The following is a 57,671-nucleotide window of genomic DNA, read 5'->3' as shown; positions in this document are numbered from 1 at the left end:
AGTTATAATAGCGTTTCTTTTACTTTATGTGCCAAATATAATGCATAACGTGTGAATGAAACCCTAACAGAATGATAGCGTTTTGCTAAAATTATACACACTGGTAAACATAGGCTGTATATACTTATATCCTGTGATAACAGCATAGCATGACATGGCATACTGACATAAACTTTATGGCACGTTTTGTGATGGCTTTCGGCAGATATAATTTACGCTAATGTTTCGCTACATATTAATTTTCTTCCTGTTTTTTGGCCTTGTTGCAGAAATTTATACTTACATAGCTGTAAGGACAGTAATAAAAACCAAATGGATACAATGGGCTTATCTTGCGGTTTCCCTTATTATTTTAGCCTATATAATTTATTCTTTTGTTACGTTTGACAGGTCTCACGGGCAAACAAAAAGATCGCTGTTTACCGTTGCCTTGCTGCTGCTCACCTTATTACCAAAAATGATCATTACCATTATTCTTTTAGGGGAAGATATTGTGCGTATTATAGCAGGTGGTATCAATTTGATAACTAAAGGGCGAGAAGGTGGGTTTTTACCCGAGAGGAGAAAATTTGTCAGCCTTACGGCTATGGGGCTTGCTGCAATACCTTTTCTTTCATTATTATATGGCATTGCAAAAGGAAAGTATAATTTTAAAGTGCGCAAAAAAACACTCACTTTTACCGATTTGCCTGATAATTTTGATGGTTTTATAATTACCCAGATATCTGATGTGCACAGCGGAAGCCTGGATAATGCCGAAAAAATTGAATATGCCATTAACCTTATTAATGAGCAAAATGCAGACCTTATACTTTTTACGGGTGATATAGTAAATACGTATGCGGAGGAAATGCATCCGTGGATTGATGCTTTTAATAAAATTGAAAATGCACCCTATGGAAAGTTTTCAGTTTTAGGTAACCATGATTACGGTGAATATGCCGAGTGGCCGTCACAAGCAGCAAAAGATAAAAACTTTGAGGCCATTAAAGCGCTTTATGGGCGCATAGGCTTTAAATTGTTATTGAATGAAAATGTAAAAATTAAGAAGAAAGGTCAGGAAATAGCCCTTGCCGGGGTAGAAAACTGGGGCCTTAATTTTAAAAAAGCAGGAGACCTTGAAAAAGCTTCTGAAGGGTTGACCCCCGGAGATTTTAAAGTGCTGATGAGCCACGACCCAAGCCATTGGAACAGTGTTGTTAAAAACAGCCCGCATAATTATCACCTTACTTTAAGCGGGCATACCCATGGCATGCAGTTTGGTATAGAAGTACCCCCTTATATAAAATGGAGCCCTGTACAATATATTTATAAACAGTGGGCAGGGCTTTATGAGCATTTAGGGCGTTATATTTATGTAAACCGGGGTTTTGGTTTTCATGGCTATGGCGGCAGGACGGGGATTTGGCCGGAAATTACAGTTATTACACTAAAAAAAGGTTAATTAGCAGCACCATATTGTAAAAATGCTATATTTGTATGAAATTTTCACCCAATATAGGTTGTATATTTAATTAAAACTCCTTTATGTCAAAATTCGGAGAACTTATCAGCTCAGAAGTACCCGTACTTATAGATTTTTATACAGAATGGAATGAGCCTTCGGTTTCCATGCATCCCGTAATCAGGGATGTAGCGGCTGCCCTTGGCGATAAGGCCAAAGTGATAAAAATTGATGTGGATAAAAATCAGGAACTTGCCGATGCCCTGAGGATAAAAGGATTGCCGACACTTATGATATATAAAGACGGCCAAATGGTATGGAGGCAAAGTGGCGAACTGGATGCTAACACTATAATAAGCCTTGTAAAAGAACAGGTTTAAGGTAAGGCTGCAAAATTATATCCCTTTTGTTTTAGTGTCTCTATTGTTTTTGGCAGCGCAAAGCGCAGGTTTTTTTCGGCCTTAAGGCTGTCATGAAATATAATAATGCTGCCCGCAGTAGCATTATTTATTACATTCTCAAGGCATTGCAAAGGAGTGATAGATTGGTCAAAATCGGCACTCAAAACATCCCACATTATTATCTTATACCCTTTTTTTCTAATAAAATTTCCCTGTTTGCGTTTCATCTTTCCGTACGGTGGTCTGAAAAGCTTTTGTACAGGCACCTTATTTGCAATGGTAGCTTCGCAGGCTTCCATATCATCTATATATTCTTTATAATCTGTATGCCATCCGTTTACATGGTTATAGGTGTGGTTACCTATACTGTGGCCTTCTGCTGCTACCTGCTCAAAAAGCTTAGGGTTGGCAGTAATATTTTTGCCAATGCAAAAAAAAGTAGCTTTAATATCATGCTGTTTTAAAAGCTCCAGTATCCATGTGGTAATGCCGGGTGTGGGGCCATCATCAAAAGTAAGGTATACCGTGTTACCGGTAACGGTTTTATCCCAAACGTAACCGCTAAATAACTTCTTAACTATCTTTCCGGTTTTAACCCAGTACCATTTCATAGTGTTAACTTATGTAATAAAAAAGGGATGCCGAAGCATCCTCTTTTTATTCATTATCTAACCCAAGGTGGGGAAATTTGTTTTTATACTCATTAAATGTTTTACGTGCTGCATTATACCTGTCATCATCACCGGCATCTTTCATAAGTAACAGCAAGCTACGATAACGCTCAATGCTCACATAAATGTCGCTGGCAGCACTGTTTTGGTCGCGTATGCTTAAGCCCTTATAAAAAGTAAGTTCTTCCTGGTATTTCTTTATCAGTTTATCCAGTAACTCCCTCGCCTTGGCCTTTTCACCCAGTTCATAATATCCGGCGGCAAAAGGCTCTAATAAAGTATAATAGCCAAAGTATTCTACCGGCATTTCTTTCATGGCAAGGTCTATTACTTTTTTAGCCTTATCATTTTTACCTTCATTGATAAGGTTCTCTACAAGGCGGGCCAGGTTAGTGCGGTAAGTAATACTGTTTTTACGTGTTTCAGGGTCATGGTAAATATCCGGGCTGCCGCTATTGCCCCAATCCCATGCCATAACAATGTCATACATTTTATCTGCATCAATATATCCCATATCAAGCGGGCTGCCGTCTTCAGGAATTGCTGTTTTTACCGGAATCAGTTTGTACACTAGCCCGTCCAGTTCCAGGTAATCTTTCATCCACAGGTAGTCATCATCACCAAAACTACCCCCGGTAAAATATATAGGGCGTTCCCAGTTATTGTTATAAAAAAGATCCAGCATCATCAGGCGGTTCTTGTACAATGCATCGCCTTTAATATCAATGTCAATATAAGGCACAATAGAGTCGTATAACTTTTGCGGCACCACTTTATTTTTAATAATCTGGTCTCGGTCTATAGTAATACGCAATTTGTTGGTAGGGTAAACATGTACTTTATGGCCATTGCGTAACTCTCTCGTAGTACGTGAATCATCAGATTTCAGGAATTCCAGATAATCCCCAATATCCCATCGTGCATCTGTGCCGCCCACATACAGCATATAATCGCGTGTGCCCTGCTTATACTGGTCGTGTGTAAAACTTATAGGCATTGGCTTGCTTTCATAAGCCTGGCGTTTCATCTGGTCTATATACCAGTCGGTCATAAACAGGCTGGTATTTACAATACGCACATCGGTGCGGTAACCTTCAACTTCCTGCGCATACCATAGCGGAAAAGTATCATTATCGCCAATGGTAAATAATATGGCATTTGGCTCGCACGAAGATAAGTATGCCTTAGCCATAGCCAGGGCAGTGTAGCGGTTACTGCGGTCATGGTCATCCCAGTTTTGGGAAGCCATAAGTATTGGCGCTGCCAGCATGGTAACAGCAATAACTACTGGCCCCGCAATTTTGGCTGAAAGTTTTGTTTTTATAAAATCATAAATAGCATAAGCACCAAAGCCTACCCATATGGCAAAAACAAAAAACGAACCTACCAGTGCATAATCCCTTTCGCGGGGTTCAAAAGGCCTTTCGTTAAGATATATTTTAAGGGCAAGGCCGGTGAATAAAAATAACGTGAGTAACACATAATAACTCTTAGGGTCTTTACGGGCATGAAAAGCAAGGCCTATAATGCCCAGTATAAAAGGCAGCATAAAATAGGTATTACGCGCTTTATTGTTTTTCTGGTCAGTAGTTAAATTATCCTGAGAGCCCAGCCTTATTTCATCAAAAGGTTTGATTCCTGTTAACCAGTTGCCGTCAAATTTGTCATATTTGCCCTGTATGTCATTTTGCCTTCCGGAGAAATTCCACATCAGGTAACGGAAATACATATAGTCAAACTGAAACTGGAACATAAACTGCATATTGTCCAGAAAGGAAGGTTTTTCCACAATAAGGTAACGGCTGTATTTGTTTAAAAACCGGCTGTAATCGTTCAGGTTGGCGCGGCCGGCCCTGTAGTCATTCCTAAACTGGTTTATAGATTCTTCCACCTGGTTGCGCACCTCAGCCAGAGCCCGGCCTAATTCTTCTTCATTAAGCTGGTTTAAAGGCATACCCATTTGATAAAGGTCGTCTGTAAAATCATAGGTAGGGTCTAATCTAAACTCCAGCGGATGGGTAAAGCTCATGTAATTAACCGCATGGTCAGGGCTCCACATCCTTGGCATAAAACCTTTATGGGCATCATCGGTATTTTGTTTGGCGTTCTTATAATTGTTTACAATTACGTATTTACCGGTTTTATAATCGCGCTGGTAATTGGGCTTTTCATCAAGGTAAGGGTTTTCAGTATCCAGACCGCTGTAGGTATCGCTATACATAGGGCCATAAAAAAGCTTCTGCTCACCATATTGCTCGCGGTTATAGTAGGCAAGCACCTCGGCGGCATCGCTTGGGCGGTTTTCGTTAATTACCACATTGGCATTAGCCCGTATGGGCAACATCATCCAGGTAGAAAAACCAATAAATATAAACAATACACAAAGTAATATGGTATTGTATAACGGATAGTTTTTTTTACGGGTATAGCGCAGGCCAAAATAAAATGCAGCCACTATGGCAAAAAACACAAAGAGCGAACCGGAGTTAAATGGCAAGCCAAGGGAGTTTACCATAAAAATTTCGGTTTTACCGAAAAGCGCCATAGTGTAAGGCAATAGTAACTTGAAGATGAAAAGAAGTATCGCTATGATAACAATATTGGCTATAATAAAGTTTTTTACAGTTACTACTTTATAGTTTTTAAAGAAATATATAAACCCAATGGTAGGTATGGCCAGTATAGCCATAAAGTGGACACCGAAAGACAGCCCCACAACCAATGATATAATCAGCAGCCATTTATTGCCACGCGGGGTATGCATATCCTGCCCCCAGCGCAGGCCCAGCCAAAGCAGCAGGGCTATAAATAAAGAAGCCATGGCATATACCTCTGCTTCTTCGGCATTGAACCAGAAACTATCAGAAAACGTAAAAGTTAGCGCGCCAACTGCCGAAGTACCCAATATGGCAATGGCATTATTAGTGTCAATTTCAGAAAATTTTTCTACCACACTGCGTAAAATTATGGTAGAAGACCAAAACATAAATAATATGGTAAATGCACTGGAAAATACTGACATGATATTTACCATGTAGGCCACATTTTCGGCACCGTTAGCAAACATGGCAAAAAATGCACCCATCATCTGAAACAGCGGGGCACCGGGTGGGTGTCCTACTTCCAGCTTGGCCGATGTAGCTATATATTCACCGCAATCCCAAAAACTCAGTGAAGGCTCTACGGTAATAATGTAAACAATGAGCGCAATAGCAAAAACGGTCCACCCTAAAATGGTATTCCATTTTTTATAGTTAAAAGTTATCATGTAAAGTTATATTGATCCAATATTATTCTATATGCAAAGAAACTATTTTTTGTGAATATAAAACGGAGTTCAGGTTAAAAATACCGTTGTGCTTTACGTGGCCTTTGCATTTTAAAATGATATTACTCATTTTTACGATTAAAACGGCTAAAAACAGTATTGGTTTGGTTAAATGCTTTTTTGTGGCGGTTATAAAAATCTATGTCATTATTTTGTTTTGCTATATGCAGTAAATTGCGGTAACGCTCTATATCTCCCGCAATATCATTATAATGGCTGTTTTGCCAGCTAATTTTTTGCGAGTTATAATACAACAGGTTTTCCCGGTATTTTTGCACAAGTGTTTCTAAAAGCTTACGAGCGGTTGCAATATCCCCGGTTTTATAATAGGCATCAGCAAAAGGCTGTGTAGCCAGGTAATAACCCATTTTATTTACCGGCATGTGTTTAAGTGCCAGGTCTGCTATATTATGCGCTTTCTCAATTTGCCCTTCTTCTATAAGCGTATCGGCCAGGCGGCTCATGGTGTAGCGGTAGGTAATACTGTTTCGGCGTGTTTCGGGGTCGTGGTAAATAGTGTCGTCACTACTGTTGCCCCAGTCCCAGTGCATTACTGTATCATACATGGTTTTGCTGTCTACATACCCCATATCCATTGGCCCATCATCTTGGGTTACTTCTGTTTTAACAGGAACCAGTTTATACACTACCCCTGTTAGTTGCAGGTAATTTTTCATAAAACCGAAACTTTCTTCATCAGTACTTCCCATAGAAAAGTAAATAGGCCTTTTCCAGTTATTATTTCGGATGATGTCCAGCATCATCAGGTTATTTTTGTAAATAGCACTTTCAGGAAGGTCAATGTCAATATACGCTACAATGTTATTATATTGCCCGGGTGGTACCGCTTTATTTTTAATAACAGTATCCCTGTCAACAGCAAAACGCACTTTGTTAGAAGGATAGTAATGTACCCTGTGCCCATTGCGCAATTCAACCGTGGCACGTTCATCTTCCAGTTTTATAAAGTTGATAAATTCATCTATACTAATGCGTTCATCAGTTTTAGGATAATACAGTACAAAATCCCGGTTATTGCCCACATACTGATCGTGTTTAAAAGATATGGGCACCGCTGCCGAATCATATGCCTGCCGCTTCATGGCATCAATATACCAGTCAGTTGGCAAAAGGGTATTGCAAATTACGCGTACATCAGTACGGTACCCTTCTATTTCCTGAGCATACCAAAGCGGAAAGGTGTCATTGTCACCAATGGTGAATAAAATAGCATTGGGTTCGCAGGAGTCCAGAAAGGCTTTTGCCATAGCAAGCGCAGTATAGCGGCCGGAACGGTCGTGGTCGTCCCAGTTTTCAGAGGCCATTAATACCGGGGCAGCAAACAGGCAGGTTAACAATGCTGCAGGTATGGCAATCCGGGGGCGTAATAAAGGCGCCAGTGCTTTACAAAAAGAAAATACCCCAAAGCCTACCCATAAGGCAAAAACATAATAAGCGCCAACCATTACATAATCCCTTTCGCGTACTTCAAAAGGTTTTTCGTTAAGGAATATTTTAAGCGCTATGCTGTTAATAAGGAAAAGTGCCAATAAAATATAAAAACTCTTAGGGTGTTTACGCGCGTGGTATACCAGCCCGGCTATGCCTAAAATAAAAGGCAAAAGGAAATAGGTATTACGCCCTTTGTTTTTGAGCATATCGGTAGTGAGGTGTTCCTGCGGGCCCAGGCGGGCTTCGTCAATAAATGTAATACCACTTAGCCAGTTGCCGTTTATATTATCTCCTTCCCCCTGTATATCGCTCTGTCGGCCTGCAAAATTCCACATAAGGTAACGTCCAAACATATAGCCAAACTGGTAGTTTGCCATAAAAGCCATGTTTTGCCCTAACGTGGGTTTCTCTACAATAAGTTTTTCACCATATTCTTTTAAAAAGTTATCCAGCTCCCTGTTGTCTATTTCACCTCTGTTATAGGCCGCCTTAACTTCGCCAATAAGTTGTTCGGTCTGCCCTCTTAGCTTTGCTATGGCTGCGCCGGCTTCTTCCTGGGAAATAGTGTTTATATTAACGCCATACTGTATAAGTTCGTGCGAAAAATCATAATTTGGATTTAACCGGAATTTTGGCGCACCGGCATACGCCATGTAATTAGCAGCCCTGTCAGGGGCAACCATGCGCGGCAAAATAGCTTTATGCGCACTATCTAAATTTTGACGTGCATTTTTATACTCATTCACAACCTCGTAACGATGTGTTTTATCATTACGCTCATAATTTGGTTTTTCATCAATATAAGGTTGGTTTTTATCCAGCCCGGAATATGCAGAGGTGTACAGCGGACCGTAAAACACTTTTTGCTCAGGGTATTGCTCACGGTTATAATACGCCAGTACGTCGGCAGCATCTGCCGGGTTATTTTCGTTAATAACCACATTTGCATTGGCCCGTACAGGCAGCATCATCCAGGCCGAGAAACCAACAAACAAAAAAAGTATGCATAGCAATGCCGTATTGTATAACGGAAGGTTTTTTTTGCGGGTGTATTGCAAGCCAAAATAAAAAAACGAAGCCAGTAAAAGAAACATGCATAATGTGCCGGAATGAAAAGGCATGCCCATGCTGTTTACCATAAAAATTTCGGCTTTGGCAAATAAGGCCAGTGTATAGGGCAGTAAAAAGACAAATACAAATAACAGTAATACCACTATGGCAATATTGGCTATAATAAATTTTTTTATGGTAATGGTTTTATAGTTTTTAAAATAATAGATAAGTCCTATTGAGGGAATGGTAAGCAGTGCCACAAAATGCACACCGAATGAAAAGCCTGTTAACAGCGCTATTAATAATAACCATCGGTTACCTTGTGGTTTGTGCATTTCTTCGCCCCAGCGCAGCCCGGCCCAAAGCAACAGGGCTATAAATAATGATGCCATGGCATATACCTCTGCCTCTGTGGCATTAAACCAAAAACTATCTGAAAATAAAAAGGTAAGGGCGCCTATTGCATCTGCACCAAATATCATGAAACTGTTTTCTTTTTTAAGGTGGCTGCCGTTAGGGAAAAGTTGTTTTAACAGTATGGTGAGCGACCAAAACATAAACAAAATTGTAAAAGCGCCCGAAAGTACCGATACCATATTGACCATATAGGCAATATTTTGTGGCGATGAGGCAAACAGGGCAAAAACAGCACCCAAAATTTGAAAAAGCGGTGCACCGGGCGGGTGGCCTGCCTGTAATTTTGCAGAGGTTGAAATATATTCTCCGCAATCCCAAAAACTTACGGTAGGTTCAACAGTAAGGTTGTATACGGTAAATGCAATTAAAAAAAGCAACCATCCGGTTAAGGTATTCCATTTTTTAAAAGTAATATCAGTCATGCGGGTTATGTGTTTATTGGTTTAAATTGTTAACGCAAAAAATCAAACTTTAATATTTTGTAATAAAAATTTGCATTAAAAAAATTTAGTGTTACATTTGCACCCGCAAAGAGCAATATTGGTCTATGGTGTAATGGTAACACTACTGATTTTGGTTCAGTCATTCTAGGTTCGAGTCCTAGTAGACCAACATAAAACCTCCTGGTAAATCCGGGAGGTTTTTTTGTTTTACAAGATAATGATTTACAGTAAGTAGTAATTAAAAAAGCCGGAGAAAAATTTTCCTCCGGCTTTTTTAATATTAAATTTTTGCTATACAATTATATTTTAAACGTTACCACGGGCCTCACGGCATGGTTTACAAGGTCCTCACTTATACTGCCGTTAAAAAAGTGAGCAATGCCCTTGCGGCCATGGGTACACATACCAATAAGGTTGGCATTTACCTGGTTGGCAAAATGTAATATGCCTTTTTCTACATTTACATCATTATAGATATAAGTACTGTAACCATTTTTAAAGGTAAACCCACCTGCAAAGTCATTAATAAGTTTTTCTGTAGCATGGGTAGATTTAAAGTTGTTGGGTGTGTTTATATAAACAAGGTGCAGTTTAGCATCAAAACTGTTGGCAAAATCTACAACTTTAGCAAAAGGCTCTTTTACTTCTGCATCAAAGTCAGAGGCAAATACAAAAGTATTAGGTGCAAATTCAGGCTCTTCCTTTTTAATAACAAGCACAGGTACTTCTGATGTGCGCACAACTTTTTCTGTATTAGAGCCAATAAACATCTCTTTAAACCCACTGGCCCCGTGAGACCCCATAACAATAAGGTCTATATCATTCTTTTTAGCGGTTTTTACAATGCCTTCAAATGCTTTGTCAAACTGTACATTTTCAGACACCGGTATATCCGCAAGGTATTCGGCATTTTTAATATCTTCAAAAAGCTCGTGGGCTTTTTGCATAAAAAACATAACTTCAGGTATATCAGCTCCATCAGTTACAGCATCGCTTTCCTGTCCCGGTATTTCTAAAAGGTGCAGTAAAAATATTTCGCCCCCGTTTTTGCTTGCAATCTGGGCGGCTACTTTAAGTGCATATTCAGCATGTTCGGAAAAGTCGGTCGGTACTAAAATTCTTTTCATAATTGTGTAAGTTTTAACAAATTTGGCTGTAATTAATGCGTCTAAAAATATAAATTAATTTGACATAATGCTAATGTTTTTAAATATATAAAAATTATTAGTATATTTGCGCTGTTATTTATTAAAAACTAAATAATGAGGGGACATCAAGTCCCCTCTTTTTATAACATTATGGCATTTAAAGAAAAAGTTTCGGCTTTACTGGAGCAGGCGCTTCAAGAGCGCCCCTCGCTTTTTTTGATAGACCTTACCATAAGCAGCGCCAATAAAATTTCGGTAACCATAGATGGCGATAACGGCGTTACGTTGCAGGATTGTATTGATGTAAGCCGTGCTATAGAGCATAACCTGGACAGGGAAGAAACAGATTTTTCTCTGGATGTGGCATCGGCAGGGGCAACAAGCCCGTTAAAAATACCGCGCCAGTTTAAAAAAAATATTGGGCGCACCCTAAACGTAAAGACGGTTAATGGAGATGAAACAGAGGCAGAGCTTACCGGAGCAGATGACAAACAAATTGTTTTAGAATGGCAGGCCCGCGAACCTAAAAAAATAGGTAAAGGCAAAGAAACCGTACAAAAAAAGGCAGAAGTGCCTTATAGTGATATAACTGAAGCAGTTGTAGTAATAAAATTTTAAAATAAAAATAGAGATATGATATGGAAAATATCGCTTTAATAGATTCGTTTTCAGAGTTTAAGGATGATAAGCTTATAGACAGGGTAACGCTTATGGCGATACTGGAGGATGTGTTCAGGAATGCGTTGAAGAAGAAATACGGATCTGATGATAATTTTGATATAATTATTAACCCCGATAAGGGGGATATGGAAATATGGAGAAACAGGGTTGTGGTAAATAATGGTGAAGTAGAAGACCCTAACTCTGAAATATCACTTGCCGAAGCACGAAAAATTGAGCCTGACTTTGAAGTTGGCGAGGAGGTTTCGGAAGAAGTAAAACTTGCACATTTAGGCCGTAGGGCTATACTGGCATTGCGCCAAAACCTGATTTCTAAAATACACGAGCATGATAATACTAACCTATACAGGCAATTTAAAGACCTTATAGGTGATATTTATACGGCAGAAGTGCACCATGTTAGGCCAAAAGCTGTAATTTTGGTGGATGATGAAGGCAATGAAATACTGTTGCCGAAAGAAAAACAAATACCGTCTGATTTTTTTAGGAAAGGAGATAATGTGCGTGGTATTATTGAAAGTGTTGAACTAAAGGGTAATAAACCGCTTATTATAATGTCAAGAACATCAGAAATGTTCCTTGAAAAATTATTTGAGCAGGAAATACCCGAAGTGTTTGATGGGCTTATCACTGTGAAAAAAGTGGTACGTATACCGGGAGAAAAGGCTAAAGTTGCCGTAGATTCTTATGATGACAGGATAGATCCGGTGGGTGCCTGTGTAGGTATGAAGGGATCTCGTATACACGGTATTGTAAGAGAACTGGGTAATGAAAATATTGATGTTATTAATTATACCACCAATACCCAGCTTTTTATATCACGTGCGCTTAGCCCGGCAAAAGTATCATCTATAAAACTGGATGAAGAAACCCATCGTGCCGATGTGTTCCTTAAACTTGAAGAAGTATCTAAGGCTATTGGCCGCGGCGGGCACAACATTAAACTGGCAGGATTGTTGACGGGTTATGAGCTTGATGTAATACGCGAAGGCTCACCGGCAGAAGAAGAGGATGTTGAATTAACAGAGTTTTCTGACGAAATAGAGCCATGGATAATAGAAGAATTTTCTAAAATAGGCCTTGATACTGCACGAAGCGTACTTAAACAGGATATTGCAGACCTTGTGCGCAGGACAGATCTTGAAGAGGAAACTGTTGCAGAGATAATGAGAATATTGAGGGAAGAATTTGAGGAATAACAATTAAATTTTTACAGCACATATAGTAGAAAGAAATAGTAATAATAATTTATGTCTGAAGAAAGAGCAATAAGAATAAACAAAGTTTTAAGGGAATTAAATATTTCGCTGGACAGGGCGGTGGAGTTCTTGAAAGACCAGGGGCATGAAATAGATGCCACTCCAAACGCAAAAATATCCGGAGAGGAATATAAGGCCCTTTTTAACCAATTTTCTGCCGATAAAGGTAACAAAGACGCTTCTCTTGAGGTTGTTGAAGAGAAAAGGAAGGAGAAGGAAGCGTTGCGCCTGGAGAGGGAAAAAGAGATGGAGGAGAAGAGAAGGCAGGAAGAAGAAAAGCAAAGACAGGAAGTGATACGTGCCAGGGCAACGTTATCAGGCCCTGTTGCTGTGGGTAAAATAGACCTTGAAAAAAAACCTGCGCCTTCTTCAGACACAGCTCCTGTTCCTGAACAAAAACCTGTTGAAAAACCAGCAGAGCCTCAGCCTAAAGCTGAACAGCCAAAAGCAGCAGAGCCCAAAGCACCTCAAGTTGAAAAACAGGTGAAAAAACAGGAAACGGCAGCCCCCAAGGCAGAACAGCCAAAACAGCAACAACCGCAAAGGCACGAACAACAGCCTAAGCAGCAGGAGCAAAAGCAACAGGTTCCGCAACAGCCTGAGGCCTCAGCTGATAATGCTGGAGAACAGGGGGATGATAAAATAAAAACACAGTACAAAAAATTATCCGGTACTACTTTTACAGGGCAAACAATAGATCTTTCGCAGTTTGCTAAAAAGAAAAAAGAAGACCCTAAAAAAGATCAGAAGGGAGCAAATAATGCCCAGAAAAACCAGGATAATAAAGGTAAACGCAAGCGTATAGCTCCAAAGCCACAAGGGCCGGGAGGCAACCGTCCGCAAGGCAACCGTCCTAATAATGCACCGGGCAATAAAGGCGGCAACAATAATAAATTTGGCAATAAACGCCCTGCTGTAGTAAACAAAGTAGAGCCTACTGATGAAGAGGTTAAAAACCAAATTAGGGAAACGCTTGAAAAATTACAGGGTAAGGGCAGTAAATCTAAAGCAGCCAAATACCGTAGGGATAAACGTGACTCTCACCGTCAGCGTACTGATGATGAGCAAAGGATGGCCGAAGAAGGAAGCAAAGTACTTAAGGTAACAGAGTTTGTAACCGTAGGTGAGGTAGCTACCATGATGGATGTGCCTATTACTAAGGTCATATCGGTTTGTATGTCTTTAGGTATTATGGTAACCATGAACCAAAGGCTGGATGCTGAAACACTTAGTATTGTTGCAGATGAATTTGGCTATGAGGTAGAGTTTATAACTACTGATATAGAAGAAAATAAAGAAGTAATAGAAGATGATCCGGAAGATCTTGTTTTCCGCGCCCCAATTGTTACGGTTATGGGCCACGTTGACCACGGTAAAACATCGCTTCTTGATTACATACGTAAAGAAAATGTAATAGCCGGAGAGTCAGGAGGTATTACCCAGCACATTGGCGCCTATGGTGTAACACTGGATAACGGACAGAAAATAGCATTTCTTGATACACCCGGTCACGAGGCGTTTACCGCCATGCGTGCAAGGGGTGCCCAGGTAACGGATATTGCCATTATTGTAATTGCGGCAGATGATGACATTATGCCACAAACCAAAGAGGCAATAAACCACGCACAGGCAGCCGGTGTACCTATTATATTTGCCATTAATAAGGTTGATAAGCCAACGGCAAACCCCGAGAAAATTAAAGAAAGGCTTGCCGGTATGAACTTACTGGTAGAAGACTGGGGTGGTAAAATACAATCGCATGATATATCTGCAAAAACAGGTATTGGCGTTAAAGATTTATTAGAAAAAGTATTGCTTGAAGCTGAGATACTTGACCTGAAAGCTAACCCTGATAAAAATGCAGTAGGTACAGTGGTAGAGGCTTATCTTGATAAGGGCCGTGGTTATGTTGCCACAGTGCTGGTTCAGGGTGGTACACTACGCGTAGGTGATTATGTACTTGCCGGTAAACACCACGGCAAGATAAAAGCAATGCATGATGAGCGGGGCCATAATATTAAAGAGGCTGGCCCATCTACACCTATATCAATATTAGGACTTGATGGTGCTCCTACAGCAGGTGATAAGTTTAGCGTGTATGAAGATGAAAGGGAGGCTAAACAAATTGCTGCTAAGCGTACACAGCTTATAAGGGAACAGTCTGTACGTACACAAAGGCATATTACACTTGCCGAAATTGGGCGCCGTATTGCGCTGGGGCAGTTTAAAGAGCTTAATGTGATATTAAAAGGTGACGTGGATGGTTCGGTTGAAGCACTTTCAGACTCGTTCCAGAAACTTTCTACCGAAGAGATTCAAATCAATATCATTCATAAGGGAGTTGGAGCCATTACAGAGAGTGATGTGTTACTTGCTTCTGCTTCAGATGCCATTATTATAGGCTTTAATGTAAGGCCAATGAGTAATGCCAAGCAACTCGCAGAAAGGGAAGAGATTGACATCAGGAATTATTCAATTATCTATGATGCCATTGATGACCTTAAAGATGCGATGGAAGGTATGCTTTCGCCAGAGCTTAAAGAAGAGGTTACCGGTACTGCTGAAATACGCGAAATATTTAAAATATCTAAAGTAGGTACTATTGCAGGTTGTATGGTAACAGACGGTAAAATATTCCGTAACTCTAAAATAAGGCTTATACGTGATGGTGTTGTAATATATACCGGAGAACTTGCCGCCCTTAAGCGTTTTAAAGATGATGTTAAGGAGGTAAGTAAAGGTTATGACTGCGGTATGCAGGTTAAAAATTACAATGACATACAGCAGCTTGACATTATAGAAGCTTATCAGGAAGTTGAAGTGAAAAAGAAACTTAAATAAAGTTGAAATTCATAAAGAAAAAATCCCGGAATATTCCGGGATTTTTTTATGTTTACAAGTAATATAATAGCGTGGTTTATTTTGATACTAAAAAAAATACTTATACCCTTATCTTATTACTACATACTGGCACCATCAGGCCTGTTTTTATAAAACTGAAATTTCAACCCGATGGATTTTAACGAAGCAGAAAAGTTTATATTGAAAAAGCTTGGCAGTGACTTGCCGCATACCCTCACTTATCATAATATTGATCATGTAAAAGATGTATTAAAGGCCGTAAACAGGCATGTTGAAGCTTCTGCCGTTAACGCGAAAGATGCAATATTGCTTCGTACCGCGGCTCTTTTTCATGATAGTGGCTTTACAGTTCAGGCAGCAGGGCATGAAGAGATTTCGTGTAGCATTGCACAAAAATATCTGCCTGGGTTTAAGTATACGCCAAAACAGATAGAAAGAATCTGCGGTATGATACGGGCAACTAAAATACCACAGCAACCAAGAAATAAACTTGAAGAAATTATTGCCGATGCCGATCTGGATTACCTTGGGCGTGATGATTTTTGGGAAATATCAAACCGCCTTTTTACAGAGCTTAAAACAAGCGGCATTGTAAACACAGAACAGGAATGGAACAAGATACAGGTACGGTTTTTTGAATCTCATAAATATGCTACCGGCCTGGCGCAGCAATGGCGTAACAAAAAAAAGCAAAAAAACCTCGAAGAAATTAAATCTAAAATTATTGACAGTATATAATGAATACAAGCACTACAAAATTAAAGCTTAAGGATACTTTATCAGATTACATTTTTATAGCACTGGGTATATTGTCTATAAACTTTGCATTAAAAGGGTTGTTGGTGCCCAATCATTTTTTTGATGGCGGTGTTACCGGTATGGCGCTATTGCTTCATGAAACATACCATATAAATATAGCGTTCCTTATTTTTGCTATTAACCTTCCTGTAATTTTGGCAGGTTATAAACTTACTGGTAAAAAATTTGTCATAAAAACTACTATTTCAATATTAATACTGGGTATGTGTATTTTATGGCTGCCGGTACCTGTTATTACACATGATAAGCTTATAATTTCAATGTTTGGAGGGTTTTTTATAGGTATGGGCGTAGGTTTGGGTATGCGTGGTGGCTGCGCTTTAGATGGTATAGAAATACTTGCTGTTTATACCGGTAAAAAAGTTGGCTTTACCATGAGTGAAATTATTTTGGGGCTAAACCTTATAATTTTTACTGTGGCTGCTATGTTTTTTGGGCTTGAAACCGCTTTTTACTCTATGCTCACTTATTATGTAGCCTCCAGAACCATTAATTATGTGGTAGAGGGTGTACAGGAATTTACGGGTGTTACCATAGTTTCGGGTAAAAGCGAAGAAATAAAAGCCTTTTTGGTATTGCACATGGATAAAGGGATAACTGTTTATAAAGGCGAGCGCGGCTTTATGAAAAACAGCTTTGAGGTAAGTGCGGATTGTGATATTATTTATACAGTAGTAACCCGCCTGGAGGTACGGCGCCTTAAAAATGCAGTTCATGAAATAGACCCTGCTGCATTTATATTTTCAGGTTCTGTAAAAGAAACAGCCGGAGGCATACTTAAACGCAAATCCGGCCATTAAGTTCTATTTGTTAGGTTTTATAAGCAGGGCATAAGGATATTTCTCTTTAACCTCTGTCAGTTTTTTTTCCGCTTCAATACGCGAACTAAAACTGCCAACCCATACTTTGTAGGTAGGGCTCTCGTATACTATTGTGCCGTCCAGATCTTTATAGTCTTTTTTAAATTGTGTAAGTGTTTTACGAGCCTTGGCATTTTCACCATAAAATATTTGTATTTTATATTTGTCGTTAACAATTATATTAGGGTTTATCTTACGTTTTTCATTCAGCAATTCTTCAAAGCGATTGTCTTGCTCAACAGAAATTCCTCCTTGTTGTGCTACCGTAGTATAATTGAATAAAATACAAAATAATAAAGCTAAAAATGCGGTTTCAGGTTTTAATATTCTCATAATGAAGTGTTGATTACAACAAATGTACAACATATTATTATTGCTATACAAGACGTGTTTATTTAGAACAATTATAAATTATGCTTTAAGAATTATTTAAGGTTTGATAATAACAATCAAGTCGTATTTTTGTGAGAGTTTTTTAAAAAGCAAACGTGTAAATACTATTATTAGTATATGTCTTTAGCTAATAAAAACCGTACCAAAATCAGTCGATAATCATTTTTAATATGAAAAAAGTGGGCAACCATACTTCGATTTCAAGAATTTTATTTTTCTGCCTGGCGTTTTCGCTATCTTTTTCTTTCTCATCTTATGCTCAGGAACAGGCTGCTGATCCTGCTGCCGAAGCAGTTTCTGCTGAGGCACCTGCCGGAGATGCTGGAGGAGACGCAGCAAAAGGGAAAGAACTTTTTAATGCTAACTGTGCTGCTTGTCATAAGCTTGATGCTAAGTCCACAGGGCCTGCGCTGCGCGATGTGGCCGATAGGCATGACCGCCAATGGCTGTATGACTGGATTCATAACAGCAGTGCTATGATTAAGGCGGGAGACCCTGCTGCTGTAAAGTTATTTGAAGAAAATAACCATACACAGATGACGGCATTTCCGCAATTATCAACGCAGGATATTGATAATATTTTAGCATATACTTCTGAACCGCCTGCAACTGCGGCTACTCCATCTGGAGGTATGGCTGTTGATAATAATGCTGATTCAGGCTCCGGTGTTTCTAATAACCTGGTGTTGGGGGCGTTGGTTTTAGTGTTGCTGGTGTTAATTGTTATGCTTGTTTTGGTAAACAGGACGTTGACAAGGGTTGCTAATTCAAATGGTGTGGTTATTGAGAAAATGCCATCTGTTTCGGTTTGGCAGGCGTATGTTAAAAACCAGTTTCTTGTTTTGGTTACTACTGTATTATTAATACTTGTGGGTGCTTATGGTTTATATGGTTACCTTATGCAAATTGGTGTTGACCAGGGATATGAGCCGATACAGCCAATACACTTCTCTCATAAAATACACGCTGGTGATAATGGTATAGATTGTAAGTACTGCCACTCTTCTGCAAGGGTGAGTAAAACTTCGGGTATACCATCTTTAAATGTGTGTATGAACTGTCATAAAAATATAGCTGAATTCCAAGGTGATAAAGATTCTACTTATGTAGACTATTCAAAAGACTATTACACTGGTGAAATTCAAAAATTATATGCTGCTGTGGGTTGGGATAAATCAACCCAGTCTTATACGGGTAAGCAAACCCCGGTTAAATGGGTAAGGATACATAATCTGCCTGATTTTGTTTACTTTAACCACTCTCAACACGTTTCGGTTGCAGGTGTTGCATGTCAAACTTGCCACGGCCCTGTAGAAACGTTTGAAATAATGAAACAGCATGCGCCTCTTACCATGGGCTGGTGTATAAATTGCCACCGCGAAACTAATGTTAAGGTAGAGGGTAATGAATACTATGCAAAAATCCACGAAGAGCTTGCCAAAAAATATGGTGTAGACAAGATTACCGAAGCAGACATGGGCGGTACGGAATGTGGTAAATGTCACTATTAATAAATTAAAGAAGCTAATATCCAGATACAACATGGCATCAAACAAAAAATACTGGAAAAGTGTTGAGGAGCTAAATGGAAATAGTCCTATTGTTGATAAGCTGAGAAACAATGAGTTTGTTGAAGAAATACCCACAGATGAATTTCTTGGCGACAAAGATAAGTTGTCATCATCTTCAACAAGCCGTCGTGACTTTCTAAAATATGTAGGCTTTAGTACTGCTGCTGCATCTTTAGCAGCCTGCGAAGGCCCGGTAATTAAATCGATACCATACGTAGTACAGCCGGAGGAAATTATTCCCGGAGTGGCTGATTATTATGCAACTACTATTGCAGACGGTTTTGATTTTGCTAACATTTTGATTAAAACCCGTGAAGGGCGCCCTATAAAGGTTGAAAAAAATACCCTTGAGGGGTCTAAAATATATCCTAATGCCAGGGTTTATGCGTCGGTGCTTACTATGTATGATACCATGCGCTTAAAACAACCAAAGGTAGAAGGTAAAGATGCAAGCTGGCAGGAGGTTGACGCCAGGGTTAAAGCGGGTCTTTCTCAGGCTGCGGCTTCTGGTGGGCAGGTAGTAGTGCTTACAGGCACTACGGCTAGTCCTTCAACAGAAAAAATTATTGCTGATTTCGGGGCTAAATATCCCGGGTTTAAACATGTAATTTATGATGCCGTTTCTTCATCTGAAGCGTTGGATGCTTTCCAGCAGGTATATGGTGAAAGGGCTCTTGCAGATTATGATTTTAGTAAGGCAGATGTTATCGTTTCTGTTGGTGCTGATTTTCTTGGCGACTGGCAGGGAGGTGGATATGATTCAGGTTATGGCCTGAACCGTATTCCGAAAAATGGTAAAATGTCTAAGCATATTCAGTTTGAGGCTAATATGTCGCTTACGGGTGCTAATGCCGATAAGCGTGTGCCGCTTACTGTAACCCAGCAAAAATATGCTCTTGTAGCTGTTTATAATGCCGTAACGGGTGCCTCTGTTGGTGTTCCTGCGCTGGATAAGGCTGCTGCAGATGCTGTTAACAAAGCTGCTCAACAGCTTAAAGCTGCGGGTTCTCGTGGTGTATTTGTTACCGGCCTTGATGATGTTAACGCTCAGCTTTTAGCTATTGCTATAAATAATGCATTAAATTCTCAGGCATTTAACCCTGCCGGTGCCCGTATGGTGCGTAAGGGTGATGCTAAAGCGGTAACGCAACTTGTTAATGATATGAAGGCAGGCAGTGTACATACGCTTATAATGAGTGGTGTTAATCCTGTTTATACCTTGCCAAATAGCGATGAGTTTGCAGAAGCCCTTAAAAAGGTAAAGCTTTCGGTTGCTTTCAGTATGAAAGAAGACGAAACCGCTTCAAAAACTACTGTAGCTGCTGCTGCACCGCATTATTTGGAGTCTTGGGGAGATGTAACTATAGCCAAAGGTTATTATTCAGTTACACAGCCAACGATTCGTCCTCTTTTTGATACAAAACAAGTACAGGATGCCCTCCTTTCCTGGAGCGGTAATCCACAATCATATTACGATTTCCTAAAAGGTTTCGGTACGCAATACTCAGGCGGAAAATCATGGAACCAGCTGGTGCATGATGGTGTTGCTTCAGATGCTGCTGCCGCTACTACTGCTTCAACCCCTGCTACAGGAGGTTTTGCCGGAGCTGCTTCTCAGCTTGCTTCAGCTAAGGCTGCTGCAGGAGCATTTGAACTTGTGTTATATACCAAAACAGGTATGGGAGATGGCCAGCAGGCCAGTAACCCATGGCTTCAGGAATTTCCTGATCCTATTACAAGGGCCTCTTGGGATAATTACCTTACCATGTCTGCTGCCGATGCAGAAGCTTTAGGTGTTGAAAACTGGAATGTTGACAACGGCGGGCTTAACGGTAGCTATGTAAGTGTAGAGGTTGCAGGTAAAAAACTTGAAAAAGTTCCTGTAATTATCCAGCCGGGACAGGCTAAAGGTACTGTAGGCCTTGCATTGGGCTATGGCCGCAAGGACGGCATGAAAGAAGAAATGGTAGTAGGTGTTAATGCCTATAACTTATATACCAACTTTAAAGCAGAGCAAACCGTTAAGCTTAGCAAAGTAAGCGGTGAGCATGAGTTTGCTTGTATTCAGCTTCAGAGAACGTTAATGGGCCGTGGTGATATTGTGAAAGAAACCACGCTTAAAGAATATAATGAAAAAGATGCTTCTGAGTGGAATGAAGTAGCCCAGGTTTCTTATGACCATCAGGAAGTGCCTGCTACAACTATTGACCTTTGGGAAGGCTTTGACAGGAGCATAGGCCACCACTTTAACCTTTCGATAGACTTAAATGCCTGTACAGGTTGTGGTGCATGTGTAATTGCCTGCCATGCCGAAAATAATGTGCCTGTAGTGGGTAAATCAGAAATAAGGAGAAGCCGTGATATGCACTGGTTGCGTATAGACAGGTACTATTCTCACGAAGATACTTTTGAAGGAGATGTAGAGCTTAAGGAAAATACCAGTGGCCTGCTTAACTCTAAGAGGACGTTTGAAAAAATGGAAAACCCTGCCGATAACCCGCAGGTTGTATTCCAGCCGGTAATGTGTCAGCATTGTAACCACGCACCTTGTGAAACGGTGTGTCCGGTTGCGGCAACATCACACGGTCGCCAGGGGCAAAACCACATGGCTTATAACCGTTGTGTGGGTACGCGTTACTGTGCTAATAACTGTCCTTATAAAGTGCGCCGTTTTAACTGGTTCCTTTACAGTGAAAATAATGAGTTTGATTATCACATGAACAATGACCTTGGCCGTATGGTACTAAACCCAGATGTTGTAGTACGTTCACGCGGGGTAATGGAAAAATGTTCACTTTGTATACAAATGACGCAGGCTACCATACTTAAAGCTAAACGTGAAGGCAGGCCTGTTGATAAAAATGAGTTCTATACAGCCTGTTCAGAGGCTTGTGGCAGCGGTGCTATGGTGTTTGGTGATATCAATAATAATGAAGATACCGTTACAAGACGTAAAGAAGACGAGAGGTCTTACCACCTTCTTGGCCATATAGGTACACAGCCAAATGTGTTTTATCATGTAAAAGTGAGAAATACATAGTAGTAAATAGTATTAATAAAGAACAAACATAAATTAGGATTATGTCGTCTCATTACGAAGCACCCATTAGAAAACCTTTAATTATAGGTGACAAAAATTATCACGATGTAACAGTTGATGTTGCAAGGCCTGTTGAAGGAAGGGCTAACAAGCAGTGGTGGATTGTATTTTCCATCGCGCTTGCCGCATTCCTTTGGGGGGTTGCCTGTGTTGCCTATACAGTGGGTACCGGTATCGGTACATGGGGGTCAAACAGAACAGTAGGCTGGGCCTGGGATATCACCAACTTTGTTTGGTGGGTAGGTATCGGCCACGCCGGAACACTTATTTCTGCAGTATTGCTTTTATTCCGCCAAAAATGGAGAATGGCTATTAACCGATCAGCAGAGGCCATGACCATTTTCTCGGTAATACAGGCAGCTATGTTCCCGGTATTTCACATGGGCCGCCCCTGGTTAGCATATTGGGTTATGCCAATACCAAACCAGTTTGGTTCTCTTTGGGTTAACTTTAATTCACCACTGCTTTGGGACGTATTTGCAATTTCTACTTACCTTTCTGTATCGCTGGTTTTCTGGTGGACAGGTTTGCTACCTGATTTTGCAATGCTAAGGGATAGGGCTGTAACACCTTTTACAAAAAGAGTATATTCAATATTAAGTTTCGGATGGAGCGGCCGTGCTAAAGACTGGCAGCGTTTTGAAGAGGTTTCTCTTGTTCTTGCAGGTCTTGCCACCCCACTGGTACTTTCAGTACACACCATTGTATCTTTTGACTTTGCTACTTCGGTAGAGCCAGGATGGCATACTACCATACTTCCGCCTTATTTCGTTGCTGGGGCAATTTTCTCGGGCTTTGCCATGGTAAATACCCTGCTTATTATTATGAGAAAGGTATCTAATCTGGAAGCTTACATTACTATTCAGCATATTGAACTTATGAATATCATTATCATGATTACAGGTTCAATTGTGGGATGTGCTTATATAACAGAATTATTTATAGCATGGTACTCTGGTGTAGAATATGAGCAATATGCTTTTCTTAACCGTGCCATGGGGCCTTACTGGTGGTCTTATGTATTGATGATGACCTGTAATGTGGTTTCTCCGCAGGTAATGTGGTTTAAAAAGATCAGGACCAGTATTATGGCTTCATTTATAATCTCTATTGTGGTAAACGTAGGTATGTGGTTTGAGCGTTTTGTAATTATTGTTACCTCACTCCACAGGGATTACCTGCCATCATCATGGACCATGTTCCAGCCTACTTTTGTAGATGCCGGTTTCTTTATAGGTACTATTGGTTTCTTCTTTGTGTTGTTCCTGCTTTATTCAAGAAGCTTCCCGGTTATTGCACAGGCTGAAGTAAAATCAATCATGAAAACATCCGGCGAAAAATATAAAAAGCTGCATGAAGCACACGACAACCATTCACATTCAGAAAATAATCATCATTAATAGCTATGAGCAATAAAGTTATACATGTTTTATACAATGACGATGATATCCTGATGGATGCGGTTAAAAAAACCGTTGCCGCAAATCATTACATTGAAGAAGTTTATACACCGTTTCCGGTGCACGGCCTTGATAAAGCCATGGGCCTTGCCCCAACAAGAATTGCCATATGCTCTTTCATCTATGGTGTTATAGGGTTATCTGTAGCAACCGCTATGATGTATTATATGATGATTAAAGACTGGCCTCAAAACATTGGCGGTAAGCCAAGTTTCAGTTATCTTGAAAACATGCCTGCCTTTGTGCCGGTTATGTTCGAGCTAACAGTTTTCTTTGCGGCCCACCTTATGGTAATCACATTTTATATGAGGAGTAAGCTATGGCCTTTTAAAGATGCAGAAAATCCTGATTTGAGAACAACTGATGACCACTTTTTGATGGAAGTGGCTATAGACGGTGACGAAGACCAGCTAATGTCTTTTTTCCAGGAAACCGGTGCCGTTGAAATAAAAGTAATTGAAAAGCATTAACAGAAGTATGAAAGCGTTATATAAAATAGCATTATTGGTAAGTGTATCTGCTGCATTTACTTCGTGTTTTGATAAAAGAGAACCGAATTACCAGTATATGCCTAATATGTATGAACCGGTTGCGTATGAGCCTTATTCTGAAGCTTCGGCTTTCCCTAACGGTAAAGAAGGGCAGCTTCCGGCAGAAGGTTCTATTCCAAGAGGCTTTACACCGTATGAATTGCCTGACAATAATGAAGGCTATGAGGCATCTAAAACCAATTTGTCTCCAATAGCTGATGAAAATTATGACGAGGCAAGAGCGGGTGAGTTATATACTGTTTATTGTGCAATTTGCCACGGTGATAAAGGTGATGGAAAAGGCAATTTGGTAAAACGTGAAAAATTTCTTGGGGTGCCCAACTATAAAGACAGGCAAATTACTGTAGGGAGCGTTTATCATGTAGAAACGTATGGTATCAACATGATGGGTTCTTACGCAAACCAGCTTTCTCAGGAAGAGCGCTGGCAAGTGGCCCATTACGTAATGCAACTAAGGAGCAAATAATAATTGTAGAACACTGAAAGCATAAAATATGTACACATTTTCTAGTAAATTAAAAACTTTTGCCATAGTGCTAATGGTGTTGGGTGCCCTTGGTATAGCTTATAGTTTTTTTACTGCACCAAAATCAGTTGAAGAAGCTGAACAAATTATTGCAGCGCAGCATGCGCATGGGCATCATGGTGAAGCAGAGCACCACGGTGCTGAAGCTGTTCACCATAGCGAAGAAGCGGCTCACGTTGAAACCGAAAGCCATGAGCCTGTTGTTGAGGGGTTGCCTGAAGCACACCCGCAACACGGATCGAACGATAATAATGATACTAATGGCGAGGTAGGGCAGGATACAATGGTTACACCTGCACCAGAAGCTACTGAATCTTTAGAAGCAAATACCGAAACTGGAGAACATATTGAGGGTACACATGCACTCACTAAAAATGCTACCAGTATGGAAAAAGAAACACTTCATGAAGATGAACACGATGCTCATGCACACCATGCAGAGCACGTTTTTCATCAATTACGAAATAAGCCCTGGGCTGCGGTGTATGTAGCTGCATTGTTTTTTATGCTGCTTACCTTGGGTACACTTGCATTTTATGCAGTACAAAATGCTGCTTCGGCGGGATGGTCTCCTGTATTATTCAGGGTGATGGAAGGTATAACCAGTTACCTTGCTCCCGGTGCCGTTATTGTGTTTATACTTCTTGTTTTAGGCGTATTTAATGTACATCACCTGTTTATATGGGCTGATCCTGAAGTAGTAGCACATGACCATCTTATACAAGCCAAATCTGGCTACCTTAGTCCTGTATTCTTTTTAATAAGGGCAGCAATTTTTATGGGCGGTTGGATTTTTTATCGTGAGTATTCACGTAGAAACTCACTTGCACAGGATGATGCCGTTGACAATTTACATTACAAAAAGAGCTTTAAAGCTGCTGCAGCTTTCCTTGTATTCTTTATTGTGAGTGAATCTATTTCTTCTTGGGACTGGATCATGTCTGTAGACCCTCACTGGTATAGTACCTTATTTGGCTGGTATGTGTTTGCAAGTTTCTTTGTAAGCGGTATTACTACTATTGCCATGGTTACAGTATTTCTTAAAGGCCAGGGGTATCTTGACTTTGTAAATACAAGCCACTTGCATGACCTTGCTAAATTTATGTTTGGTATAAGTATTTTCTGGACTTACCTTTGGTTTTCTCAGTTCATGCTTATATGGTATGCTGATATACCGGAAGAGGTTGTATACTTTAAAATGCGTATAGAAAACTACAACCTGCCTTTCTTTGGCATGCTGGCCCTTAACTTTGTTCTGCCAATTCTTATTTTGGTTAATTCAGACTTTAAACGCCTGTCATGGATTGTAGTTGCTGCCGGGTTTATTATACTTTGCGGCCATTATCTTGACTTCTTTAACATGATTATGCCGGGTACTGTAGGAGATCAGTGGTATATTGGCGCTGGTGAAATTGGTGCTATACTATTCTTCTTCGGATTGTTTATATTTATTGTGTTTACCGCATTGGCTAAAGTACCATTACTGGCTAAGGGTAACCCATTGGTGGAAGAAAGTAAGCATTTTCAATATTAATATTATATTTAAAGAGATAAACAAATGACAAGTTTATTGATCATAGTAGTTTTAGTTTTACTTGGAATTGCCGTTTGGCAATTAACTAAAATATTTCATCTTACCCAGGTAGGCACTGCCGCAGATGCAGACCATAGTGAAGTAGCCAATGATAGGGATAACAATGTTAATGGCTACATCATGTTTGGCTTCTTAGGCTTTATATACATATTTACTATAATCTGTTTATGGAAGTTTGGTCATCTTGTACTGGGTACTCCTGCTTCAGAGCATGGCCCGCAATATGATAACCTGATGGCTATATCTATGGCGCTTATATTCTTTGTGCAGGTTGTAACACAGTTTTTATTACACTATTTTGCCTTTAAATATAGGGGTAATGTAAACAGGGCAGCATTTTATTATGCAGATAATGATAAACTTGAATTTATCTGGACTATAATTCCTGTAATCGTTTTGGCTGGCCTTATCCTTTACGGTTTATATGCCTGGACAAACATTATGTTTTTGGAAGAGGATAAAGAAGATGCTGTATATATTGAAGTATACGGTAAGCAATTTAACTGGGAAGTGCGCTATGCAGGTGAAGACGGTATGCTGGGTAAAGCCAATGTACGTTTTATTGAAGGCGTAAATACTATGGGTGTTGATATGAGTGACCCAAATGCCCAGGATGATATTACCTCGAGCGAGTTGCACCTGCCAAAAGGCAAACAGATTATATTTAAAATACGCTCACAGGATATTATCCACTCAGTGTATTTGCCACATTTCAGGGTACAGATGAATGCGGTGCCCGGTATGGTAACGCAATTTGGTTTTACACCTACAGTTACTACCGCTGAAATGAGGGAGATGCCGGAAATAATGAATAAAGTAGCCAATATAAACCAGATAAGGTCTGCAAAAAGTGCTGAGCTTATTGCTAAAGGGGAATCTCCTTTAGATCCTTATGAGTTTGACTATTTGTTGCTTTGTAATAAAATTTGCGGTCAGTCACACTACAATATGCAAATGAAAGTGGTGGTTGAAGATGAAGCTGACTTTAAAGCGTGGCTTGCTCAAAAGAAAACACTTGGAGTTGCGGTAAAAGAGTCTAAAAGCAGCGATACAAAACAACCTGAGAGTGTAGAAATACCTGAAGCTCCTGTTAACCAGGATGGTGCTGAGGCAGATTCAACAGCGGTAGCCCAAATAATACGATAATAACCTATTTAATATATTCAAATTATAAAATATGTCAGCAGTAGGACACGAAATACACGGTAACGGGGAACACGGTCATCACGATGCTCACGATCATCACCATCATAAAGAGACATTTATTACTAAATATATCTTTAGTGTAGATCATAAAATGATTGCCAAACAATACCTGATAACCGGTATTGTAATGGGTATTATTGGTATAGTTATGTCCATACTTTTCCGTATGCAGCTTGCATGGCCGGAAGAATCTTTCACAATATTTAAAGTGCTGTTGGGTGATAAATTTGCTCCAAACGGTGTAATGCGTAATGACATTTATCTTGCATTGGTTACCATACACGGTACCATAATGGTGTTTTTTGTTCTTACTGCCGGTTTGAGCGGTACATTTAGTAACCTCCTTATTCCGTTACAAATTGGTGCACGGGATATGGCCTCCGGTTTTATGAACATGCTTTCATACTGGATGTTTTTCCTGTCTTCCGCTATAATGGTATTTTCGTTATTTGTTGAAGCAGGCCCTGCCTCTGCCGGTTGGACAATATATCCGCCTCTTAGTGCATTGCCTCAGGCTATTGGTGGTTCTGGCGCAGGTATGACACTTTGGCTTGTATCAATGGCTATATTTATTGCTTCATCACTTATGGGGTCGCTTAACTATGTAGTTACTGTTATTAACCTGAGGACAAAAGGTATGTCTATGACGAGGCTGCCACTTACAATATGGGCATTTTTTATTACTGCCGTAATTGGTATCCTTTCGTTCCCTGTACTTCTTTCAGCGGCTTTACTATTGATATTTGACAGGAGTTTTGGTACTTCATTCTATTTATCTGATATTTTTATTTCTGGTGAAGTATTGCACTATCAAGGCGGATCGCCTGTATTGTTTGAGCACCTTTTCTGGTTTCTTGGGCACCCTGAGGTATATATAGTACTTTTACCGGCTCTTGGTATCACTTCAGAAGTTATTGCAACTAATTCACGTAAACCAATTTTTGGTTACCGTGCCATGATTGCTTCAATATTGGCTATTGCATTCCTTTCAACAATCGTTTGGGGTCACCATATGTTCATGTCGGGTATGAACCCGTTCCTTGGTTCGGTATTCACCTTTACAACGCTTTTGATTGCCATACCATCTGCGGTTAAAGCTTTTAACTACATTACCACATTATGGAGGGGTAACCTTCAAATGAACCCGGCTATGTTGTTTTCCATTGGCCTTGTATCAACATTTATTACCGGTGGTTTAACGGGTATTATTTTAGGTGACAGTACACTGGATATTAACGTACACGATACATATTTTGTGGTAGCCCACTTCCACCTTGTAATGGGTATCTCTGCACTATATGGTATGTTTGCCGGTATTTACCATTGGTTCCCAAGAATGTTTGGCAGGATGATGAACAAAAACCTTGGTTATATTCACTTTTGGGTAACGGCGGTTTGTGCTTATGGTGTTTTCTTCCCGATGCACTTTTTAGGTATGGCCGGTTTACCAAGGCGTTATTATACTAATACGGCATTCCCATTGTTTGATGACCTGCAGGATATAAATGTAATTGTAACTATTTTTGCCATTGTGGGTGCTGCTTTCCAGTTGGTTTTCCTTTGGAACTTCTTCCATAGTATATTTAGAGGCAAGCGTGCTCCGCAAAACCCGTGGAGGTCTAATACCCTTGAGTGGACAGCACCTGTTGAGCATATACATGGTAACTGGCCTGGAGAAATACCCGAAGTATACAGGTGGCCTTATGATTATAGCAAACCTGGGCACAATGAAGATTTTGTGCCGCAAAATATTCCTATGAAAGAGGGTGAAGAACAACTTCATCACTAAGAAAACTTATATAATGTTAAAAAGCTGCTTTAGGGCAGCTTTTTTTATTATTACTTTATAATAACATTATCATTGTTCATATCCATTTGGCGTAATTTTACAAAAAACCGACATTATGGAAGATATTAGTTTTACTATCAATGATGAATACAACCAGTTTGAACTTGATATAGAAGGCGGTAGCGCTTTTTTAGAATATTTCCAGGAAGAAGATAAACTATTCCTTACGCATACTGAGGTTTCAAAAGAACTTCGCGGTAAAGGGTACGCCGCAGAACTGGTAAAGCGTACCCTGCAGTATGCTAAAGATAACAACCTGATGGTTGTGCCGGGGTGCTCTTATGTTGCCCACTATGTAAATGAACATCCGGAATGGAATAGTGTGCTTTCAGAAGGTTACCGTATGTAACAGCATACTTTTTGCGCTATATTTGTGGTATGAATGAAAATTTAGACCCAACTAACAAAAATCTTAACCCGGAAGAACTCGACCTGGACAGAAAATTGCGTCCTTTATCCTTTGATGATTTTGCAGGGCAGGATCAGGTACTCGAAAACCTGAAAGTTTTTGTACAGGCAGCTAACCTTCGCGGGGAAGCGTTGGATCACACTTTATTTCATGGCCCCCCGGGTCTGGGTAAAACAACATTGGCAAATATACTTGCTAATGAACTTGGGGTGGGAATAAAAATAACATCGGGACCGGTACTTGATAAGCCCGGCGACCTTGCCGGGCTGCTTACTAACCTGGATGATCGGGATATACTTTTTATTGACGAAATACACCGGCTCAGCCCTGTGGTAGAAGAATATCTTTATTCTGCCATGGAAGATTTCCGTATAGATATTATGATTGAAACCGGGCCTAATGCGCGTTCGGTACAAATTAACTTAAATCCTTTTACGCTGGTTGGCGCCACCACCCGGTCGGGCTTACTTACTGCCCCTATGCGTGCACGCTTTGGCATTTCGAGCCGTTTGCAATATTATACTACCGAGCTTTTAACTACCATTATAGAGCGTAGTGCAGCAATAATTAATATGCCAATAAGCCTTGAAGCCGCTATTGAAATAGCAGGGCGTAGCAGAGGGACACCGCGTATAGCTAATGCGCTGTTACGGCGCGTAAGGGATTTCGCCCAGATAAAAGGCAATGGTAAAATAGATGTGGAGATAGCCCGTTATGCATTGCGTGCCCTTAATGTTGATGCCCATGGGCTTGACGAAATGGATAATAAGATACTCAGCACAATAATAGATAAATTTAAGGGAGGGCCGGTAGGGCTTACCACACTTGCAACTGCCGTGTCAGAAAATGGCGAAACTATTGAGGAAGTATACGAACCCTTTTTGATTCAGGAAGGTTTTATATTACGCACCCCCCGGGGCCGTGAGGTTACAGAAAAAGCATATAAGCATTTAGGCCGTGTAAAAACCGGTAACCAGGGTGGCTTATTTGATTATTAAATACTTAGTGTGTTTATATTTAGGTTTCGATTACGTGTTTTAGTACATTTGGTTAACAATCACCTAAATACTAAGCCATGGAAAATAACATAATTTTTACCAAACACCCCTCTGGAAAAAAACTTGTAATTACACGCTATTTTAGCATTCCTTTAAACAAATTGTGGCAGGCTTGGACAAATAGCGAACTTCTAGATAAGTGGTGGGCACCGAAACCCTGGAGGACAGAAACCAAAACCATGGACTTTTTTGAGGGTGGCAAATGGCTGTATTCAATGCTAGGGCCTAATGGCGAGAAACACTGGTGCAGGGTAGACTTTAAAACTATTGAAGAATACAAGGGCATAACGGCTATTGATGGTTTTTGTAATGAAAATGGTAAATTTTCTACTGATTTTCCGTTGATGGATTGGTTTATAACTTTTATTTCTGATGAAGCTAAAACAAAGATAGTTGTTGAAATTACCTTTAATACAGAGGAAGATCTTGAAAAAATTGTTGATATGGGCTTTAAAGAAGGGTTTGCCATGGCATTAGATAACCTTGAAGAAATATTTGCCTGATACAATTACAACTCTGGCATAAGCAACCCCGCCATCAGCGGGGTGTTTTTATATAATAAATACGTAGTTTTGCATTTATGATGTGTGCGGAAAATGGAGGGCAATAAACAAAAATATTCAGGCTTTATAAAAGCAGAAGCAAAACGCCTCGGCTTTCTTTCCTGTGGAATTTCAAAAGCGGGCTTTCTTGAAGAAGAAGCGCCACGCCTTGAGAAGTGGCTTACCGAAAGCAGGCATGGGCAGATGCAGTATATGGAAAATCATTTTGATAAGCGTTTAAATCCTACATTGCTTGTTGATGGTGCAAAAAGTGTGATTTCCCTTCTTCTTAATTATTACCCGGAACAGCAACAAATAACTGACACATATAAAATATCCAAATATGCCTATGGGCAGGATTATCATTTTGTAATAAAGGAAAAACTTAAAGAACTTCTAAATTCAATTAACGATAATATAGGCGAAGTAGGGGGAAGGGCTTTTGTAGATTCTGCTCCTGTTTTAGACAAAGCCTGGGCTGCTAAAAGCGGCCTGGGCTGGATTGGCAAAAACAGTAACCTGCTTAGTAAACAGGTGGGGTCATTCTTTTTTATTGCAGAGCTGATAGTAGATATTGAACTGGAGTATGATCATCCGGTAGCAGATCATTGCGGCTCATGTACGGCTTGTATTGACGCCTGCCCTACACAGGCTATTATTCAGCCCTATGTGGTGGACGGCAGCAAATGCATATCATACTTTACTATTGAACTAAAAGATAATATTCCCCAGGAAATGAAAGGCAGTTTTGCCGATTGGGCTTTTGGATGTGATGTGTGTCAGGATGTCTGCCCATGGAACAGGTTTAGCAAGCCGCACACGGAGCCTTTGTTTGATGCAAACCCAGAAATGCTTGCTATGTCTAAAAAAGACTGGCAAGAAATTACTGAAGAAACCTTTAGGGCAGTGTTTAAAAAATCGGCTGTTAAAAGGACTAAGTTCGCCGGGCTTAAAAGAAACATTGATTTTTTAAAGGAATAATCTCTAACCATTCGCGTTTTTTCAAAATCAATCAGCTAATATTATTTACATCTCATTGCAAGATTGATTCGGTCTAAATATATAAACTATCTATATTCAGTAGCCTTAAAAGTAAATCATTTGAACTATTGTAAAAGATTAGTGTTAAAAATTTCTAAATTTACACGATAGGCTTACCTTTGTGGATTCCTGAAAAACAGCCAGTACATGAACCAATACAGCAAAAGAAGAGAAGCGCTACTATATCATGCCAAACCACATCCCGGCAAGATACAGGTAGTACCAACTAAACCTTATGCCACACAAAGAGATCTTTCACTGGCATATTCACCAGGTGTAGCAGAACCTTGTTTAGAAATAGCCAAAGATGTCAATAAGGTGTATAAATATACAGCAAAAGGTAATCTGGTTGCCGTGATTTCTAACGGAACAGCAGTGCTGGGTCTTGGTGACATAGGCCCAGAAGCAAGTAAACCCGTAATGGAAGGCAAAGGATTGCTGTTTAAAATTTTTGCTGATATAGATGTTTTTGATATAGAAGTAGATACAAAAGATATAGACAAGTTTGTAGAAACTGTAAAAAATATAGCTCCAACTTTTGGCGGCATTAATCTGGAAGATATAAAAGCACCCGAATCGTTTGAGATTGAGCGCAGGCTCGTAGAAGAACTCAATATACCTGTAATGCACGATGATCAGCATGGTACAGCTATTATATCCTCTGCAGCATTGCTCAATGCCGCAGAACTTGCAGGTAAAAATGTTGCAGATTTAAAGGTTGTGGTTTCCGGAGCAGGTTCAGCAGCGCTGGCTTGTGCTAACTTATATGTTTTGCTGGGGGTAAAAAGAGAAAACATTACAATGTTTGACGTAAAGGGTATGCTGGTAGACAGCCGTACCGACCTCCTGCCCATACAAATGAATTATGCCCACCCGGGTGCGCCTGTAGCACTGGAGGAGGCTATAAAAGGTGCAGATATGTTTCTGGGGCTTTCGGTAGGCAATATACTCTCTCCCGAAATGTTGCTTACCATGGCAGATAACCCTATAGTTTTTGCTATGGCCAACCCGGTTCCCGAAATAGATTATGACCTTGCCATTGCTACACGTGATGATGTTATTATGGCAACCGGCAGGAGTGATAACCCTAACCAGGTAAATAATGTTTTAGGCTTTCCATATATATTTCGCGGGGCGCTTGATGTTAGGGCAACAGCAATTAACGAGGCAATGAAAATGGCTGCGGTGCATGCCCTTGCAGAACTTGCCAAAACGTCGGTGCCGGAACAAGTGAATATTGCTTATGGTGAAACCAAACTTATTTTTGGGCGTGATTATATTATTCCCAAACCGTTTGACCCAAGGCTCATAGCTGTAGTAGCACCTGCTGTGGCAAGGGCTGCTATGGAAAGTGGTGTGGCACAACGGCCGATAAATGACTGGGATAAATATACCGAAGAGCTTTTAGAGCGCTTAGGCAATGATAACAAAATGGTGCGCCTGCTTACCAACCGCGCCAAAACCAACCCTAAGCGTATTGTTTTTGCCGAAGCAGACCAGTTGGATGTGCTTAAGGCGGCACAAATAACTATGGAAGAGGGTATTGGCATACCTATATTAATGGGTAATAGGGAAATTATTGAGCAACTAAAGGAAGAAATAGGCTTTGATAGTGATGTAGCCATTGTTGATAATAAAAGCATTGACCAGGCTGAAAGGATAGAGCGTTATGCGGTTTCATTTTTTAAGGCAAGGCAACGCCGTGGTGTAACGCTTATGGATGCCAGAAAATGGATGTTTGAGCGCAACTATTTTGCCGCCATGATGGTAAACGAGGGTGAGGCTGATGCTATGGTAACAGGGTACTCCCGCAATTATCCGGCAGCAGTTAAGCCTATTTTACAGCTTATAAAACGTATACCGGGGGTTAACCGTATAGCAACCACCAACATGATGCTTACCAAAAGAGGGCCTATATTTTTGAGTGATACCGCCATTAACCCCAACCCCACAGCCGAAGAATTGGCTAAAATTGCCTTGATGACATCGCGCACCGTGCGTATGTTTGGTATGGAGCCTGTCGTGGCTATGATATCATACTCTAACTTTGGTTCTTCACCAGACCCGGGTGTGGTGAAAGTGCGCCAGGCAGTTGAGTATTTGCATAAAAATCACCCCGATCTTATTGTGGATGGCGAAATACAGTCGGATTTTGCATTAAACCAGGATATGACCATTGATAAATTCCCTTTCTCAAAATTGGCAGGTAAAAAGGTAAATACACTTATTTTTCCTAATCTTGAGTCGGCAAATATTACCTATAAATTACTTAAGGAGTTAGATAAAATTGTATCAATAGGCCCAATAATTATGGGGCTTGATAAACCTGTACATATTGTACAGTTTGGTGCCAGCGTAGAGGAAATGGTAAATATGGCAGCGGTTGCAGTAGTAGATGCCCAGGAGAAGGAAAAGAGGCTGAAAATGATACAAAAAGATAAGTAATAGCGGGTTGAAGAATTTTATTATTTTTGGGACTTCATAAAAAAGTAGTATGATAGCACATTTACAGGGAAGGATGTCTGAGAAATCGCCTACGGAGGTGATAATAGATTGTAACGGGGTGGGCTATCAGGTAAATATTTCGCTGCATACGTATGCATTGCTTCCCGAAACGGAAAATATAAAGCTATATACGTATCTGCAAATTAAAGAAGATGCCCATACCTTATTTGGCTTTGCAGAAAAATCTGAGAGGGAGCTTTTTAAACTATTATTGTCGGTTTCGGGTGTTGGGGCACAAACAGCGCGTACCATGCTCTCATCGTTAGATCCGCGCCAGGTAATAAATGCTATAGGTTCCGGAGATGTGGTTACTATACAGTCTATTAAAGGTATTGGCAGTAAAACAGCACAACGCGTTATACTGGATTTGAAGGATAAAGTGTTAAAACTATATGATTTAGACGAAGTTTCGGTTCCCGGCTACAATACAAATAAAGAAGAAGCGTTATCTGCCTTGGAGGTGTTAGGCTTTAACAAGAAATTAGCAGAAAAAGCCGTAGACAGGGTTTTAAAAGAAACTCCCGGCGCCAGTGTGGAAGCAATTATAAAACAAGCATTAAAAAACTTATAATCCTTGAGACCAAAATACTCTAAAGATTTTTTTAGTACGTTATATTATACTTTTTCTGTCGTGTTTTTTTTACTGGCTGTTCCTGCACAGGCACAGATTGACGAAGAAGAGGAAGAAGCAGCCCAGGATACCATACAGGGGTATAACAGCGGGCAGATTGAAATTGCTAACCCCAGCAGTATAATTGATGCATATACGTATGACCCCATTACCGACAGGTATATATATACTAAAAATTTTGAGGGATTTAATATAAACTATCCCATTATCCTAACGCCCGAACAGTACCAGGAGCTGGTATTGCGCGAATCTATGCGGCAATATTACAGGGATAAGCTAAAAGCGCTGGACCCTAATGCCACAGCAGAAGAGCAAAAAGACCTCTTGCCAAGATATTATGTAAACTCCAGTTTTTTTGAAACTATTTTTGGTAGTAATACCATAGATATAAAGCCGCAGGGATCGGTAGAGTTAGATTTGGGTGTGCGCTATACCAAGCAGGATAACCCTTCACTCTCACCACGTAACCGCAAAACATTTACTTTTGATTTTGACCAGCGCATTAGTATGAGCCTTCAGGGTAAAGTAGGTACGCGCCTTGGCGTAACGGCAAATTATGATACCGAATCAACTTTTGCTTTTCAAAATCTTATAAAGCTTGAATATACTCCTACCGAAGACGATATTTTACAAAAGATAGAAATAGGTAACGTAAGTTTCCCTCTTTCAAATTCACTGGTTCGGGGCGCTCAGAGCCTTTTTGGTGTAAAAATGCAGTTTCAGTTTGGTAAAACTACTGTTACCGGTATATTTTCAGAACAGAAATCGCAAACCAAAACCGTAACAGCACAGGGTGGTGGTACTATAGAAGATTTTTCGCTGTTTGCACTGGATTATGATTCAGATCGCCATTATTTCCTTTCGCAGTATTTCCGTAACCGTTATGATTATGCCCTGCGTAATTACCCACTTATAGACAGCCGTGTACAGATAACACGTATAGAAGTATGGGTAACCAACCGGCAAAACCGCATCAATGCTGCCGAAAATAACTCGCGTAATATTGTAGCCATACAGGATTTAGGTGAAGCACCACTTACAAAAGCAACACCGGCAGGTATAACCAATATTGATATTACTGATGAAACAGTTGGTTTTATGGATAATGGTGCCCCCTCAGACTTCTTTAATGTTACGGCTAATAATTTTCCTGACAATAAAAACAACAAACTCGATCCGGCTACTATTGGTACTACAGGTTATCTACAACAATCGGTAAGACAAATAGTAACGCTGGGTAGCAGTAGTTTTGGCGGTGGATTAAATGCCACAGAAGGGCGAGACTATTCAAAACTTGAAAATGCCCGTAAACTTACAACAAGCGAGTATACCTATCATCCGCAGCTGGGGTATATATCCCTTAACCAGAAGCTGAATAATGACGAAGTTTTGGCAGTAGCTTATGAATATACTGTGGGGGGTGTTACGTACCAGGTAGGGGAATTTGGTACTGATGGACAGGATGCTACGGAAGTGCAGGATAACGGTGACGGTACTAATAATATTATTACACAAAGCCTTATACTTAAAATGCTTAAAAGTAACCTGGTTAATGTAAACGAACCGGTTTGGGACCTGATGATGAAAAACGTATACCAGATACCCGGGGCATACCAGTTGTCTCAGGAAGATTTCAGGTTTAGCATTTTGTATACCGACCCTTCTCCGTTAAATTATATTACGCCAGCCGATGGCAGTACACTTCCCGGCGAAAATAACCCGTTGGGGCCAGTAGCCGACACCCCGCTTTTAAGGGTATTTAATGTAGACCGGCTTAATTATACCAACGACCCACAAACTGGTGGTGATGGCTTTTTTGACTTTGTACCGGGGCTAACGGTAGATACACAAAATGGACGTATATTTTTTACCACTGTAGAACCTTTTGGAGAATTTTTATTTGATAAACTGGAGGGTGATCCTCAACAAAGGCTTTATGATGATGCTGCAAATGAATCCGGTTTTGACCCTAATCAGAAAAAGTATGTATACAGGAGCATGTATAAATCTACACAGGCAGATGCATTGCAGCAAAGTTCCAAAAATAAATTCCAGCTTAAGGGGCGCTTTAAATCTACCGGCTCAAATGGTATTTCTTTAGGTGCTTTTAATGTGCCGCAAGGTTCGGTAGTGGTTACAGCAGGTGGGCGCACGTTGGTAGAGGGTGTAGATTATACTGTAAATTACCAGATAGGTACCGTGCAGATTCTTGACCCTTCATTACAAAACTCAAGCACGCCAATAGAAGTTTCAGTAGAAAATAATTCAGTATTTGGGCAACAAACCAGGCGTTTTGCCGGGGTTAATATCGAGCATAAGTTTAATGATAAGTTTTTAATTGGTGCTACGTTGTTAAACATGTCTGAAAGGCCTTTTACAACTAAATCTAATTACGGGCAGGAATCGGTAAACAATACTATTTTTGGCTTTAATACCAATTACTCTACAGAGGTGCCGTTTTTTACCCGTATGGTAAACAAACTGCCAAACCTTGATACAGATGTGCCTTCAAACTTTTCATTTAGGGGCGAGGTGGCTTATCTAAAGCCCGGCGCCAGTAAGGCAGACCAGTTTAATGGCGAGGCTACCACTTATGTGGATGACTTTGAAGGTTCGCAAACTACCATAGATATGCGTTCGGCACAAGGGTGGTCACTTTCAAGCACGCCTATTATTAATGAAATTACACCACCGGTTAACGATCTTTCTTCCGGCTTTAACCGTGCCAAATTATCCTGGTATACTATAGACCCTACTTTTTATGTATCCAGCCAAAGGCCAAGCGGTATAACCGATCAGGATATGGCATCAAATAAAACACGCCGTATTTATTATAGCGAACTGTACCCAAATACAGATGTTGTACCCGGTCAAACGCGTGTTGTGAGTACATTAGACCTTACGTATTATCCGCAGGAGCGCGGGCCGTATAACTTTAACCCTATATTGCCAGCTAATAACTTTCAGTTTAGTGAAGACCAGGCGATAGATAATTGGGGAGCCATTATGCGCTCTATAAACTCCACTAATTTTGAGCAGACCAATGTGGAGTACATACAGTTTTGGTTAATGGACCCTTATAACGGTAGCAACGCCGCACTGTCTGATAATACGGGTCAGCTTGAAATTCATCTTGGTGAATTATCTGAGGACATATTAAAAGATAACCGTAAGCAGTATGAAAATGGACTGCCCGAGGCAGGGGCTGCACAGCAAAATACATTTACTACCGTATGGGGTGAAGTGCCGGTATCGCAGTCGCTTATCTATGCTTTTGATACCGATACAGCCAACAGGGCTGTTCAGGATGTTGGTTTTGATGGGCTTACCGATGCTGAAGAAAGGGCTAAGTTTACTGATTTTGCAAGCCTTGAAGACCCTTCGGGAGATAATTACCAGTTTTTTCTTAGTGCTGACGGGGATGTTTTAAACCGTTATAAGAATTATAACGGCGTAGAAGGTAACTCCCCTGTTGATGTAACTAATACTAACCGTGGTTCTACAACCCTGCCGGATACAGAAGACATCAACAGGGACAATACCATGAATACCATTGATGCCTATTACAGGTATATTATACCTTTGGAGCCTAACGCACAAATTGGGCAAAATTATATTGTAGACCAAAGGCCTTTTAATGTAGCAACTGACACCGGAGAAAACGTAACAGGGCGCTGGCTACTGTTTAAAGTGCCGGTAGATGAGGTTACTAATGAAAATATTATAGGCGGTATAAGTAGTTTCCGTTCCATCAGGTTTATGAGGATGATGGTAACCGGTTTCAGGCGGGAAATTACCCTGCGTTTTGCTGCCATGGACCTTGTACGCGGTGAGTGGCGCAGGTACACCGGGGTTTTTGATGAAGATACCGACACTGATACCGACGATGCCGAAACTGGTTTTGATGTGGTTTCGTTAAACATTCAGGAAAATACAGACCGTAACCCTATTGGGTATGTATCGCCCCCGGGTGTACAGCGCGAGCAATTGTATAATAATAATGCTATTATCAACCAAAATGAGCAGGCACTATCATTACGCGTATATTCAGGTGATGGGTCTGCAACCGGAGGGCTTGAGCCTGGCGACTCACGCGCAGTATTTAAAAATGTAAATGTGGATATGCGCCAGTATAAAAAACTGCGTATGTTTTTACATGCAGAGGCATTGCCGAACCCTTTAGATGATAACCTTGAGGAAAGCAATGCGCTTCAGGACGATGAAATGTCTGCATTTATACGTTTTGGTAACGACTTTACAGACAATTACTATCAGATAGAGGTAAAGCTTAAGAAAACACTTTTTGGGGCACAATCGGCCGAAGATGTGTGGCCGGAAGAAAACGAAATAATGATAGCCCTTGATGCGCTTACCCAGTTAAAAATTGAAGCGCTGAACCCCGCAGCAAACGGACTTGTTCAGGAAAGTGATAATTCTTATTCCAAACAGTATACTGACAATATGCGTATAAGGATAAAAGGTAACCCTAACTTTGGATATGTGCGTACCTTAATGCTTGGGCTTACTAATAATAACGTACCGCCGGGTGGCAGGAATGTAAGGGGAGAAGTATGGTTTAATGAGTTACGCCTGTCTGACCTTAACAGTAAGGGCGGTATGGCCGCAGTTGCCAGTATGGATACTAACTTTGCCGATTTTGCCACGCTTTCTGCTACCGGTAATATGAGTACCATAGGTTTTGGTACAGTAGAGCAGAGCCCTAATGAGCGCAGCAGGGAAGATACCAAGCAGTATAATATGGTTACCAATATTAATGCAGGTAAGCTACTGCCAAAAGACTGGCATATTAATGTGCCGTTTAACTATAGCGTGGGCGAGCAGGTTATTACCCCGCAGTACGACCCTTATTATCAGGATGTGAAGCTGGACCAGTTGTTGGATGTGGTAGAAGAAGATGAAAAAGATAATATTAAGCAACGTGCTATAGATTATACCAAAACTAAGAGTATTAACTTTATTGGTGTTAAAAAAGACCGCGCTGCGGAACAAAAACAGCATGTATATGACCCGGAAAATATAACACTTTCTTACAGTTATAACGAAACCGATCATCACGATTATGAAATTGAACAGTCTTTAGACCAGCAAATAAGGGTAACGGCAGATTATAACTATACCTTTAAAAATAAGCCGGTAGAACCACTTAAAAATACTGCGTTTATGAAAAAGAGCCAGTATTGGAAAATATTGAGCGATTTTAACTTTAACTACCTGCCTTCTAACCTGTCATTCAGTACTAATATAATAAGGCAGTATAACAGGCAGCAGTACCGTAACATAGATGTAGAGGGAATACCTATCAATCCGTTGTACAGAAGAAATTATTTCTTCAACTACCAGTATGGTTTTAATTATAACATTACTAAGTCGCTTAAATTTAATTACACTGTTGCTACAAGTAACATTGTAAGAAATTATTTAAGCGAAGATGGTGTGCCTAATAATGATGCAGATGTTTGGGATGGCTTTTGGGAAATTGGTGAGCCTAATACCCATACACAGCAATATGTAGTAAATTATGACCTGCCGTTAAATAAATTTCCGGCACTGAGTTTTATTAAATCAACGTATTCTTATACGGGTACCTATAACTGGCAGCGTTCTACAGATGCACTTTCTAGATCCCCGGAAGGAATTGACCTGGGTAATGTTGTGCAAAATGCCAACAGCCATAAGCTGAACAGTACCCTTAATATGGATTTATTTTATAAGTTTATTGGACTGGGGCCTAAAAAAACCAAGGCGTCAGCGCCAAAAGCGGCACCAAAACCGGGTGAAAAAATTACAGCCGCCCCAAAGCCCGATACTGGGGGCAATGCCTTTCTTACAGGCTTAAAAGGAGTGCTTACCAGTGTAAAAACCATACAGGCTAATTATACCGAGCAGAATGGTACCGTATTGCCGGGTTACCTGCCAAGTATAGGCTTTTTAGGTTCAATGAAGCCAACATTAGGCTTTGTGTTAGGTAGCCAGGATATGGATGTACGTGATATAGCAGCACAAGACGGCTACCTTACCAGATATGACCAGTTTAACCAGAACTTTACACAGGTTAATACTAAAACACTTAACCTTACAGCAGGTGTGGATCTTTTCCCTGATTTAAGGATAGACCTCACTGCCGACAGGACAGAGTCAAATAACTATTCAGAGCAGTTTGATGTAAATTATTATGAGAATGATAATGGAATTGATCCACCCACTGGTTTTGGTGATCAGTTGCACTACCATTCACGCTCTCCATATAACTATGGTAACTTTCAGATATCAACCATTTTAATTAAAACGGCCTTTATGAAAAGCGATGTAAATGGCTCTGAAGCTTTTGATCAGTTTAGGGAAAACAGGATGATAATAGCAGAACGTGTTGCCTCAGCATATTACAATGTATCTGTAGATCAGTTAGAGCGTTATACAAGCGATGGTTCAGGTAATTTTTCTGATATAAATGCAGGATACCCCAAAGGCTTTGGTAAAACCAGCCAGGCGGTATTATTGCCCGCATTTTTGGCGGCTTATTCTGGTAAAGATGCCGGTGATGCCAATACAGGTATCTTCCGTAATGTGCCGGTACCAAACTGGGTAGTTAAATATACCGGGCTTATGCGTTATAAGTTTTTTAAAGACCGTTTTAAACGCTTTTCATTACAGCACAGCTACAAGGCCACTTATAATATAAATTCTTACCGTACAAATTTTGATTATAATTCAGAAAGCCAGGCTCCTTCTACTTGGAATGGAGCTAATGTAGAAACAAAATATATTATATCTAATATTAACCTTACTGAGCAGTTTAATCCGCTTTTGCGTGTTGATATGGAGATGAAGAACTCTGTAAAAATTACAGCAGAGATGCGTAAAGACCGTACACTTAACCTTAGTTTTGATAACAACCTGCTTACTGAGGTTAATGGCAATGATTATACGCTGGGTCTGGGTTATCGTATAAAAGATGTGGTGATAAACTCAACACTGGCAGATAACCCTACTAATACCATTAAGAGTGATGTTAATCTTAAAGCTGATTTTACGCTGCGTAAGAATGAAACCATAGTGCGCTACCTTGATTATGATAACAATCAGCTTGGTGGTGGACAAAACATATGGTCGGTTAAGTTTACAGCCGATTATTCGTTCAGTAAAAATCTTACGGCCATATTTTATTACGACCATTCGTTCTCTAAGGCGGTAATATCTACCTCCTATCCGTTAACAAATATCCGGGCCGGTTTTACACTCAGGTATACTTTTGGAAATTAACCTGAAATTATTTCATATTATTGTATTAAAACATAAATTTGCCAAAAACAAACAACGATGAATATTCCTTCTGACTTAAAGTATACCAAAGACCACGAGTGGGTTAAAATTGATGGTGATACTGCCACTGTTGGCATAACAGATTTTGCACAAAAAGAACTGGGTGATATTGTATATGTAGAGGTGGAAACCCTTGACCAGGAACTAAAACAGGACGAAGTGTTTGGTACTGTTGAAGCTGTTAAAACTGTTTCAGACCTTTTTTTACCGCTTTCAGGTGAAATTGTTGAGTTTAACGATACACTGGAGTCAAATCCGGAACTTGTAAACTCAGACCCTTATGGCGAGGGGTGGATGATTAAAGTTAAAATTGCCGAGCCTTCTGAAGAGAGCGCTCTTTTAAGCAGTGAAGAATACAAAAAATTAATAGGTGCATAAAACTTATCTTGGGGCAGCATTACTCTGGACCGTTGGTATAGCGGTAAGTTGCCTTGTAAAGATGAGCACTTTTGAAAATAAGGTAATAAGCCTTGAACATAAAGATAAGTTTATACACTGTACATTTTATTTTGGCTTTACTGTACTGTGGTATCTGGCCTTAGTAAAAACCGATAAACAGAAAATGCGTTTAAAGGTTTTTATTGCCGCTGTTTTATATGGAATAACCATTGAGCTTTGTCAGGGGTTATTTACAGCAGACAGGAGCGCTGATGTTACAGATGCTTTAGCCAATACCATAGGCAGCGCAATAGCGATAACTGTTATCTGGTTGATAAGTAAAATTAAAAAATAATATTCCCGGCTTAGTGCCGGGATTTTTTGTTTATGGATATACGTGAATATTTGGATGCTACTTATTTAAAAACGGAAGCACAGGCAGGCCTTAGTGAAATACAAAACACTAATGTAGTACGTAACCTGGTTAATGAGGCCATACAACAGAAGTATAAACTGGTTATGGTGCGTCCCGATATGGTGCGCATGGCTGTGCAGATGGTTAGTGAGGCGCACTCAGGAGTACAGGTGGGAACTGTTATAGATTTTCCGGAAGGAGACGGGGGGATTGATGCAAAGTTGGCCGAAGCCCGTGAAGCTATTAATAATGGCGCTGATGACCTGGATTTTGTGGTAGATTATAAGGCTTTTAAAAAAGGAGACAGGCAAACCGTGGCACATGAAGTTTTAAAATGTACACAGCTATGCCTTGAAAATGGTAAAACAGCCAAATGGATTATTGAAACTGCTGCGCTTACAGATAGTGAGATTGCAGGGCTTTCTCAACTGATAAAAGATACAATAGTAGCACATTTTAGCGCAGAAGATTATAACCGCGTATTTGTTAAATCATCTACCGGTTTTTATAAAACCGAAGATAATAAACCTAATGGTGCCACAAAGGAAGGAATAAAAATAATGATACAAAATGCCTCTCCGTTGCCTGTAAAAGCTGCGGGTGGTGTGAGAGATTATGAAGAGGCCATTGCAATGATTAATTTAGGCGTAAAACGCATAGGTACTTCCTCAGCAAAAGTAATTGTAGAGGGAGGTTATTTAGAGAACGAAGGCTATTAAAAATAAAAAGCCTTTCCCTGTAACAGAAAAGGCTTCTTTTTCATAGCAATTTTTCTAAACGAATTTTCTTTTTCAGCAACGCTTTTAAAAAACGTTACATTTAATAGATGCACAAAAAACGCAAAGGTTGCGTTTGTACAGGAAAAAAATAAAAAATAATTTTTATTGCCTTTTAAAGGTTATAGCTTATTTGCTTAAGTTTTTTTTTGGGCTATCTTTGTGCCGGAATAAAATAAGTACATGAAAGTTACAGTTAACACTTTAGGAGATGAGGTTACCGTAAAATCGCTGTTTGCAGATTTTGTGGCCATAACCAAAGCGAGGTTGGCAATAAGTGTTGTTTTTTCATCTATGGCAGGTTACCTTCTTGCCGTGTCGGATGTTTTCCCTTTTAGCCTCGCTACCCTTATTATGCTTGCCATAGGGGGGTATTGTATGGTGGGTGCCTCTAATGTTTTTAACCAAATTATAGAAAAAGATCTTGATGCCCTTATGGACCGCACCAAAAACAGGCCGGTTCCGTCAGGTAAAATGTCTGTGCGTACTGCCTTTGCAATAGGGGTTGCGCTAACGGTTTGTGGTTTGGCCATACTATATACTATTAATCCTAAAACAGCAATGTTTGGGGCTATCTCAATTTTTTTGTACACAAGTGTATATACCCCTTTAAAAACCATAACCCCACTGGCTGTTTTTGTAGGTGCCTTTCCGGGTGCTATACCTTTTATGTTGGGGTGGGTTGCTGCTACAAATGATTTTGATATAGAGGCGGGTACCTTATTCCTGATACAGTTTTTCTGGCAGTTTCCTCATTTTTGGGCTATTGGCTGGTTTTTATATGATGATTATAAAAAGGCAGGCTTTTTTATGTTGCCTACCGGTAAAAGAGACAAAAAAACAGCTTTGCAGATTATTTTATATACCAGCTGGCTTATAATGGCATCATTGCTGCCGGCCACCGGTTTTACTGGCTCGCTTACTTTAAGTCCTGTAGCAGCGGTACTGGTGTTGCTGCTTGGGGTGTGGATGTTATTGCATGCAGTTAAGCTATATAGAAAGATGGATGGCCCAACGGCAAAAAAATTAATGCTGGTAAGTGTGTCATACATATCATTGCTTCAGGTAATATATATTGCTGATAAATTTATAAGTTAAAGTAAAATGATGGGAACACCTGTTATAAAAATGACGCTGGAAGAGCATAATGCAGCAAATGTACGCTCTAAAAAAATGCTGCTGTGGTTTGCCATGGTAAGTATGTTTATGATGTTTGCCGGCTTAACCAGTGCCTATGTTGTGAGTTCTAAAAGGCCTGATTGGCTTGGTAGTTTTGAATTACCCATGGCCTTTACCATAAGCACCGTGCTTATAGTTATAAGCAGCCTGACGTTTTTCCTGGCAAAACAGGCTATTAAAAAAGACGACAGAAATGCCACTACTCTTTGGCTTTTGGCTACATTGGCATTAGGTATTGGTTTTATTTTTAGCCAGTTTGCAGGTTTTAGCAGTGTAATTGCTCAAAATTATTATTTTACGGGGCCTTACAGTAATGTTACTACTTCGTTTTTGTATATAGTAACCGTTACCCACCTGGCGCACCTGTTTGCAGGAATTATAGTACTGCTTGTTGTAATTTATAATCATTTTAAACATAAGTATAATTCGTCCCAAACCCTTGGATTAGAGTTAGGTGCCATGTTTTGGCATTTTCTCGATGTTCTGTGGGTGTATTTGTTTTTATTTTTCTGTTTCTATAAATAAAAAAAATGTAAATTTGGGAACTTTTTTAACCTTTATAACAAAATATGGCGACAGTTACTTCTACAGCTACAGCAGGTAAAACATGGGGCGGCGGCAACGAGCCTTTTGGTGCAAGTTACGGTAAACTGATGATGTGGTTTTTCATTATGTCAGATGCTCTTACATTTTCAGGTTTCCTTGCAGCATACGGTTTTTCTCGTTTTAAATTTATATCTACCTGGCCTATTGCAGACCAGGTTTTTAACCACTTTCCGTTTTTGCATGGTGTAGATGCCCCAATGTATTATGTGGCTTTTATGACCTTTATCCTTATTTTCTCATCAGTAACAATGGTTTTGGCGGTTGATGCAGGGCATCAGCTTAAAAAAACCAAGGTAGCAGTTTATATGTTGCTTACTATTGTGGGTGGTGGTATATTTTTGGGCTCGCAAGCCTGGGAATGGACAAAGTTTATTCAGGGAGAGTACGGTGCTGTAGAAACTAAAGGAGGTTCTATTTTACAATTTGTAAATGCCGAAGGTGAAAGGGTTGCTATTGATGATATAGCGGCATATATACCTACCCAAAGGGTAAACAATACACGTAGCGAAGGTATATGGTTTCAGGAAAGTGATAAAATGTCTGAGTTTTCTGTAGAAGAAATTGTAGAAGGCTTTAAAGCACACCCTGACGTACTTATAAAAACTGAAACAATTGATGGAAATAAAGAGAAGGTTATCCTTTCAAGGGAAGCTTCATTAAAGAGAATTACTGATGCAGCCTATGTTATTAAAGGCGCTAACCTGGTAAGAAATGAATATGGGCACAAATTGTTTGCAGATTTCTTTTTCTTTATTACAGGTTTCCACGGTTTCCACGTATTTTCGGGAGTTGTAATAAATGTGATAATTTTTCTTAATGTGCTTTTAGGTACTTATGAAAAGAGGAGAAGTTATGAAATGGTTGAAAAAGTAGGTTTATACTGGCACTTTGTAGACCTTGTGTGGGTATTTGTATTTACATTCTTCTACCTTGTTTAATTTAAAATAATATATTGATTGATATGGCACATACTCACGATCATGCAGCAAACGTAAAAAGAATCTGGACAGTTTTCGGTATTCTTTCGGTTGTAACTATAGTAGAAGTTATATTAGGTATAATTCGACCTGATTTTCTTTACAGGGTAGACTTTTTTAATATGAATCTGCTTAACTGGATTTTTATTATACTTACCATATTTAAGGCATACTACATTATGTGGGCGTTTATGCACCTTGAGGGCGAAAAGAGCAGCCTTAGGTGGACAATTGTAGCCCCGCTAATATTTTTGATACTTTACCTGGTGTTCATCTTACTAATTGAAGGTAATTATATTTTTGAAGTGTACCGTGATGCTCCTAACTTTAAATGGATTTTCTAAGTACATTGATTATTATTCATAAAAAAGGCGGTTATTTCAACCGCCTTTTTTAATTTTGTAACCGGAAATAAGTTTCCACTTTTAAGAAATGAAAAATAAAATAGTTCTTGTAGTTTTACTCATACTTCCCGTTACATTATACGTATACTTTTCGCTTGCAAAACATAATTCGCTTTTTTTACCGGTGCTCAATAAATATGTGCAGGAGCTGCCACAAGGAGAAACGCTTAACAAGCAACCGGTGAAACTAAAAGGGTACATTACAATATTGGGCTTTTTGGGAGACAGTGTTGAGCAGAAAAAAGAAAGTGTTTTTAATATTGACCAGAAAATATACCAGTCTTATAAAGAATTTAATGATTTTCAGGTAGTCATGGTGTTGCCAAAGGGCAACGAGCAGAAGGTGCAAAAGCTGATACAGGATTTTTCAGTAACCTCCAATATTTCCGGTTGGAAGTTTTTATTTGCCGATAAAAATGATATTAATAGTTTTTACAGTTCGCTAAAAGTAAAAGACCCGCTTAGTAACGCCTATGGTACTACCAATGTGTTTATTATTGACAAAGACGGTAACCTAAGGGGCAGGGACGGTAGAAACAATAACGTAAAAAGCGATAATTACAAAGATGCCTATAATAGCTTTTCGGCAGCTGAGCTGCATAACGAAATGACGGATGATTTAAAGATAGTGCTGCAGGAATACCGTTTGGCACTTCGTAAAAATGATACACTAAAAGGCGTAAAACGAGAAATCTGATGAGTAAGAATAACAAGGCGTATATTGGCATATCTTTTATCATACTTATTTTTGGCATCTGGGCTATACCTAAAATTGTGGCTAAATTTCAAAAGTCTGATTTGCCTGTGATAGGGCCTGTACCTCAATTTGAACTTACTGACCAGGATGGCAAAAAAATATCAAATAAAGATTATCTGGGTAAGGTGTATGTGGTAGAATTTTTCTTTACTACCTGCCCAACCATTTGCCCGGTGATGAACCAGAACATGCTTAAACTACAGGATGCTTTTTATGGCAACCCTGATTTTGGTATTGCCTCGATAAGTATTAATCCGGAGTATGATACCCCACAAATACTGAAAGAGCATGCAAAAGAATTGGGAGCCAAGCATTATAACTGGCATTTTTTAACCGGTGATAAACAATACATACATAACCTTGCTGTTAAGGGCTTTAACCTGTATGCAGGAGAAAACTCTAAAGTGCCGGGGGGGTTTGAGCATAGCGGCCTTTTTGCCCTGGTAGACAAAGACGGCATGATAAGGAGCCGGAAAGACAGTTACGGCAATCCTATTACATATTATGACGGGCTTGAAGAGTCTGGCGTTGAAGCAATAAAAGAAGATATTAAAGAATTACTGGAAGAATAATGGATAATGTAGTAAACCGCGATGCTAAAAAAAAGTATGATAAATGGATTATCATATTATCTGTAGCTATACCTGTGGCTGTGGCGTTGTTGTTTGGTGTCAACCTGAGGAAACTTGGTTTTGATGTTGAACCTTTAGGTTTTTTACCTCCTATATATGCCACAATAAACGGCTTTACCGCTATTGTGCTTTTTTTGGCCGTAAGGGCTATAAAAATGGGTAAACAAAAGCTGCATGAAAACCTTATGAAGTTTGCTATAGGCCTTTCGGTATCCTTTTTGGTGATGTATGTGGCCTACCATATGACATCAGACCCTACCGAGTTTGGCGGTACAGGTATAATAAGTTATATATATTATTTTATATTGATTACCCATATCATGCTTTCGGTAATAATTATACCTTTTGTACTGGTTACTTATGTGAGGGCTATTGCCAAAAATTACGAGAGGCATAAAAAACTGGCGCGTATAACCTATCCGTTATGGATGTATGTAGCCATTACCGGTGTTATTGTTTACCTGATGATATCACCTTATTATCAATACTAAATAATATGCTTAAAAAACTTTTCTATATACTTGTATTCTTGCTGTTATCATCGCAAAGTGCGGTTGCACAATGCGCCATGTGCCGTGCGGCACTATCCAGTAGCGAACAAACGGCACAGGCCGAAGGTGTAAACAGCGGTATTGTTTACCTTATGATTTTTCCGTACCTTATGGTAGCCATTGTAGGGTATGCGGTATACCGCTTGCGCAAAAAGCAAAAAGCGGCACTGTAAACCCTTTATTTAACCCCGTCAATCTTTATATCAATTTTGCCGGTAGCTTTTATAAAAGCTACAATAGCGTTATTGGTAAGTGCTATTTTATCAAACTCAAAATCATTTAATGTGCCGTTTATAAAAACACCGTTAACAGGCGAGTAATTATTAAGGTATGGCTGCATTTCTTTTCTTCCTTCTTCAAGATTTTGTTTTATGGAATACCGGCAATTTTCTTTAATTTTCTTTAAAATATAACCTTCAGCCAGCCAGTTAGCTGTTTTCATCAACACACCTTTAGTGTTAAGTACATAGTCAAGCTGGTCAAAATATATTTCCTTTGTTACAGTATCATAAGCAGGCGTTCCGCTAAGGTATATGGTGCCGTTAATACTTCCGTTAAGATCTAAAGCTACAATCATTTTACCGTCTTTACTCCACAAGGCAACATTTTGCACCACTATTTTCTTATTTCCGGAGCCAAACTCATGCCCCTTAAAGTTTTCGGTTATTATTTTAGAGGCATTTTCAAATGTAGAAACACCGGCTACAACTACATTAACTTTATCAGGCATTGTAGCTACTGTTTTAAGTACAACGCTTTCTTTTTTAAAGGCAGGCTTAGGTTTGTGCCCTACTGCGGTTTCCAGTGTGCACTTTAAACCCATCTGCATGGTTATCTGTTTTTTAGACAGTGTTGCATCGGTAGCATAAAGCTCAACGGGGGTTAGCGTAAACCAGGTATTGTATTCTTCATTTGCCAAAAAGGGAGTGCTTATTTGCTGTAAGGCATCAAGTACCTGTGGTTTAAAATCTACTGTTTCTTTTATGGCGTTATCTACTTCTTTCTCGATAGTAGGTTTAAAATATTTCAGCGCAGGGTCTATAAGAAATGTTATGGCAACCTTTTTGCCGGCTACAGTTACGGTGGGGGTTTCGTTCCATTTCAGGGCATCAAAGCTGGTTTTGGTGTTTAATTTCCAGTTTGTGAGCGATATTTTACTGCTAAATGTTATAACGGCATCCAGGTCAAATTCGCGGGTATCATACAGGTCAAAACCCATAGCCGATGTACCGTATTTTACTTTCCCGTTTATTTTCAGCGGTATGCTTGTTTGTAATTTTCCGTTTTCTTCTGTAAATTTTATGGGTGCGGTTTTCCATACTTTAAGAGTAATATTGTCGTCATCAATATTTTTATCTTCATAAATAAGGCCGTCCATTAATTTGTTGAGCTGGTTTTGCACATCAGCCAGGGCCAGGCTAACCGGCACATTTATAAAAGATGTAGAAGCCTGATAAGCCACATCGGTTGTATTCCCGGGCTCCGGTTTAAGGGCTTCTATTTTTTTTGCAGAAGAGCAGGAGGCCGCTAAAACAGCCGCCATTAAGCAAATGAGGTATAAAGTTTTTTTCATAAGGAGTAAGGGGTGAAAAACCAAGCAAATGTATAATTAAAATTGTAACAAAAAACAGCTAACATATACTAATAGGCTGGCAAGTTATGCTGCTATATTTATTTTAATAACTTTGCATAGTTATTTGCAACCAATATTTATGAAACACAAAATATATTACCTTATACTGTTGGTGTTTACAGCACAATCTACAGTACTGGCGCAGGAAAAAAAATGGACACTGCAGGAGTGTGTAGCTTATGCACTGGAGCATAATATTTCAGTACGCCAGTCTGAACTTGATCTTAAAGTAACCGAAATCACAAAAAAAGATGCTTTAGGCAACTTTTTGCCCAGCGCTAACATCAGCGCCAGCCATTCATGGAATACCGGTTTAACACAAAACCCCATTACCGGTATAAACCAGCAATTAACCACAAGCAATACCTCTGCCAATGCTTCGGTGCAGGTAGACCTTTACAAGGGCTTGCAAAACCAGTTGCAGTTTCAAAGGGCTAAAATGGCCATATTAGCAAATAAATACCAGCTACAGCAAATGAAAGAAGATGTAGCTCTTAACGTAGCTAATGCCTATTTGCAGATATTGTTTAATAAAGAAAATTTAAAAGTACAGCAGCAACAGCTGCAAGAAGATCAGCGGCAGCGTGAGCGTACACAGCAACTGCTTGATGGCGGCTCTGTGCCCAGGGGCGATTTGCTTGATGTTGAAGCTACTGTAGCAGCCGATAAACAACGGGTAATAGAGTCTGAAAATCAATTGTTAATCTCAAGGCTTACATTGGCACAGCTGCTACAGTTAGAGGATTTTCAAAATTTTGATATTGTTGATGAGGGTTATGATATGGGAGAAAGCGAAATTATGCTGCAAACACCGTCAACTATTTACCAAAAAGCAAAGGATACACAGACCTCTATAAAACTTGCGGAAGCCAACCTTGATGTGGCTGAAAAAGATGTAAAAATAGCCACTCGTGCTTATCAGCCAACATTAGGTGGTTTTTATAACCTTAACATGAGGGCTACGTCGTTAATTTCAGATCCGTTTTTAGACCAGTTTTGGGATTATAAAGGGCACACTTACGGTTTTCAGTTAAATATACCTATTTTTAACGGGCTTACAGTACGCAATAATGTAGCCAGGGCGAAGGTAGCGCTGGAACGTTCTGAACTTGCTTATGACCAACAGGCGTTGGATCTTGAGCGTAATGTATACACAGCCTATACAGATGCACAGGGGGCTTTAAAAGCGTATGAAGCAGCCGTTTCGGCAGCCGATGCGCGGGAGCAGGCACTTGAATATGCTAATGAGCGGTATGAAGTAGGCCTTATAAATGTATTTGACTTTAACCAGGCGCAAACTCTTTCGGTAAACTCTCAATCAGAAGTGTTGCGTACCAAGTATGATTACATATTTAAAATAAAGATATTAGAGTATTATTTCGGAATCCCAATTATTCAAAAACAATAGCAATGTCCAAAAAAACTGTTTACCGATTATTAGGCGCAATAATTATTATAATTATTGTTTTGGTAGTACTTAAAAAAACGGGTACAATTGGTAATAACGATGAAGGTATAGAGATAGAAACTACCACAGCGAATACAATGACCATAACCGAAACCGTTTCGGCTACCGGTAAAATTCAGCCTGAGGTAGAAGTAAAAATATCATCAGAAGTATCGGGTGAAATTATTGCATTGCCTATAAAAGAGGGGCAGGCTATTAAAAAGGGCGATCTTTTGGTGAGCATTAACCCTGATTTGTATGAATCAGGACTGAGCAGGAGTTCTGCGTCACTTTCTACAGCGAAAGCAGGACTGGCACAGGCAGAAGCACAGCTAACCGAGGCAAAGTCTAATTATGAGCGCAACCAAAAGCTTTATGATAAAGGCGTTATATCAAAATCTGAGTGGGACAAAATTGTTTCTGCTTATGAGGTAGCCAAAGCGGCAAAGCAATCGGCTTATTTTAGCATGCAGAGTGCCGGTGCTACTGTAACTGAGGCTAAGGATAACCTGAACAGGACCACAATTTATTCTCCGGTTGATGGTACTATTTCTAAACTGGATGCCGAACTGGGTGAAAGGGTAGTGGGTACACAGCAAATGGCCGGTACCGAAATATTGCGCGTGGCCGACCTGAATAATATGGAAGTTGAAGTGGAGGTTAATGAAAATGATATTGTTAAGGTCGCAGTAGGCGATGAGGCCGATATTGAAGTAGATGCTTACCTGAAACGAAAGTTTAAAGGTGTAGTAACCAGTATATCTAACTCTGCCAGTAGTGATCTTACAGCAGACCAGGTAACTAACTTTGAAGTTAAGGTGCGCATACTTAAAGAATCGTATGCGGATATGACAGAAGGTAAACCTGAAAACTATTCGCCCTTCAGGCCGGGTATGACCGCCACGGTAGATATTATTACCGAAAGAAAAACAAATATACTGGCTGTGCCTATAAGCGCAGTTGTTGTGAAAACTGATACTACATCAGCCAAACGGGATATTGTTGAAGAAATGGAGCAGGAGGAGAAAGAGAAAGAAACCGGTGTGCTGAACGAAAGGTTTGAATGTGTTTTTGTTAAAGAAGGCGATAAAGCAGTATTAAGGCCTGTTACCACAGGTATACAGGATGATAAAAATATAGAAATAAAATCGGGTATTAAAAAAGGCGATGTTATTATAACAGGGCCTTATAATGTGGTTGCCAAACAACTTAACCCTGGTGATAAAGTTAAAGTAAAAGGTGGGGCACAAAAGTAATAATGGCTTATATACTTACTATTGAAACAGCAACAAAAAACTGTTCGGTTGCATTAGCAAAAGATAATACTACCATTGCCCTCAAAGAGTTTGCAGGCGAAGGCTATGCCCATGCCGAAAAGCTACACGTATTTATTGATGAAATAATTAATGCAGCGGGTATTAGTTATACTACGTTAGATGCTGTTGCCGTAAGCATGGGGCCTGGCTCATACACCGGGTTACGTATTGGTGTTTCTGCAGCAAAAGGATTATGCTATGCCCTCGAAATCCCCCTTATAGCGCTTGATACCTTGGAAATACTAGCCAGGGCCGTTTCTATTGAAAGTGGTATTATTATCCCTATGATTGATGCGCGCCGTATGGAAGTGTACAGTGCTCTATTTACACCGCAATACAAAAAGATAGGAGATACACAGGCAGAGGTGCTTACAGAAAGCTCTTATAACCATATAGAAGAACCTTTGCACCTTTGCGGTGATGGGGCGGCTAAGTTTGCCGGCATTGCTACTAATGCTAATGTATGCCTCCATCAGGATATTATCTATCCTTCTGCTGCCCAAATGGCCCAAATGGCATTTGATAAATACAAAATAAGCGACATTGTAGATGTCGCTTATTTTGAACCTTATTATTTAAAAGACTTTATAGCCGGTAAAAAACAATTATAGTATTGTATTAAGATAGGCTCCTAGTTGTTTCAGGCCTGCTTCTTCATCAGTTTCAATATCATTTTTCTTGATATAGTTGCGTACCTCTTTCCCCAAATCATCATTAGGCATTAGCTTTTCAAGGTCTTTATCCCTACGGAAGTATTGCGCAGGTGCATCGCCTATTTGTATATAATATTCATCTTTAGCCTGTTTATAAGTATTAGGTTTGCTGGCTTCATAACTGTTTGTGCCAATTTTACCAGGCTGTAGGTAAATACGTTCACGCTTATATATTTTTACTTTAGGTGTTTCGCTTATAACTTTTAAATAACCGTTAGTCCTGTTATCATCTCTGTCTACATATTCTGCAGTAGTATACTCATTGCCATTGTTAACAAAAGATATTTTAACACCGGCCTGCTTTGGTAACATGCTGGGTTTACCTTCCTGTGGATTGTTAATTTCAAAATAGTCATTAAAGGCATTGTAACGTAGTAATTGTACTTGGTCTGAACCTGATATTTTGGCAGGCATATATTGTTCAGTAATATACTGTGAACCTGTTGTGGTGAGTTTTTCGGTGCTGGTTATAGCGGTTCGTCCATCAATTGGACCCGTTGAACCCTGATTAACACCTTGCTGTGCATTTGCTGTAACACCTGTTACAGCCAGGAGAGCTGCATAAAAAATGCTTTTTTTCATTGTTAAAATTTTTGTAAATAAAAGGGGTAATTATAATTCTTATTCATTAAAGGCAATAAATGTGCCACTTTATAAACGATATTTTTTTTAATTATTGTTTGATATGCTTATTTTTTCATTACGGATATTAAGATCCTGCTGAGGGAACGGAATTTCGATGCCTTCTTTGTCAAATTCTTCCTTAATGGTTTCTTTAACATCAGAGAGCATCTGCCAGAAATCCTGGTTAGTGGCCCATACAAATACCTGAAAGTTTACAGAACTGTCTGCCAGTGCTTTTATGCGTATTATCGGAGCGGGATCATCCAGTACTTTTTCATTGCTTTCTACAATACGCGTTAAAACCCCCTTTACATGCTTTAAATTAGATTTGTAGCTTACACCTATTATAAGTTCTTCTTTACGTATCGGTTCTTTAGAATAATTTTTAATATTACCATTTGCAAGCTGCCCATTGGGTATAAAAACCACTTGGTTACTTGGGGTTACCAGTTTGGTGTAGAGTATCTGTATTTCAGATACGGTTCCGCCTTCGCCCTGTACTTCCACAAAGTCACCCACACGAAAAGGCTTAAACAAAACAATAAGCACACCTCCTGCAAAGTTAGAAAGAGACCCTTGTAGTGACAGGCCTATAGCAAGGCCGGCAGCGGCTATAATAGCAGCAAATGATGTGGTTTCTACCCCGAGGCTGCCAATTACAATAATAAAGAGCAGTACCCTTAACGCCCATGTTCCTAAATCTAAGAGAAATTTAATCAGTGTAGGATCCATATCTTCACGGCGCACCATCATGCGCTTCATGAATTTCCTGAAAAATTTGATGATAAAAATTCCTATGATTAAAACAAGCACGGCTTTAATAAGGCGTGGTATATAACCAATAATCATTGCAGTAAATGCAGCTGCATAATCGTGTAAATTGTCCATCTTTTAAATTGAAAATTATTATAAAATTAAGTCTTTTAACGTGTCTTTAGTGTTTTGGGCAGGCAAATTACAAGCCTTATTGTGACAAACATAAAACATTAAACTATGTTTAACAAAACGCTCTTTTAAAAATGGTATGTCAGAATCTTTATCACTCCCGGCTATAATAACATGGGGCAGGTAGTGGCTGTTTATTTCTTTTACCGCTTCCGGCGCGGTGGTGCCGCAAATGGCAAGCTCACGATTTGCAGGAGATAGTTCCAGCCAAAGATTCATCCAGTTTGAAAATGCCGAAGGGTAGTCAAGTCCCGGTAGTATATCATGCAGCATTTGTAGTGCAACTTTTTCATAATACGCGTTATCAAATAAAATACTTAGTTTATATAATATATTGCCCATAACGGAATTAGAGGCGGGGATAACGTTGTCTTCAATTTCGTAGTGTTGGGCAACCAGTTTTTCTCCATCTTTATCGGTGTAGGTGAAAAAATGTTTTTGTTCATCATAAAAATGATCCAGGCAATAGTCGGCAAGGCGTTTTGTTTTAATAAGCCATTGCTCACTTAAAGTAGCTTCATATAATGTAAAATAACCATCAGCCAATAGTGCATAATCATCTAAAAATCCTTTAATTTTTACATTACCATTTTTATAAGTACGCCAAAGCGAGCCATCATTATTTTGCAGGTTCTTTTCAATAAACTGTACATTAGCCAGTGCTTTTTCAAGATACTCATCTTCACCCAAAGCTTTGTAAGCATCGGCATAGCCTTTAAGCATTAGCGCATTCCACGAGGTAAGTATTTTATCGTCTAAGCGTGGTGGCTGCCTGTTTTGTCTGTTTTGATAAAGTAATTTTTCCCATATAAGCTTCTTTTTTTCCAGTTCTTCTACAGGTAAGCCTTCTTTTTGTGCAATATCAGTAAGGGGTAGGTTTTGTATTAGTACAAACCTGCCGTTTTCCCAAAAACCAAAATCATTTATATTAAAAACTGTGCTAAATAAGTCAAAATCGTTGCCCAGTAAATCTTTCAGCTCATGTTTTTCCCAGCTATAAAAAGCACCTTCTTCAAGTTCTCCAACGGCATTAATGCTATCAGCGTCAAGTGCGCTGTAAAAGCCACCATCATTATTAGAGAGTTGATCTGTTATAAAAAAATCAATTTTTTCAATAACAGTTTTATATAGCTGGTTTTTAGTGCGGCGGTACGCGGAGGCATACAGGCTCATAAGCTGGCCGTTGTCATACAACATTTTTTCAAAATGTGGTATGTGCCATTCGCGATCTACAGAATAGCGTGAAAACCCGCCGCCAACGGTATCAAAAAGTCCACCCCACGCCATGCGCGTTAGTGTAGCATCTACATAATTCAGTGTATTTTGGTTTTTAAACTGGTAGCCAAATCGTTGCAGAAATTGCAGGTTTACCGGCATCATAAACTTTGGTACACGCGCCATGCCCCCGTATTCCATATCAAAACTCCCGGCCCATTTAGATACTATATCTGCAATAGCAGCAGGGTCTGGTATGCTGTTTTGTGAATTTGGGCTTACTAAACCAATGTTAGAAACACCTTCCATGAGCTGGCTGGCATACTCTTCCATTTTGCTGCGGTCGGTTTCAAAAATATGTTGTAGCTGCGTAATGGCTTTTATCCAGTCACCTTTCCTAAAATAGGTGCCACCCCAAACCGGTCTGCCATCAGGTAAAAGTATAGCATTCATGGGCCATCCACCCTGGCCAGACATTAACTGAACGG

General features: G+C 39.8%; 45 protein-coding genes and 1 tRNA gene (1 of these 46 only partly in view). 37 read left to right on the top strand and 9 right to left on the bottom strand.

The genetic code is table 11. From position 1 onward, the window contains the following. The first annotated feature begins 220 nt into the window (after positions 1-220). Together ABS766_RS01775 and ABS766_RS01770 are read left to right on the top strand one after the other, a co-directional pair. Positions 221-1,444: a metallophosphoesterase gene (locus tag ABS766_RS01775; RefSeq protein ID WP_408083368.1), complete on the top strand. Its 1,224-nt coding sequence runs from the start codon at positions 221-223 to the stop codon at positions 1,442-1,444. 83 nt (positions 1,445-1,527) lie between these two features. Further along, a complete protein-coding gene (locus ABS766_RS01770; protein WP_408083367.1) occupies positions 1,528-1,824 on the top strand; it encodes a thioredoxin family protein in 297 nt (98 codons plus the stop codon). Here the strand turns inward: ABS766_RS01770 and ABS766_RS01765 are convergent. From ABS766_RS01765 to ABS766_RS01755, 3 genes are all read right to left on the bottom strand, one after another. Then, positions 1,821-2,456 (bottom strand): polysaccharide deacetylase family protein, encoded by a 636-nt coding sequence (locus tag ABS766_RS01765; protein ID WP_408083366.1) that lies wholly within the window; start codon positions 2,454-2,456, stop codon positions 1,821-1,823. The two genes, ABS766_RS01770 and ABS766_RS01765, sit on opposite strands and share 4 nt — an antisense overlap. 46 nt (positions 2,457-2,502) lie before the next feature. After that, complete coding sequence (locus ABS766_RS01760) at positions 2,503-5,784, bottom strand: protein O-mannosyl-transferase family (protein ID WP_408083365.1); 3,282 nt, start codon at positions 5,782-5,784, stop codon at positions 2,503-2,505. A 122-nt stretch (positions 5,785-5,906) separates the two neighbouring features. Next, the gene (locus ABS766_RS01755) at positions 5,907-9,188 is read right to left on the bottom strand and encodes a DUF2723 domain-containing protein (protein WP_408083364.1); all 3,282 of its coding nucleotides are present in this window, start codon (positions 9,186-9,188) and stop codon (positions 5,907-5,909) included. Positions 9,189-9,307: 119 nt separating this feature from the next. Between ABS766_RS01755 and ABS766_RS01750 the strand changes: the two genes are divergently transcribed. Then, a tRNA-Gln gene (locus tag ABS766_RS01750) sits at positions 9,308-9,378 on the top strand. A gap of 130 nt (positions 9,379-9,508) precedes the next feature. Here the strand turns inward: ABS766_RS01750 and ABS766_RS01745 are convergent. Next, positions 9,509-10,336 carry a universal stress protein gene (locus tag ABS766_RS01745; RefSeq protein ID WP_408083363.1) on the bottom strand — a complete coding sequence of 276 codons (828 nt, stop codon included), beginning with the start codon at positions 10,334-10,336 and terminating at the stop codon, positions 9,509-9,511. 171 nt (positions 10,337-10,507) lie between these two features. Here ABS766_RS01745 and rimP point away from each other — a divergent pair, with 171 nt between their 5' ends. From rimP to ABS766_RS01720, 5 genes are all read left to right on the top strand, one after another. Further along, positions 10,508-10,975 (top strand): ribosome assembly cofactor RimP, encoded by a 468-nt coding sequence (rimP, locus tag ABS766_RS01740; RefSeq protein WP_408083497.1) that lies wholly within the window; start codon positions 10,508-10,510, stop codon positions 10,973-10,975. A gap of 20 nt (positions 10,976-10,995) precedes the next feature. Continuing rightward, entirely contained in the window at positions 10,996-12,237 is a 1,242-nt protein-coding gene (gene nusA, locus ABS766_RS01735; RefSeq protein ID WP_408083362.1) for a transcription termination factor NusA, read from the top strand. A 51-nt stretch (positions 12,238-12,288) separates the two neighbouring features. Then, entirely contained in the window at positions 12,289-15,138 is a 2,850-nt protein-coding gene (infB, locus tag ABS766_RS01730) for a translation initiation factor IF-2 (protein WP_408083361.1), read from the top strand. A gap of 171 nt (positions 15,139-15,309) precedes the next feature. Then, positions 15,310-15,897, top strand: coding sequence for an HD domain-containing protein (locus tag ABS766_RS01725; RefSeq protein WP_408083360.1), 588 nt, complete (start codon positions 15,310-15,312; stop codon positions 15,895-15,897). After that, positions 15,897-16,778 carry a YitT family protein gene (locus ABS766_RS01720; protein ID WP_408083359.1) on the top strand — a complete coding sequence of 294 codons (882 nt, stop codon included), beginning with the start codon at positions 15,897-15,899 and terminating at the stop codon, positions 16,776-16,778. The genes ABS766_RS01725 and ABS766_RS01720 overlap by 1 nt, the downstream gene beginning before the upstream one ends. A gap of 3 nt (positions 16,779-16,781) precedes the next feature. Here ABS766_RS01720 and ABS766_RS01715 read toward each other — a convergent pair whose 3' ends face one another. After that, positions 16,782-17,171 (bottom strand): SPOR domain-containing protein, encoded by a 390-nt coding sequence (locus ABS766_RS01715; protein WP_408083358.1) that lies wholly within the window; start codon positions 17,169-17,171, stop codon positions 16,782-16,784. 230 nt (positions 17,172-17,401) lie between these two features. Between ABS766_RS01715 and ABS766_RS01710 the strand changes: the two genes are divergently transcribed. The 26 genes from ABS766_RS01710 to ABS766_RS01585 all read left to right on the top strand — a co-directional run bounded on the left by ABS766_RS01710 (position 17,402) and on the right by ABS766_RS01585 (position 49,463). Then, the gene (locus ABS766_RS01710) at positions 17,402-18,742 is read left to right on the top strand and encodes a c-type cytochrome (RefSeq protein WP_408083357.1); all 1,341 of its coding nucleotides are present in this window, start codon (positions 17,402-17,404) and stop codon (positions 18,740-18,742) included. A gap of 31 nt (positions 18,743-18,773) precedes the next feature. Further along, positions 18,774-21,842: a TAT-variant-translocated molybdopterin oxidoreductase gene (locus ABS766_RS01705; RefSeq protein WP_408083356.1), complete on the top strand. Its 3,069-nt coding sequence runs from the start codon at positions 18,774-18,776 to the stop codon at positions 21,840-21,842. A 41-nt stretch (positions 21,843-21,883) separates the two neighbouring features. Next, positions 21,884-23,302 carry an NrfD/PsrC family molybdoenzyme membrane anchor subunit gene (nrfD, locus tag ABS766_RS01700; protein WP_408083355.1) on the top strand — a complete coding sequence of 473 codons (1,419 nt, stop codon included), beginning with the start codon at positions 21,884-21,886 and terminating at the stop codon, positions 23,300-23,302. A 5-nt stretch (positions 23,303-23,307) separates the two neighbouring features. Then, complete coding sequence (locus ABS766_RS01695) at positions 23,308-23,832, top strand: DUF3341 domain-containing protein (protein WP_408083354.1); 525 nt, start codon at positions 23,308-23,310, stop codon at positions 23,830-23,832. 7 nt (positions 23,833-23,839) lie between these two features. Beyond that, entirely contained in the window at positions 23,840-24,379 is a 540-nt protein-coding gene (locus ABS766_RS01690; RefSeq protein WP_408083353.1) for a c-type cytochrome, read from the top strand. A 28-nt stretch (positions 24,380-24,407) separates the two neighbouring features. After that, on the top strand, positions 24,408-25,973 hold the full coding sequence (locus tag ABS766_RS01685; RefSeq protein WP_408083352.1) for a quinol:cytochrome C oxidoreductase: 1,566 nt from the start codon (positions 24,408-24,410) through the stop codon (positions 25,971-25,973). A gap of 24 nt (positions 25,974-25,997) precedes the next feature. After that, positions 25,998-27,179 carry a cytochrome c oxidase subunit II gene (locus ABS766_RS01680; protein WP_408083351.1) on the top strand — a complete coding sequence of 394 codons (1,182 nt, stop codon included), beginning with the start codon at positions 25,998-26,000 and terminating at the stop codon, positions 27,177-27,179. A gap of 31 nt (positions 27,180-27,210) precedes the next feature. Next, positions 27,211-29,028, top strand: coding sequence for a cytochrome c oxidase subunit I (locus ABS766_RS01675; RefSeq protein ID WP_408083350.1), 1,818 nt, complete (start codon positions 27,211-27,213; stop codon positions 29,026-29,028). 115 nt (positions 29,029-29,143) lie between these two features. After that, positions 29,144-29,437 (top strand): GNAT family N-acetyltransferase, encoded by a 294-nt coding sequence (locus ABS766_RS01670; RefSeq protein WP_408083349.1) that lies wholly within the window; start codon positions 29,144-29,146, stop codon positions 29,435-29,437. A gap of 29 nt (positions 29,438-29,466) precedes the next feature. Next, a complete protein-coding gene (ruvB, locus tag ABS766_RS01665; protein WP_408083348.1) occupies positions 29,467-30,495 on the top strand; it encodes a Holliday junction branch migration DNA helicase RuvB in 1,029 nt (342 codons plus the stop codon). Between the two features lie 77 nt (positions 30,496-30,572). Next, positions 30,573-31,058 (top strand): SRPBCC family protein, encoded by a 486-nt coding sequence (locus tag ABS766_RS01660; RefSeq protein WP_408083347.1) that lies wholly within the window; start codon positions 30,573-30,575, stop codon positions 31,056-31,058. A 93-nt stretch (positions 31,059-31,151) separates the two neighbouring features. Further along, positions 31,152-32,078, top strand: a complete 927-nt coding sequence (gene queG / locus ABS766_RS01655) for a tRNA epoxyqueuosine(34) reductase QueG (protein ID WP_408083346.1) — start codon at positions 31,152-31,154, stop codon at positions 32,076-32,078. 207 nt (positions 32,079-32,285) lie between these two features. Further along, on the top strand, positions 32,286-34,583 hold the full coding sequence (locus ABS766_RS01650; RefSeq protein ID WP_408083345.1) for an NADP-dependent malic enzyme: 2,298 nt from the start codon (positions 32,286-32,288) through the stop codon (positions 34,581-34,583). Between the two features lie 49 nt (positions 34,584-34,632). Continuing rightward, positions 34,633-35,214 (top strand): Holliday junction branch migration protein RuvA, encoded by a 582-nt coding sequence (ruvA, locus tag ABS766_RS01645; protein ID WP_408083343.1) that lies wholly within the window; start codon positions 34,633-34,635, stop codon positions 35,212-35,214. A gap of 3 nt (positions 35,215-35,217) precedes the next feature. Further along, a complete protein-coding gene (gene sov, locus ABS766_RS01640) occupies positions 35,218-42,555 on the top strand; it encodes a T9SS outer membrane translocon Sov/SprA (RefSeq protein ID WP_408083342.1) in 7,338 nt (2,445 codons plus the stop codon). Positions 42,556-42,612: 57 nt separating this feature from the next. Further along, on the top strand, positions 42,613-42,993 hold the full coding sequence (gene gcvH, locus ABS766_RS01635) for a glycine cleavage system protein GcvH (RefSeq protein WP_408083341.1): 381 nt from the start codon (positions 42,613-42,615) through the stop codon (positions 42,991-42,993). Then, complete coding sequence (locus tag ABS766_RS01630) at positions 42,986-43,348, top strand: VanZ family protein (protein WP_408083340.1); 363 nt, start codon at positions 42,986-42,988, stop codon at positions 43,346-43,348. Before gcvH ends, ABS766_RS01630 begins: the two co-directional genes overlap by 8 nt. Before the next feature lie 32 nt (positions 43,349-43,380). After that, positions 43,381-44,127, top strand: coding sequence for a deoxyribose-phosphate aldolase (gene deoC, locus ABS766_RS01625; RefSeq protein WP_408083339.1), 747 nt, complete (start codon positions 43,381-43,383; stop codon positions 44,125-44,127). Positions 44,128-44,367: 240 nt separating this feature from the next. Continuing rightward, positions 44,368-45,282: a heme o synthase gene (cyoE, locus tag ABS766_RS01620; RefSeq protein WP_408083338.1), complete on the top strand. Its 915-nt coding sequence runs from the start codon at positions 44,368-44,370 to the stop codon at positions 45,280-45,282. 6 nt (positions 45,283-45,288) lie between these two features. Continuing rightward, complete coding sequence (locus ABS766_RS01615; RefSeq protein WP_408083337.1) at positions 45,289-45,888, top strand: cytochrome c oxidase subunit 3; 600 nt, start codon at positions 45,289-45,291, stop codon at positions 45,886-45,888. Positions 45,889-45,932: 44 nt separating this feature from the next. Further along, positions 45,933-46,907: a cytochrome c oxidase subunit 3 gene (locus tag ABS766_RS01610; RefSeq protein WP_408083336.1), complete on the top strand. Its 975-nt coding sequence runs from the start codon at positions 45,933-45,935 to the stop codon at positions 46,905-46,907. A 23-nt stretch (positions 46,908-46,930) separates the two neighbouring features. Then, positions 46,931-47,290: a cytochrome C oxidase subunit IV family protein gene (locus ABS766_RS01605; RefSeq protein ID WP_408083335.1), complete on the top strand. Its 360-nt coding sequence runs from the start codon at positions 46,931-46,933 to the stop codon at positions 47,288-47,290. An 88-nt stretch (positions 47,291-47,378) separates the two neighbouring features. After that, positions 47,379-48,047 carry a hypothetical protein gene (locus ABS766_RS01600; protein ID WP_408083334.1) on the top strand — a complete coding sequence of 223 codons (669 nt, stop codon included), beginning with the start codon at positions 47,379-47,381 and terminating at the stop codon, positions 48,045-48,047. Beyond that, a complete protein-coding gene (locus tag ABS766_RS01595) occupies positions 48,047-48,679 on the top strand; it encodes an SCO family protein (protein WP_408083333.1) in 633 nt (210 codons plus the stop codon). Before ABS766_RS01600 ends, ABS766_RS01595 begins: the two co-directional genes overlap by 1 nt. Beyond that, positions 48,679-49,230, top strand: a complete 552-nt coding sequence (locus ABS766_RS01590) for a DUF420 domain-containing protein (RefSeq protein WP_408083332.1) — start codon at positions 48,679-48,681, stop codon at positions 49,228-49,230. The genes ABS766_RS01595 and ABS766_RS01590 overlap by 1 nt, the downstream gene beginning before the upstream one ends. A 5-nt stretch (positions 49,231-49,235) precedes the next feature. Then, positions 49,236-49,463, top strand: a complete 228-nt coding sequence (locus tag ABS766_RS01585; RefSeq protein WP_408083331.1) for a hypothetical protein — start codon at positions 49,236-49,238, stop codon at positions 49,461-49,463. A gap of 5 nt (positions 49,464-49,468) precedes the next feature. Here ABS766_RS01585 and ABS766_RS01580 read toward each other — a convergent pair whose 3' ends face one another. Next, on the bottom strand, positions 49,469-50,863 hold the full coding sequence (locus ABS766_RS01580) for a DUF4403 family protein (protein WP_408083330.1): 1,395 nt from the start codon (positions 50,861-50,863) through the stop codon (positions 49,469-49,471). 139 nt (positions 50,864-51,002) lie between these two features. On the opposite strand from ABS766_RS01580, the gene ABS766_RS01575 reads away from it, so the two are divergent. The 3 genes from ABS766_RS01575 to tsaB are packed head-to-tail and all read left to right on the top strand — an operon-like array spanning position 51,003 to position 54,297. Continuing rightward, entirely contained in the window at positions 51,003-52,331 is a 1,329-nt protein-coding gene (locus ABS766_RS01575) for a TolC family protein (protein WP_408083329.1), read from the top strand. A 2-nt stretch (positions 52,332-52,333) separates the two neighbouring features. Further along, positions 52,334-53,626 carry an efflux RND transporter periplasmic adaptor subunit gene (locus ABS766_RS01570; protein ID WP_408083328.1) on the top strand — a complete coding sequence of 431 codons (1,293 nt, stop codon included), beginning with the start codon at positions 52,334-52,336 and terminating at the stop codon, positions 53,624-53,626. A gap of 2 nt (positions 53,627-53,628) precedes the next feature. Next, positions 53,629-54,297: a tRNA (adenosine(37)-N6)-threonylcarbamoyltransferase complex dimerization subunit type 1 TsaB gene (gene tsaB, locus ABS766_RS01565; protein ID WP_408083327.1), complete on the top strand. Its 669-nt coding sequence runs from the start codon at positions 53,629-53,631 to the stop codon at positions 54,295-54,297. Here the strand turns inward: tsaB and ABS766_RS01560 are convergent. From ABS766_RS01560 to ABS766_RS01550, 3 genes are all read right to left on the bottom strand, one after another. Beyond that, on the bottom strand, positions 54,292-54,981 hold the full coding sequence (locus ABS766_RS01560) for a hypothetical protein (protein WP_408083326.1): 690 nt from the start codon (positions 54,979-54,981) through the stop codon (positions 54,292-54,294). The genes tsaB and ABS766_RS01560 overlap by 6 nt on opposite strands. A gap of 87 nt (positions 54,982-55,068) precedes the next feature. Next, positions 55,069-55,911, bottom strand: a complete 843-nt coding sequence (locus ABS766_RS01555) for a mechanosensitive ion channel family protein (RefSeq protein WP_408083325.1) — start codon at positions 55,909-55,911, stop codon at positions 55,069-55,071. A gap of 18 nt (positions 55,912-55,929) precedes the next feature. Continuing rightward, on the bottom strand, positions 55,930-57,671 hold the 3' portion of the coding sequence (locus tag ABS766_RS01550) for a thioredoxin domain-containing protein (protein WP_408083324.1). 277 nt of this gene lie beyond the right edge of the window; the window shows 1,742 of its 2,019 coding nt (coding positions 278-2,019); its start codon lies beyond the right edge, outside the window; its stop codon occupies positions 55,930-55,932.

Source organism: Flavobacterium rhizosphaerae, from assembly GCF_046000445.1.
Classification (GTDB): domain Bacteria; phylum Bacteroidota; class Bacteroidia; order Flavobacteriales; family Flavobacteriaceae; genus Flavobacterium; species Flavobacterium rhizosphaerae.
The sequence above is the reverse complement of the archived record's forward strand: the minus strand, read 5'-3'. Positions and strand labels throughout refer to the sequence as shown.

Excerpts from the sequence above, each read along its gene's own strand:
- ABS766_RS01685 (WP_408083352.1), top strand. The coding sequence starts at position 24,408 with ATGTACACATTTTCTAGTAAATTAAAAACTTTTGCCATAGTGCTAATG.
- ABS766_RS01610 (WP_408083336.1), top strand. The coding sequence starts at position 45,933 with ATGGCGACAGTTACTTCTACAGCTACAGCAGGTAAAACATGGGGCGGC.
- deoC (WP_408083339.1), top strand. The coding sequence starts at position 43,381 with ATGGATATACGTGAATATTTGGATGCTACTTATTTAAAAACGGAAGCA.
- ABS766_RS01710 (WP_408083357.1), top strand. The coding sequence starts at position 17,402 with ATGAAAAAAGTGGGCAACCATACTTCGATTTCAAGAATTTTATTTTTC.
- ABS766_RS01585 (WP_408083331.1), top strand. The coding sequence starts at position 49,236 with ATGCTTAAAAAACTTTTCTATATACTTGTATTCTTGCTGTTATCATCG.
- ABS766_RS01760 (WP_408083365.1), bottom strand. The coding sequence starts at position 5,784 with ATGATAACTTTTAACTATAAAAAATGGAATACCATTTTAGGGTGGACC.
- ABS766_RS01725 (WP_408083360.1), top strand. The coding sequence starts at position 15,310 with ATGGATTTTAACGAAGCAGAAAAGTTTATATTGAAAAAGCTTGGCAGT.
- ABS766_RS01580 (WP_408083330.1), bottom strand. The coding sequence starts at position 50,863 with ATGAAAAAAACTTTATACCTCATTTGCTTAATGGCGGCTGTTTTAGCG.
- rimP (WP_408083497.1), top strand. The coding sequence starts at position 10,508 with ATGGCATTTAAAGAAAAAGTTTCGGCTTTACTGGAGCAGGCGCTTCAA.
- ABS766_RS01720 (WP_408083359.1), top strand. The coding sequence starts at position 15,897 with ATGAATACAAGCACTACAAAATTAAAGCTTAAGGATACTTTATCAGAT.
- ABS766_RS01560 (WP_408083326.1), bottom strand. The coding sequence starts at position 54,981 with ATGAAAAAAAGCATTTTTTATGCAGCTCTCCTGGCTGTAACAGGTGTT.
- ABS766_RS01755 (WP_408083364.1), bottom strand. The coding sequence starts at position 9,188 with ATGACTGATATTACTTTTAAAAAATGGAATACCTTAACCGGATGGTTG.
- ABS766_RS01775 (WP_408083368.1), top strand. The coding sequence starts at position 221 with ATGTTTCGCTACATATTAATTTTCTTCCTGTTTTTTGGCCTTGTTGCA.
- queG (WP_408083346.1), top strand. The coding sequence starts at position 31,152 with ATGGAGGGCAATAAACAAAAATATTCAGGCTTTATAAAAGCAGAAGCA.
- ABS766_RS01690 (WP_408083353.1), top strand. The coding sequence starts at position 23,840 with ATGAAAGCGTTATATAAAATAGCATTATTGGTAAGTGTATCTGCTGCA.
- ABS766_RS01715 (WP_408083358.1), bottom strand. The coding sequence starts at position 17,171 with ATGAGAATATTAAAACCTGAAACCGCATTTTTAGCTTTATTATTTTGT.
- cyoE (WP_408083338.1), top strand. The coding sequence starts at position 44,368 with ATGAAAGTTACAGTTAACACTTTAGGAGATGAGGTTACCGTAAAATCG.
- ABS766_RS01745 (WP_408083363.1), bottom strand. The coding sequence starts at position 10,336 with ATGAAAAGAATTTTAGTACCGACCGACTTTTCCGAACATGCTGAATAT.
- infB (WP_408083361.1), top strand. The coding sequence starts at position 12,289 with ATGTCTGAAGAAAGAGCAATAAGAATAAACAAAGTTTTAAGGGAATTA.
- ruvA (WP_408083343.1), top strand. The coding sequence starts at position 34,633 with ATGATAGCACATTTACAGGGAAGGATGTCTGAGAAATCGCCTACGGAG.
- nrfD (WP_408083355.1), top strand. The coding sequence starts at position 21,884 with ATGTCGTCTCATTACGAAGCACCCATTAGAAAACCTTTAATTATAGGT.
- ABS766_RS01670 (WP_408083349.1), top strand. The coding sequence starts at position 29,144 with ATGGAAGATATTAGTTTTACTATCAATGATGAATACAACCAGTTTGAA.
- ABS766_RS01600 (WP_408083334.1), top strand. The coding sequence starts at position 47,379 with ATGAAAAATAAAATAGTTCTTGTAGTTTTACTCATACTTCCCGTTACA.
- tsaB (WP_408083327.1), top strand. The coding sequence starts at position 53,629 with ATGGCTTATATACTTACTATTGAAACAGCAACAAAAAACTGTTCGGTT.
- ABS766_RS01695 (WP_408083354.1), top strand. The coding sequence starts at position 23,308 with ATGAGCAATAAAGTTATACATGTTTTATACAATGACGATGATATCCTG.
- ABS766_RS01765 (WP_408083366.1), bottom strand. The coding sequence starts at position 2,456 with ATGAAATGGTACTGGGTTAAAACCGGAAAGATAGTTAAGAAGTTATTT.
- ABS766_RS01615 (WP_408083337.1), top strand. The coding sequence starts at position 45,289 with ATGATGGGAACACCTGTTATAAAAATGACGCTGGAAGAGCATAATGCA.
- ABS766_RS01675 (WP_408083350.1), top strand. The coding sequence starts at position 27,211 with ATGTCAGCAGTAGGACACGAAATACACGGTAACGGGGAACACGGTCAT.
- ruvB (WP_408083348.1), top strand. The coding sequence starts at position 29,467 with ATGAATGAAAATTTAGACCCAACTAACAAAAATCTTAACCCGGAAGAA.
- ABS766_RS01570 (WP_408083328.1), top strand. The coding sequence starts at position 52,334 with ATGTCCAAAAAAACTGTTTACCGATTATTAGGCGCAATAATTATTATA.
- ABS766_RS01770 (WP_408083367.1), top strand. The coding sequence starts at position 1,528 with ATGTCAAAATTCGGAGAACTTATCAGCTCAGAAGTACCCGTACTTATA.
- ABS766_RS01660 (WP_408083347.1), top strand. The coding sequence starts at position 30,573 with ATGGAAAATAACATAATTTTTACCAAACACCCCTCTGGAAAAAAACTT.
- ABS766_RS01680 (WP_408083351.1), top strand. The coding sequence starts at position 25,998 with ATGACAAGTTTATTGATCATAGTAGTTTTAGTTTTACTTGGAATTGCC.
- ABS766_RS01705 (WP_408083356.1), top strand. The coding sequence starts at position 18,774 with ATGGCATCAAACAAAAAATACTGGAAAAGTGTTGAGGAGCTAAATGGA.
- nusA (WP_408083362.1), top strand. The coding sequence starts at position 10,996 with ATGGAAAATATCGCTTTAATAGATTCGTTTTCAGAGTTTAAGGATGAT.
- ABS766_RS01650 (WP_408083345.1), top strand. The coding sequence starts at position 32,286 with ATGAACCAATACAGCAAAAGAAGAGAAGCGCTACTATATCATGCCAAA.
- gcvH (WP_408083341.1), top strand. The coding sequence starts at position 42,613 with ATGAATATTCCTTCTGACTTAAAGTATACCAAAGACCACGAGTGGGTT.
- ABS766_RS01595 (WP_408083333.1), top strand. The coding sequence starts at position 48,047 with ATGAGTAAGAATAACAAGGCGTATATTGGCATATCTTTTATCATACTT.
- ABS766_RS01590 (WP_408083332.1), top strand. The coding sequence starts at position 48,679 with ATGGATAATGTAGTAAACCGCGATGCTAAAAAAAAGTATGATAAATGG.
- ABS766_RS01605 (WP_408083335.1), top strand. The coding sequence starts at position 46,931 with ATGGCACATACTCACGATCATGCAGCAAACGTAAAAAGAATCTGGACA.
- ABS766_RS01575 (WP_408083329.1), top strand. The coding sequence starts at position 51,003 with ATGAAACACAAAATATATTACCTTATACTGTTGGTGTTTACAGCACAA.
- ABS766_RS01555 (WP_408083325.1), bottom strand. The coding sequence starts at position 55,911 with ATGGACAATTTACACGATTATGCAGCTGCATTTACTGCAATGATTATT.